The 55,496-nt window shown below is 68.7% G+C and carries 57 protein-coding genes and 2 pseudogenes; 31 read left to right on the plus strand and 28 right to left on the minus strand.

Features of this window, described 5'->3' with window-relative positions; genetic code table 11:
- Nucleotides 1-195: 195 nt before the first annotated feature.
- From VF106_RS15520 to VF106_RS15540, 5 genes are all read left to right on the plus strand, one after another.
- On the plus strand, nt 196-627 hold the full coding sequence (locus VF106_RS15520; protein WP_330840400.1) for a CBS domain-containing protein: 432 nt from the start codon (nt 196-198) through the stop codon (nt 625-627).
- A gap of 55 nt (nt 628-682) precedes the next feature.
- Nucleotides 683-2,866, plus strand: a complete 2,184-nt coding sequence (gene glgB, locus VF106_RS15525) for a 1,4-alpha-glucan branching protein GlgB (protein ID WP_330840401.1) — start codon at nt 683-685, stop codon at nt 2,864-2,866.
- Between the two features lie 58 nt (nt 2,867-2,924).
- The gene (locus VF106_RS15530; protein WP_330840402.1) at nt 2,925-4,106 is read left to right on the plus strand and encodes an MFS transporter; all 1,182 of its coding nucleotides are present in this window, start codon (nt 2,925-2,927) and stop codon (nt 4,104-4,106) included.
- Nucleotides 4,107-4,125: 19 nt separating this feature from the next.
- Complete coding sequence (locus VF106_RS15535) at nt 4,126-5,514, plus strand: neutral zinc metallopeptidase (protein ID WP_330840403.1); 1,389 nt, start codon at nt 4,126-4,128, stop codon at nt 5,512-5,514.
- Between the two features lie 79 nt (nt 5,515-5,593).
- Nucleotides 5,594-7,072, plus strand: coding sequence for a neutral zinc metallopeptidase (locus tag VF106_RS15540; protein ID WP_330840404.1), 1,479 nt, complete (start codon nt 5,594-5,596; stop codon nt 7,070-7,072).
- 44 nt (nt 7,073-7,116) lie between these two features.
- Here VF106_RS15540 and VF106_RS15545 read toward each other — a convergent pair whose 3' ends face one another.
- Both VF106_RS15545 and VF106_RS15550 read right to left on the minus strand, forming a co-directional pair.
- Nucleotides 7,117-8,052, minus strand: a complete 936-nt coding sequence (locus VF106_RS15545; protein WP_330840405.1) for a tetratricopeptide repeat protein — start codon at nt 8,050-8,052, stop codon at nt 7,117-7,119.
- A 71-nt stretch (nt 8,053-8,123) separates the two neighbouring features.
- A complete protein-coding gene (locus VF106_RS15550; RefSeq protein ID WP_330840406.1) occupies nt 8,124-8,420 on the minus strand; it encodes an MTH1187 family thiamine-binding protein in 297 nt (98 codons plus the stop codon).
- A gap of 70 nt (nt 8,421-8,490) precedes the next feature.
- On the opposite strand from VF106_RS15550, the gene VF106_RS15555 reads away from it, so the two are divergent.
- Entirely contained in the window at nt 8,491-8,994 is a 504-nt protein-coding gene (locus tag VF106_RS15555; protein ID WP_330840407.1) for a MarR family winged helix-turn-helix transcriptional regulator, read from the plus strand.
- Here the strand turns inward: VF106_RS15555 and VF106_RS15560 are convergent.
- Together VF106_RS15560 and VF106_RS15565 are read right to left on the minus strand one after the other, a co-directional pair.
- Nucleotides 8,991-10,037: an ABC transporter permease gene (locus tag VF106_RS15560; RefSeq protein ID WP_330840408.1), complete on the minus strand. Its 1,047-nt coding sequence runs from the start codon at nt 10,035-10,037 to the stop codon at nt 8,991-8,993. The two genes, VF106_RS15555 and VF106_RS15560, sit on opposite strands and share 4 nt — an antisense overlap.
- Before the next feature lie 115 nt (nt 10,038-10,152).
- Nucleotides 10,153-11,058 carry an ABC transporter ATP-binding protein gene (locus VF106_RS15565; RefSeq protein ID WP_330840409.1) on the minus strand — a complete coding sequence of 302 codons (906 nt, stop codon included), beginning with the start codon at nt 11,056-11,058 and terminating at the stop codon, nt 10,153-10,155.
- Nucleotides 11,059-11,189: 131 nt separating this feature from the next.
- Between VF106_RS15565 and VF106_RS15570 the strand changes: the two genes are divergently transcribed.
- The 3 genes and pseudogenes from VF106_RS15570 (at nt 11,190) to VF106_RS15580 (ending at nt 13,863) form a co-directional block, all read left to right on the plus strand.
- The gene (locus tag VF106_RS15570) at nt 11,190-12,164 is read left to right on the plus strand and encodes an SCO0930 family lipoprotein (RefSeq protein WP_330840410.1); all 975 of its coding nucleotides are present in this window, start codon (nt 11,190-11,192) and stop codon (nt 12,162-12,164) included.
- A gap of 401 nt (nt 12,165-12,565) precedes the next feature.
- A pseudogene (locus VF106_RS15575) lies at nt 12,566-12,760 on the plus strand (LacI family transcriptional regulator); the annotation flags it as partial.
- A gap of 83 nt (nt 12,761-12,843) precedes the next feature.
- A complete protein-coding gene (locus VF106_RS15580) occupies nt 12,844-13,863 on the plus strand; it encodes a class I mannose-6-phosphate isomerase (protein ID WP_330840411.1) in 1,020 nt (339 codons plus the stop codon).
- A 329-nt stretch (nt 13,864-14,192) separates the two neighbouring features.
- Here the strand turns inward: VF106_RS15580 and meaB are convergent, their stop codons facing one another.
- Nucleotides 14,193-15,140 (minus strand): methylmalonyl Co-A mutase-associated GTPase MeaB, encoded by a 948-nt coding sequence (gene meaB, locus VF106_RS15585; RefSeq protein ID WP_330840412.1) that lies wholly within the window; start codon nt 15,138-15,140, stop codon nt 14,193-14,195.
- Nucleotides 15,133-16,311 (minus strand): acetyl-CoA C-acetyltransferase, encoded by a 1,179-nt coding sequence (locus VF106_RS15590; RefSeq protein WP_330840413.1) that lies wholly within the window; start codon nt 16,309-16,311, stop codon nt 15,133-15,135. Before VF106_RS15590 ends, meaB begins: the two co-directional genes overlap by 8 nt.
- Nucleotides 16,312-16,438: 127 nt before the next feature.
- Here VF106_RS15590 and mce point away from each other — a divergent pair, with 127 nt between their 5' ends.
- Entirely contained in the window at nt 16,439-16,876 is a 438-nt protein-coding gene (mce, locus tag VF106_RS15595) for a methylmalonyl-CoA epimerase (protein ID WP_330840414.1), read from the plus strand.
- Between the two features lie 10 nt (nt 16,877-16,886).
- On the opposite strand, the gene VF106_RS15600 is transcribed toward mce, so the two are convergent.
- A complete protein-coding gene (locus VF106_RS15600; RefSeq protein WP_330840415.1) occupies nt 16,887-17,480 on the minus strand; it encodes a TetR/AcrR family transcriptional regulator in 594 nt (197 codons plus the stop codon).
- A gap of 91 nt (nt 17,481-17,571) precedes the next feature.
- Entirely contained in the window at nt 17,572-17,949 is a 378-nt protein-coding gene (locus VF106_RS15605) for an SPW repeat protein (protein WP_330840416.1), read from the minus strand.
- Nucleotides 17,950-18,096: 147 nt separating this feature from the next.
- On the opposite strand from VF106_RS15605, the gene ccrA reads away from it, so the two are divergent.
- Genes ccrA through VF106_RS15620 form a run of 3 tightly spaced genes read left to right on the plus strand, consistent with a single transcriptional unit; the run spans nt 18,097 to nt 21,009 of the window.
- A complete protein-coding gene (gene ccrA, locus VF106_RS15610) occupies nt 18,097-19,428 on the plus strand; it encodes a crotonyl-CoA carboxylase/reductase (RefSeq protein ID WP_330840417.1) in 1,332 nt (443 codons plus the stop codon).
- Between the two features lie 46 nt (nt 19,429-19,474).
- On the plus strand, nt 19,475-20,572 hold the full coding sequence (locus tag VF106_RS15615; protein WP_330840418.1) for a coiled-coil domain-containing protein: 1,098 nt from the start codon (nt 19,475-19,477) through the stop codon (nt 20,570-20,572).
- Entirely contained in the window at nt 20,569-21,009 is a 441-nt protein-coding gene (locus VF106_RS15620; RefSeq protein WP_330840419.1) for a nucleoside deaminase, read from the plus strand. The genes VF106_RS15615 and VF106_RS15620 overlap by 4 nt, the downstream gene beginning before the upstream one ends.
- Nucleotides 21,010-21,014: 5 nt before the next feature.
- Here the strand turns inward: VF106_RS15620 and VF106_RS15625 are convergent, their stop codons facing one another.
- Nucleotides 21,015-21,440, minus strand: a complete 426-nt coding sequence (locus VF106_RS15625) for a DUF1203 domain-containing protein (protein ID WP_330840420.1) — start codon at nt 21,438-21,440, stop codon at nt 21,015-21,017.
- A 117-nt stretch (nt 21,441-21,557) separates the two neighbouring features.
- On the opposite strand from VF106_RS15625, the gene VF106_RS15630 reads away from it, so the two are divergent.
- The 5 genes from VF106_RS15630 (at nt 21,558) to VF106_RS15650 (ending at nt 25,491) form a co-directional block, all read left to right on the plus strand.
- A complete protein-coding gene (locus VF106_RS15630) occupies nt 21,558-22,010 on the plus strand; it encodes a universal stress protein (protein ID WP_330840421.1) in 453 nt (150 codons plus the stop codon).
- Nucleotides 22,007-23,086 carry an adenylate/guanylate cyclase domain-containing protein gene (locus VF106_RS15635; RefSeq protein ID WP_330840422.1) on the plus strand — a complete coding sequence of 360 codons (1,080 nt, stop codon included), beginning with the start codon at nt 22,007-22,009 and terminating at the stop codon, nt 23,084-23,086. The genes VF106_RS15630 and VF106_RS15635 overlap by 4 nt, the downstream gene beginning before the upstream one ends.
- A gap of 66 nt (nt 23,087-23,152) precedes the next feature.
- A complete protein-coding gene (locus VF106_RS15640) occupies nt 23,153-23,887 on the plus strand; it encodes an alpha/beta fold hydrolase (protein WP_330840423.1) in 735 nt (244 codons plus the stop codon).
- A 10-nt stretch (nt 23,888-23,897) separates the two neighbouring features.
- Nucleotides 23,898-24,431, plus strand: a complete 534-nt coding sequence (locus VF106_RS15645; RefSeq protein WP_330840424.1) for a GNAT family N-acetyltransferase — start codon at nt 23,898-23,900, stop codon at nt 24,429-24,431.
- A gap of 4 nt (nt 24,432-24,435) precedes the next feature.
- Complete coding sequence (locus VF106_RS15650) at nt 24,436-25,491, plus strand: histidinol-phosphate transaminase (RefSeq protein ID WP_330840425.1); 1,056 nt, start codon at nt 24,436-24,438, stop codon at nt 25,489-25,491.
- Between the two features lie 19 nt (nt 25,492-25,510).
- Here VF106_RS15650 and VF106_RS15655 read toward each other — a convergent pair whose 3' ends face one another.
- Together VF106_RS15655 and VF106_RS15660 are read right to left on the minus strand one after the other, a co-directional pair.
- Nucleotides 25,511-25,777, minus strand: coding sequence for a hypothetical protein (locus VF106_RS15655; RefSeq protein ID WP_330840426.1), 267 nt, complete (start codon nt 25,775-25,777; stop codon nt 25,511-25,513).
- Nucleotides 25,778-25,868: 91 nt separating this feature from the next.
- On the minus strand, nt 25,869-26,177 hold the full coding sequence (locus VF106_RS15660; RefSeq protein WP_330840427.1) for an Rv1322 family protein: 309 nt from the start codon (nt 26,175-26,177) through the stop codon (nt 25,869-25,871).
- A gap of 35 nt (nt 26,178-26,212) precedes the next feature.
- Here VF106_RS15660 and VF106_RS15665 point away from each other — a divergent pair, with 35 nt between their 5' ends.
- Nucleotides 26,213-26,422: an FmdB family zinc ribbon protein gene (locus VF106_RS15665; protein ID WP_330840428.1), complete on the plus strand. Its 210-nt coding sequence runs from the start codon at nt 26,213-26,215 to the stop codon at nt 26,420-26,422.
- Here the strand turns inward: VF106_RS15665 and VF106_RS15670 are convergent.
- Together VF106_RS15670 and VF106_RS15675 are read right to left on the minus strand one after the other, a co-directional pair.
- Nucleotides 26,419-28,188: a 3-hydroxyacyl-CoA dehydrogenase family protein gene (locus VF106_RS15670; protein WP_330840429.1), complete on the minus strand. Its 1,770-nt coding sequence runs from the start codon at nt 28,186-28,188 to the stop codon at nt 26,419-26,421. The genes VF106_RS15665 and VF106_RS15670 overlap by 4 nt on opposite strands.
- A 239-nt stretch (nt 28,189-28,427) precedes the next feature.
- Nucleotides 28,428-29,417, minus strand: a complete 990-nt coding sequence (locus VF106_RS15675; RefSeq protein ID WP_330840431.1) for a DUF3558 family protein — start codon at nt 29,415-29,417, stop codon at nt 28,428-28,430.
- A gap of 348 nt (nt 29,418-29,765) precedes the next feature.
- On the opposite strand from VF106_RS15675, the gene VF106_RS15680 reads away from it, so the two are divergent.
- The 4 genes from VF106_RS15680 to VF106_RS15695 all read left to right on the plus strand — a co-directional run bounded on the left by VF106_RS15680 (nt 29,766) and on the right by VF106_RS15695 (nt 32,718).
- Nucleotides 29,766-30,983: a helix-turn-helix domain-containing protein gene (locus VF106_RS15680; protein ID WP_330840432.1), complete on the plus strand. Its 1,218-nt coding sequence runs from the start codon at nt 29,766-29,768 to the stop codon at nt 30,981-30,983.
- A 73-nt stretch (nt 30,984-31,056) separates the two neighbouring features.
- Nucleotides 31,057-31,329 (plus strand): hypothetical protein, encoded by a 273-nt coding sequence (locus VF106_RS15685; RefSeq protein WP_330840433.1) that lies wholly within the window; start codon nt 31,057-31,059, stop codon nt 31,327-31,329.
- Nucleotides 31,326-31,658 (plus strand): hypothetical protein, encoded by a 333-nt coding sequence (locus VF106_RS15690; protein ID WP_330840434.1) that lies wholly within the window; start codon nt 31,326-31,328, stop codon nt 31,656-31,658. Before VF106_RS15685 ends, VF106_RS15690 begins: the two co-directional genes overlap by 4 nt.
- Before the next feature lie 847 nt (nt 31,659-32,505).
- A complete protein-coding gene (locus tag VF106_RS15695) occupies nt 32,506-32,718 on the plus strand; it encodes a hypothetical protein (RefSeq protein ID WP_330840435.1) in 213 nt (70 codons plus the stop codon).
- Nucleotides 32,719-33,032: 314 nt separating this feature from the next.
- Here the strand turns inward: VF106_RS15695 and VF106_RS15700 are convergent, their stop codons facing one another.
- From VF106_RS15700 to VF106_RS15715, 4 genes are all read right to left on the minus strand, one after another.
- The gene (locus VF106_RS15700; protein ID WP_330840436.1) at nt 33,033-33,350 is read right to left on the minus strand and encodes a hypothetical protein; all 318 of its coding nucleotides are present in this window, start codon (nt 33,348-33,350) and stop codon (nt 33,033-33,035) included.
- 333 nt (nt 33,351-33,683) lie between these two features.
- Nucleotides 33,684-34,343, minus strand: coding sequence for an endonuclease NucS (gene nucS, locus VF106_RS15705; RefSeq protein ID WP_330840437.1), 660 nt, complete (start codon nt 34,341-34,343; stop codon nt 33,684-33,686).
- A gap of 10 nt (nt 34,344-34,353) precedes the next feature.
- Nucleotides 34,354-34,995, minus strand: a complete 642-nt coding sequence (locus tag VF106_RS15710; RefSeq protein WP_330840438.1) for a response regulator — start codon at nt 34,993-34,995, stop codon at nt 34,354-34,356.
- Nucleotide 34,996: 1 nt separating this feature from the next.
- Nucleotides 34,997-36,184 carry a sensor histidine kinase gene (locus VF106_RS15715; RefSeq protein ID WP_330840439.1) on the minus strand — a complete coding sequence of 396 codons (1,188 nt, stop codon included), beginning with the start codon at nt 36,182-36,184 and terminating at the stop codon, nt 34,997-34,999.
- A gap of 126 nt (nt 36,185-36,310) precedes the next feature.
- Between VF106_RS15715 and VF106_RS15720 the strand changes: the two genes are divergently transcribed.
- Both VF106_RS15720 and VF106_RS15725 read left to right on the plus strand, forming a co-directional pair.
- On the plus strand, nt 36,311-36,517 hold the full coding sequence (locus tag VF106_RS15720; RefSeq protein ID WP_330840440.1) for a hypothetical protein: 207 nt from the start codon (nt 36,311-36,313) through the stop codon (nt 36,515-36,517).
- 14 nt (nt 36,518-36,531) lie between these two features.
- A complete protein-coding gene (locus VF106_RS15725; RefSeq protein ID WP_330840441.1) occupies nt 36,532-37,722 on the plus strand; it encodes an MFS transporter in 1,191 nt (396 codons plus the stop codon).
- Between the two features lie 582 nt (nt 37,723-38,304).
- On the opposite strand, the gene VF106_RS15730 is transcribed toward VF106_RS15725, so the two are convergent.
- The 7 genes from VF106_RS15730 to VF106_RS15760 all read right to left on the minus strand — a co-directional run bounded on the left by VF106_RS15730 (nt 38,305) and on the right by VF106_RS15760 (nt 45,149).
- On the minus strand, nt 38,305-39,069 hold the full coding sequence (locus tag VF106_RS15730; RefSeq protein ID WP_330840442.1) for an enoyl-CoA hydratase-related protein: 765 nt from the start codon (nt 39,067-39,069) through the stop codon (nt 38,305-38,307).
- Between the two features lie 15 nt (nt 39,070-39,084).
- Entirely contained in the window at nt 39,085-39,867 is a 783-nt protein-coding gene (ehuA, locus tag VF106_RS15735) for an ectoine/hydroxyectoine ABC transporter ATP-binding protein EhuA (RefSeq protein WP_330840443.1), read from the minus strand.
- On the minus strand, nt 39,864-40,523 hold the full coding sequence (ehuD, locus tag VF106_RS15740) for an ectoine/hydroxyectoine ABC transporter permease subunit EhuD (protein WP_330840444.1): 660 nt from the start codon (nt 40,521-40,523) through the stop codon (nt 39,864-39,866). The genes ehuA and ehuD overlap by 4 nt, the downstream gene beginning before the upstream one ends.
- The gene (gene ehuC, locus VF106_RS15745) at nt 40,523-41,212 is read right to left on the minus strand and encodes an ectoine/hydroxyectoine ABC transporter permease subunit EhuC (RefSeq protein ID WP_330840445.1); all 690 of its coding nucleotides are present in this window, start codon (nt 41,210-41,212) and stop codon (nt 40,523-40,525) included. The genes ehuD and ehuC overlap by 1 nt, the downstream gene beginning before the upstream one ends.
- A 13-nt stretch (nt 41,213-41,225) precedes the next feature.
- On the minus strand, nt 41,226-42,131 hold the full coding sequence (gene ehuB, locus VF106_RS15750; protein ID WP_330840446.1) for an ectoine/hydroxyectoine ABC transporter substrate-binding protein EhuB: 906 nt from the start codon (nt 42,129-42,131) through the stop codon (nt 41,226-41,228).
- A 119-nt stretch (nt 42,132-42,250) separates the two neighbouring features.
- On the minus strand, nt 42,251-43,120 hold the full coding sequence (locus VF106_RS15755) for a transporter substrate-binding domain-containing protein (RefSeq protein WP_330840447.1): 870 nt from the start codon (nt 43,118-43,120) through the stop codon (nt 42,251-42,253).
- A gap of 4 nt (nt 43,121-43,124) precedes the next feature.
- Nucleotides 43,125-45,149 (minus strand): methylmalonyl-CoA mutase family protein, encoded by a 2,025-nt coding sequence (locus VF106_RS15760; protein ID WP_330840448.1) that lies wholly within the window; start codon nt 45,147-45,149, stop codon nt 43,125-43,127.
- Nucleotides 45,150-45,274: 125 nt separating this feature from the next.
- Between VF106_RS15760 and VF106_RS15765 the strand changes: the two genes are divergently transcribed.
- Nucleotides 45,275-45,556, plus strand: coding sequence for a hypothetical protein (locus VF106_RS15765; protein ID WP_330840449.1), 282 nt, complete (start codon nt 45,275-45,277; stop codon nt 45,554-45,556).
- Between the two features lie 792 nt (nt 45,557-46,348).
- Here VF106_RS15765 and ggt read toward each other — a convergent pair.
- Genes ggt through VF106_RS15780 form a run of 3 tightly spaced genes read right to left on the minus strand, consistent with a single transcriptional unit; the run spans nt 46,349 to nt 50,123 of the window.
- Nucleotides 46,349-48,169 carry a gamma-glutamyltransferase gene (gene ggt / locus VF106_RS15770; protein WP_330840450.1) on the minus strand — a complete coding sequence of 607 codons (1,821 nt, stop codon included), beginning with the start codon at nt 48,167-48,169 and terminating at the stop codon, nt 46,349-46,351.
- Nucleotides 48,170-48,229: 60 nt separating this feature from the next.
- A complete protein-coding gene (locus tag VF106_RS15775; protein ID WP_330840451.1) occupies nt 48,230-48,874 on the minus strand; it encodes a response regulator transcription factor in 645 nt (214 codons plus the stop codon).
- Nucleotides 48,875-48,878: 4 nt separating this feature from the next.
- Nucleotides 48,879-50,123 (minus strand): sensor histidine kinase, encoded by a 1,245-nt coding sequence (locus tag VF106_RS15780; protein WP_330840452.1) that lies wholly within the window; start codon nt 50,121-50,123, stop codon nt 48,879-48,881.
- A 160-nt stretch (nt 50,124-50,283) separates the two neighbouring features.
- On the opposite strand from VF106_RS15780, the gene VF106_RS15785 reads away from it, so the two are divergent.
- A complete protein-coding gene (locus tag VF106_RS15785; protein WP_330840453.1) occupies nt 50,284-50,931 on the plus strand; it encodes a DedA family protein in 648 nt (215 codons plus the stop codon).
- A 1-nt stretch (nt 50,932) separates the two neighbouring features.
- Here VF106_RS15785 and murA read toward each other — a convergent pair whose 3' ends face one another.
- A complete protein-coding gene (gene murA, locus VF106_RS15790) occupies nt 50,933-52,207 on the minus strand; it encodes a UDP-N-acetylglucosamine 1-carboxyvinyltransferase (RefSeq protein WP_330840454.1) in 1,275 nt (424 codons plus the stop codon).
- Nucleotides 52,208-52,310: 103 nt separating this feature from the next.
- Here murA and VF106_RS15795 point away from each other — a divergent pair, with 103 nt between their 5' ends.
- From VF106_RS15795 to VF106_RS15810, 4 genes and pseudogenes are all read left to right on the plus strand, one after another.
- A complete protein-coding gene (locus tag VF106_RS15795; protein ID WP_330840455.1) occupies nt 52,311-52,916 on the plus strand; it encodes a hypothetical protein in 606 nt (201 codons plus the stop codon).
- Between the two features lie 110 nt (nt 52,917-53,026).
- Nucleotides 53,027-53,983 (plus strand): zinc-binding dehydrogenase, encoded by a 957-nt coding sequence (locus VF106_RS15800; RefSeq protein WP_330840456.1) that lies wholly within the window; start codon nt 53,027-53,029, stop codon nt 53,981-53,983.
- Nucleotides 53,980-54,834, plus strand: a complete 855-nt coding sequence (locus VF106_RS15805) for an LLM class flavin-dependent oxidoreductase (protein ID WP_330840457.1) — start codon at nt 53,980-53,982, stop codon at nt 54,832-54,834. The genes VF106_RS15800 and VF106_RS15805 overlap by 4 nt, the downstream gene beginning before the upstream one ends.
- Before the next feature lie 450 nt (nt 54,835-55,284).
- Nucleotides 55,285-55,496: pseudogene (locus tag VF106_RS15810) on the plus strand (IS5/IS1182 family transposase); the annotation flags it as partial.

The raw sequence follows: 55,496 nt of genomic DNA on the forward strand, positions 1-55,496 counted from the left end.
TCCAGACACCGGCGGCCCGCTCAGTCACATGGCCTCGCTGCCGCTCGGCGTTCGCGGGCTGTGACATGGCCTCGCTGGAGCTCGGCGATCTCGCTTCGGCGCTGTGCTTGTCTAGCGGGCGCCTCCTGCGCTCGTTAGCCTGGATCAAAGGGCCTTCACCGGCGAGGGCCGCACGCCGACGATCGGGGTGTCACCATGCGGGTCGCGGATTTGTTGCGTACCAAGGGTTCCGAGGTGGCCACCGTGCCGCCGAAAGTGTCGGTCACCGGGCTGCTGGAGGACCTGGCCCGTTACAACGTTGGCGCGCTCGTGGTCGTTGACTCGAGCGGCGCGCTGGTCGGGATCGTGTCAGAGCGCGACGTGGTGCGCCAGCTCAACGAGCGTGGCGCGGAGCTGCTCACCAGGCCGGTCGAGGAGATCATGACCACCGACGTCGTCACGTGCGGGCCGACCGACGCCGTGGACAGCCTCGCCGAGGTCATGACCCAGCGACGCGTCCGGCACATGCCGGTCGTCGACGGCGGGCGGCTCGTGGGGCTCGTCAGCATCGGTGACGTGGTGAAGAGCCGAATCGAACAGCTGGAGTCCGACCGCGAACAGCTGGAGTCCTACATCGCCCAGGGATGACGTAATAGGGACTCTGTTGAGCGGGCCAGCGATCACGGCGGCAGAATGAGCGATGATGAACGCGAACCCGGGCAAGCCCTCCGCTGACGATCTGCACCGGTTGCTGGCCGGCGCGCATCACGACCCGCACTCGGTCCTCGGGGTGCATGCCGATCACGTCGGCACGACCGTCGCCCGCGCCTATCGGCCGGGCGCGAAAGCCGTCGCGGTAATCGCCGGTGACTCGCGGACCGAACTGGACGAAGTGGCCGACGGCGTGTTCGCCGGTGTGCTGGCCGACCATCCCGGCGCGTACAGGCTGGAGGTCGACTACGGCGGCGACCCGGTGCTCGTCGACGACCCGTACCGCTGGTTACCAACACTGGGCGAGCTGGACCTGCACCTGTTCGGCGAGGGCCGGCACGAGCGGCTGTGGGACGTGCTCGGCGCGCACGTGCGGTCCTACGAGACCCCGGACGGGGTCGTGGAGGGGACGTCGTTCGCCGTCTGGGCGCCGAACGCCCGCGGCGTGCGAGTCAGCGGCGACTTCGACGGCTGGGACGGCCGCGCGAACCCGATGCGCTCGTTGGGCTCGTCCGGCGTCTGGGAGCTGTTCATCCCCGGACTCCCCGCCGGCACCTGCTACAAGTTCCGCATCCTCGGCCCGAACGGCGACTGGCACGAGAAGGCCGACCCGCTCGCGTTCGCCACCGAGGTGCCACCGGCGACCGCGTCCCGCGTGGCGGTGTCCAGTCACGTGTGGACCGACGACGAGTGGGTCGACCGCCGCGACGCGACGCAGTGGGTGTCCGCGCCCATGAGCGTCTACGAGGTGCACCTCGGCTCGTGGCGCCCCGGCCTCGGCTACCGCGAGCTGGCCAGCGAGCTGGGCGACTACGTCGAGCAGTGCGGCTTCACCCATGTCGAACTGCTGCCAGTGGCCGAGCACCCGTTCGGCGGCTCGTGGGGCTACCAGGTCACGTCGTACTTCGCGCCGACCGCCCGGTTCGGCTCGCCGGACGAGTTCCGCGTGTTCGTGAACGAGCTCCACGACCGGGGCATCGGCGTGATCATGGACTGGGTGCCGGCGCACTTCCCGCGCGACGAGTGGGCGCTGGCCCGGTTCGATGGCACCGCGCTGTACGAGCACGCCGACCCGCGCCGGGGCGAGCAGCCCGACTGGGGCACGTACGTGTTCGACTTCGGCCGCACCGAGGTGCGTAACTTCCTGGTGGCCAACGCGCTGTACTGGTTGGACGAGTTCCACATCGACGGTCTGCGCGTCGACGCGGTCGCCTCGATGCTGTACCTCGACTACTCGCGCAAGGAAGGCGAGTGGCTGCCGAACGTCCACGGTGGCCGGGAGAACCTCGACGCGGTCCGGTTCCTGCAGGAGCTGAACGCGACTGTCTACAAGCACCACCCGGGCACCCTCATGATCGCCGAGGAGTCCACCGCGTGGCCCGGCGTCACACGTCCGACGCACCTTGGCGGACTCGGCTTCGGTTTCAAGTGGAACATGGGCTGGATGCACGACACGCTGAGCTTCGTCGGCCACGACCCGGTGCACCGGTCCTATCACCACAACGAGCTGACGTTCTCGCTGATGTACGCGTGGAGCGAGAACTTCGTGCTTCCGCTGTCCCACGACGAGGTCGTGCACGGCAAGGGTTCACTGTGGACACGCATGCCGGGCGACGACTGGAAGAAGGCGGCCGGCCTCCGCTCGCTGCTGGCGTTCATGTGGGCGCATCCCGGTAAGCAGTTGTTGTTCATGGGCGGCGAGTTCGGCCAGGCGCAGGAGTGGTCGGAAAGCCGTTCCCTGGACTGGCACCTGCTCGACGAGCCACTCCACGGAGGCCTCCGCGAGCTGGTGGCCGACCTGAACCGCGTGTACCGCGAGCACTCGGCCCTTTTCGTGGCGGACAACCGTCCGGAAGGCTTCCGCTGGATCGACGCGAACGACTCGGCGAACAACGTCGCGAGCTTCCTCCGCCTCGACCCGGCCGCTCCGGAGGCAGTGGTGGCCTGCGTGGCCAACTTCTCCGGCGGCCCACACCAGAACTACCGCGTCGGCCTTCCCCGCGCGGGCCGCTGGCGCGAGGTAGTGAACACGGACGCCGAGATCTACGGCGGCTCCGGCTGGGGCAACATGGGCGTCGTCGAGGCGGAGGAAGGGCACCCGTGGCACGGCCTGCCCGCGTCGGCCGTACTGCAACTGCCCCCACAGGGCGTGCTCTGGCTGGTCCCGGAGGACTGACCGAGGAAAGCGGAACCGCCCCCCGGGCCGTTGTGTTGATCAGTTAACGTGGCGCCGCGTGCGGCGATATCGCGAACTGCTGAGTATTCCGGGGGTAGGCAGGCTCGCGGCGGCGGTCCTGCCGGCGCGGCTCGCGACCTCGATGTTGAACCTGTCGCTGCTGGTGGCCGCGTCCCAGCGGTACGGGTACGCGACCGCTGGTCTGCTGCTGATGGTGTTCGCGGTGGCCAACTCCGTCGCCGGGCCCATGCGGGGCCGCACGGCGGACCGCAAGGAACCGCGGCAGGTCATGTTGTGGATGACGGTCGGGCACGCGGTCGCGTGGGCCGGTCTGCTGGCCGGGCTCTTCGCGAGCGCGCCCGCGGCGGTCATCGCGGTCGCGGCCGGGGCGCTCGGGGCGACGGTGCCGCCGGCCGGTCCGGTCGTGCGTGGCCTGTGGCCCGCCATCGTGGCCAAGGAGAACCTGCCGACCGCGTACGCGTTCGACGCCGCGCTCAACACCGCCGCCTTCCTGACCGGACCGATGATCGCTGGCGGCCTGCTGCTGCTCATGCCCGCGCCAGCGGCGGTCGCGTTGACCGGTGTCTGCAAGCTGACCGGGGACCTGCTGATCTCGATCTCGCCCACCCTGCGACACCATCGACGGGACGGCGAGCCCGCGCCGCGTGGCCTGCTCGGGCCGCTCGCCAACGGCCGGGTGCGGCTGCTGCTCGGCATGATCGTGTTCGACACGTTCGCGTTCGGCTGCCTCGAGGTCGCGGCTGTCGCGGCGGTGTCCGGACGGGGCACGGCCGGGGTGTTCCACAGTGCGATGGCGCTCGGCGCTGTGGTGGCCAGCATCGGTTACGGCGCCCGCACCTGGCCCGGTCGCCCGCACACGCAACTGGTCGTGCTGCACGCGACCGGCGCCGCCGTCCTCGCCGGCGCGGGACTGGCCGGCGCCGAGCTTCTCGTCCTCGTCGCCGCGCTGTACACCGTGTACGGCCTGGTCAACGGTCCTGTGGAGACACTCCAGCAGGTGCTCGTCGGCGAGCTCACCCCTGAGAGCCAACGGATCGAGGCGTTCGCGTGGGTGTTCAGCCTGATGTGGGCCGGTTTCGGCATCGGCACGACGGTCGCGGGCCGGCTCGTCGCTGATGGTCAGCCCAGTGGCGCGTTGTACGCGGCCGCGATCGGTCAGGCGCTGGTCGCGGGCGTCGCGCTGACCGCATTCCGCCGTCCTCACAACACGGACACGTAAAGACCGGCACACTGGACACGTGCCAACGCGACCCGCTATCGCCTTGATCGTGCCGGTGCTGCTCGCGCTCGCCGCCTGTACCACCACGATCGCAGGCACACCGACGAACGGCGACTCCGTGGTGTCCGACGACCCGGGAGGCGGTGGGGCGGTCGACCCGTCGTTCGTGAAGAACACCGACGGCAGCGACATCGACCGGCTGGCCGCGACGGTGGTCACCGACGTCCAGCAGTACTGGACCGACACGTTTCCCACCGCGTTCGACAAGCAGTGGACCGACCTGGAGGGCGGTTTCTACTCGGTCGACACGGCCGACGACGACGCGAAGGCGCCGCCCTGCGCACGACGGGCGTCGGACGTCGAGGGCAACGCGTTCTACTGCCCGACCGAGGACGTCATCGCGTGGGACCGGGCCGCGCTGCTGCCCGTGCTGAAGGAGAAGTTCGGCGAGGCCGCGGTGATGTTCGTGCTGGCCCACGAGATGGGGCACGCCGTGCAGCGGCGGACCGGTCTGACCGTCGCCAAGCAGCAGGCCAACCCCGAGGACTACCCGACGATCCTCGTCGAGGCCCAGGCGGACTGCTACGCGGGTTCGTTCGTGCGCTGGGTCGCCGACCGCAGGGCCAGCCACCTGAAGGTCTCCAAGGACCGGCTGGACACGGCCATGGAGGCACTGGTCATGTTCCGCGACCCGGTCGGCACCACACAGACCGACGAGGACGCCCACGGCGACGCGTTCGACCGCGTCGGCGCGTTCCAGGACGGCTTCAACGAGGGCGTCGACCTGTGCAAGGCCATGAGCATGGAGAACCGCACGTTCACCCAGCGCGGGTTCCTGAGCCTCGACGACCAGGCGAGCGGCGGCAACCTGGAGTTCGACACGCTGCTGTCGACCGTGCAGGAGGACCTCGAGCTGTCCTACAGCGGCATGGTGACGAACCTCGGCAAGCAGTGGACCACGCCGACGGTCCGCACCAGCGACACGTCGCCGGAGTGCGTGAAAACCGACCAGGGCCCGATCGCGTACTGCCAGGAGACCAACGAGATCGACGTGGCCACCGGCGGCGAGCTGCCCACGCTGCACGTCGAGATCGGCGACTTCGCGACCGGCACGATCATGGCGTCGCGCTACAGCATGGCCGCGCTCGCGGCGCTGGGCAAACCGCTGGAAGGCGAGGAGACGCAGCGGGCGCTGCTGTGCGTCACCGGCGCGTACACGGGCTCGCTGCTCAACCGCCGGCAAGGCTTCCTGCTGTCCCCCGGCGACCTCGACGAGTCCATCCAGGTGCTGCTGCGCTACGACTACGTCGGCCGTGACCTGGCCGGGAAGGCCGTCGCGACCGGGTTCGACCGCGTCTCGCTGTTCCGCACGGGCGTACTACAGGGCGTCGAAGCCTGCGAGTTGTAACCACGTGGTTCCCCGTACGTGCGGCTTATCGGCCCAGTAGTGTGCCCTTCGACCAACGGTTCGTGAACGGGGAGCGGCTGTGCGAGTGCAGTGGGTGCGTGTAGGCCTCACCCTCGCCGCGGTAGCGGTGATGGTGGCGCAGGTCGGGGGGTGTGGTCAGACGAAGGTTGCCGGGCAACCGTCCGTCATGGGCGACATCGACACCACCGACGCGGGCGGGGAGGAGGTGACCGACGGGCCGACCGGCCCTCGCGACGGCGTGCCGAACGCCGACCTGGCGGTCGAGAACGGCGACGGCGGCGACATGGACCGGCTGGCACTGAACGCGGTCGCCGACCTGTACGAGTACTGGGGCAAGCAGATGCCCGGCGAGTTCAACGAGGACTTCCAGAAGATCCAGCGTCTGGTGTCGTACGACTCGCGGCGGGACGACCTGACGCTCTGCGGTGCGAGCACCCGGGAGTTCGTCAACGCCTTCTACTGCGGTGGCGGCGGCGAGGACCTGATCGCGTGGGACCGCGGTGTGCTGCTGCCCTCCCTGAGCGAGATGTTCGGCCCGATGTCCGTGGTCGGTGTGCTGGCCCACGAGATGGGGCACGCCGTGCAGTTCCGGCTCGGTGCGAAGAGCAACATGAGCCAGTCGACCCCGACGATCGTGCGTGAGCAGCAGGCCGACTGCTACATGGGCAACTTCATGCGCTGGGTCGTCAAAGGCAATTCCAAGCACTTCCAGCTCAACACCGGCAAGGGCCTGAACGACATCCTCGCGACCGTGTTCTTCATCCGCGACCCGGCGGGCCTCGACTCCAAGACCGAGGGCGCGCACGGCCTCGCGTTCGACCGCGTGTACGCGTTCCAGGAAGGGTTCAGCACCGAGGACCCGAAGCGCTGCGCCGCCATGGACGTCGAGGAGATCGACAACCGCATCGAGGAGAAGGAGCGCAGCGAGGGCGACGAGGCGGACAAGGGCGAGGCGCCCCTGGACGACAATGTGCTCGGCCTCCTGCAGGAGAGCCTGGACGAGGCGTTCAAGGACAACAACGCCGAGCAGCCGGAGATCACGGTGAACGGCGGGAAGTGTGAGAAGGGCAAGTCCACGTCGCCCGTCTCGTACTGCCCGGACGAGAACATCGTCGGCATCGACCTCGACAAGCTGAAGCAGATCGCGCAGCCGCCGAAGGATGGCGTCCAGCCGGGGGCCGACGGCGCCGGGATCGGCGACTTCGCGGCCATGGCCGAGATCGCGTCCCGCTACTCGCTGGCGATCCAGAAGCAGGTCGGCTTCCCTCTCGACGACGAGAACGCAGGCCTGCGCACCGCGTGTCTCACCGGCGCGTGGACCGAGTCCACGATCGACGAGGACCCGAACTCACCGGACGGCAAGCTGCACCTGGCGGTCGGTGACCTCGACGAGGCGGTGGCCGAGTTGCTGCAGGACGACAGCCTGATCGCGGCCGACATCAACGGAGACCAGGTCCCGTCCGGTTTCGCGCGGGTGGAGGCGTTCCGCATGGGCTACGCCGACGGCGACACCGCCTGCATGGAGGAGTTCGTCTGACAGGCCCGAGGGCCCCCTTCTCGAAGGGGGCCCTCGGTGTCAGCTCAGAAGAGTGCGCTCGCCAGGTCGCGGCGGGCCTTCGCCACCAGCGGGTCCTCGGGGGAGAACAGGCCGAACAGCTCCACCAGGTGGGTCCGGGCCTTGTCGCGGTCCGTGCCCGACGTCCTGCGGATCACGTCCAGCAGCCGCGCGAACGCCTTCTCGATGTCCTGGCCCGCGAGTTCGACGTCCGCGGCCGACAGCTGCGCGTCGATGTCGTCCGGGGACGTGTCGGCGCGAACGACCACCGACGGGTCGGCCGCCTCCGCCCGTGCCATGAACTTCACCTGCGCGAGCGCTGCCTTGGCCTGCTCGTTGGCCGGCTCCTCGGCGAGGATCTTCTGGTACGCCGCTGCCGCGCCTTCCAGGTCACCCTGCTCGAAGGCGTCCTCCGCGGCGACGAACCGGGGGTCCTCCGGCTCCGGCAAAGGCTCACCACCGTCGCCGCCCTGCTCGGCGGCCCGGATGCCCGGGAGCTTGTCGCGCAGCGCGTCGAGCAGCGCCGACAGCCACTGCTTGATCTGCGGCTCCGGCTGGGCGCCGGCGAACGCCTCCACCGGCTGCCCACCGGCGATGGCGACGACCGTGGGGATCGACTGGACACCGAAGAGCTGGGCGATGCGCGGGTTGGCGTCGACGTCCACCTTCGCGAGGATCCACGCGCCGTTGGCCGCGTTCGCGAGGCGTTCCAGCACCGGGGACAGCTGTTTGCACGGCCCGCACCACTCGGCCCACAGGTCGACGATCACCGGCACCTGCAGGGACCGCTCGACCACCTCGGCCTGGAACGTCGCCTCGGTCACCTCGATGATGAACGGACCGCCGGGCGCGGGAACGGCACCGTCAGGGGACGCGGGCACGGGTGCCTGCGCCTTGCTGGCCGCCTCGGCGCGGGCCTTCAGGGCGGACAGGTCCACCGCCCCGGAAAGGGCGGCCGACATGGCCGCTGTTTGACGTGGGTCTGGCCTTGTCACCTGTCCATCCTGGCACGTCCCCACTTCGACGTGTCGGGCTACTCCGAGAGTTGCGCCTCGATCCTCGCGACCTTCGCATGCAGTTGGTTCGTGTGACCCGGTCGGATGTCGGCCTTCAGCACCAGCGACACGCGGGGCGCCCTGGCCGCGATGACGTCGACGGCCTGCTTGACCACGGCCATCACCTCGTCCCACTCGCCCTCGACGTTGGTGAACATCGCGTTCGTCTCGCACGGCAGCCCGGACTCGCGGACCACGCGCACCGCCTCCGCGACCGCCGTGCCCACGCTGTCCGACTCGCCACCCGACGGGGCCACGCTGAATGCCACTAACACGCCGACTCCTCTCACTCGACACAAGCTGCGAGGGCACACCTACCGGTACCGGCTGGTAACTTCAAGCGCCATGAGCCAGCGCGCTTTGCCGTTCGACCCGATCGCCCGCGCCGCGGAACTATGGGAGAACCAGGTCGGGCCGTCGACCACCATGGCCGCGGTCACGAGCATCATGCGCGTACAGCAGGTGCTGCAGTCCGCTGTGGACTCGGCGCTGCGCCCCCACGGGCTGACCTTCGCCCGTTACGAGGCCCTCGTCCTGCTCACGTTCTCCAAGCGGGGCAGCCTGCCCATGCGGGTCATGGGTGAACGGCTACAGCTGCACCCGACGAGCGTCACCAACATCGTGGACCGTCTGGAGGCGGACGGCCTGGTCAAGCGCCTCCCCCACCCCACGGACCGGCGCACCACGCTGGCGGAGATCACGGTCGCCGGCCGCGAACGCCGGGAGGCAGCGACCAAGGCGGTCACCGAGATCGACTTCGGCCTGCGCGGCCTCACCGAACGTCAGACCGCCCAGCTCACGGAACTGCTGGCCAAGGTACGCAAGGCAGTGGGCGACTTCGAGGACTAGGCGTCCTCCCACTGGAAGACCTTCGCCGCGATCGCGCCCACCACCAGGATGAATCCGGTGAGCACCGCGCACGGCAGCACGAGTGCGCTCGCGCCCTGGCCGCGTACCAGGAAGTCCATGATCCCGTCGTTCATGTGGCGGAGCGGGAAGACCTGCGACACCGTCCGCAGCCACGGCGGCGCCTGGTCGATCGGGAAGAACGTGCCGGACAGGAAGGCCATCGGCAGCACCACGATGTTCGCCGCGCCGGTCGCCGCCTCCTCGGTCTTGCAGAACGCGCCGACCAGCATGCCGATCGCGAAGAACGCGAGGATGCCGAGCAGGAACACCGGGATCGCGAGCCACCACGTGCCGGTCAGCCGGAGCCCGAACACCGGCAGCACCGCGACCCCGATGAACAGCAGGGCCTGCGTGACCGCGATGCCGACGGTCACCACGACCCGTGCTGTGAGGACCGTCGGCACGGACACCGGGGCAAGCCGGATCCGTCGCAGCACCTGCTTCTTGCGCCAGCTCACCAGCGTCAGCGCGGCGCCGAACACGGCCGACACCGCGACGCCCCACGACATGATGCCCGGGGTGAGGTACTGGATCGGCTCGAGCGAGGAGTCCTCGACGTTGCTCGCGTCGATCGTGTACCTGGGCGGCTGACCGGTGTCCTGCTGGTTCACGTGGCTGACCACGCCCTGCACGATGCCGCCGACGACGCTGGCCTGTGTCTGGTCGCTCTGGGCGAACCGGTAGGTGATCCGGTCGCCGTCCTCCGCGACCATCGCCGGCAGGTCGCCCTCCCTGACCTTCGCCACCGCATCGTCGACGGTGTCGAAACGGGTCAGCTCCAGCGCGCCGGTCTGCTCCAGCGCGCTGATCACCGGCCCGTCGCCGACGACGCCGATCTCCGTCCGCGACTCGCCAACGTCACGGAACAGCAGCCCGAACACGACGAGGAACATGAGCGGGAACACGAACGTGAAGAACAGCGTGGCCTTGTCCCGGTAGAAGATCTTCACCATCGCCGTTGCGAGGCTCTTGAACGCGGTCACGCCGACACCTCGCCCGCTCCGCGGCGACGGAACGCTCCGCAGGCTCCGCTCCACCGTCGCCCTCCGCGGTCGAGGTGTCGGCCTGAGCATCGATGGTTCGCTCCGCAAGCTCCGCTCACGCCCTGTACTCCCGTCCAGTCAGTTCGAGGAAGACATCCTCCAGCGTGGCCGTGCGTACCTGCAGGCCGGCCAGCGCGCGACGCTCGGCCAGCGCCGACAGCAGGTCGGCGGGGTTGCGGGTCGTGATGGTGAGCGACAGCTCGTCCTCGCTGACGTCGTCCGCGCCGGGCAGCGCGCCAGCGTCGGCCGTGGTCAGTGAACCGCGTTCGAGGATGACGCGGGTGGGCGCGTCCAGGCCGCGGACCAGCGTGGCCGGCGGGTCGAGCGCGAGGATGCGCCCGTGGTCCATGATCGCGACCCGGTCGCAGAGGATCTCGGCCTCGTCGAGGTAGTGCGTCGTGTACAGGATCGTCTTGCCGCGCTCCTGGATGGCACGCAGGACGTCCCACAGGTTCCGGCGCGCCTGCGGGTCGAGCGCGGCGGTCGGCTCGTCGAGGAACACCACGTCCGGGTCGTGGATCAGTGCGCAGGCGATCGACAGTCGCTGGCGCTGGCCGCCGGACAGCTTGTCCTCGCGGGTGCCCGCCTTGTCGGTGAGCCCGACCAGTTCGAGCATCTCGTCGGCGCGGGCGGCGCTCACCCCGTACATGGCGGCGAACGTCAGGAGCTGCTCGCGCGCGGTCAACTTCTCGAAGAACGCGCTGGCCTGCAGCTGCACGCCGATGCGGGGCAACAGGGCCACGTTGCGTGGCCACGGCGACTCCCCCAGCAGGCGAACCGTGCCGCTGTCCGGTTCGCGCAGGCCTTCGATGATCTCCAGGGTGGTGGTCTTGCCGGCGCCGTTCGGTCCGAGGATGCCGAAGAACTCCCCCTCGGTGACCGTGAACGAGACGCCGTCGACCGCCTTGAGGTCGCCGTAGGACTTCCGGATGTCGGCCACGGCGATGGCGGATTGGCTCACGAATCGGCAATCTAGCCGGTCAGCGGCATCGGGGTGTTGTTGTTGAACCGATATGTGTGGGGATCCGTGTCCATGTCACCGGCCGGCGCGACCAGCGCGCCGGCCACATCGGACAGAAGGGGTGGGACTCCGTGCCGCGTAAGCATCTCGTGTTGCCGGTGTTCGCCGGACTGGCCCTGCTCACGGGGTGCGGCGCCGCGGCAGGCCCGCCCACGAACATCCAGCCGGCCGCACAGCAGAAGCCGGCTCAGGCGGTCTCGGTGAACGCGGCCAGCGTGGCCGGGCTCGGCACCGTGCTGACCGACCAGGGCGGCAAGACCCTGTACATGTTCAATGCGGACGGTACGAACCCGCCGGAGTCCCGGTGTGTCAAGGAATGCGCGGAGATGTGGCCGCCGTTGCTCGCCACGAGTGCCGTGAAGGCGCAGGGGATCGACCCAGCCGTCCTCGGCACGGTCGAGCGGCCGGACGGCCTCACCCAGGTGACGGTCAGCGGCTCCCCGGTGTACACGTACTCCGGGGACACCAAACCTGGCGAGGCGAACGGGCAGGGTCTGCAGAACGCCTGGTACGCGCTGTCCGCGGACGGCCAGCAGATCGCCCCGCCGGGCCAGAAAACCGAAGCGCCGGAAGAGAAACCCGAAGAGTCGCCGGATCAGCAGACCGAGTCCCCGGCGCAGGTCTCCGTGGTGGCAACGAACATCCCCGGCTTCGGCAAGGCGCTGACCGACCAGGACGGCCGGACCCTTTATCTGTTCACCAACGACAAGACCAAGCCGCCTGCGTCGAAGTGCGTGGACGACTGTGCCGAGAAGTGGCCGCCGTTGCTGACGACGGACGAGGACATCGAGCTGGACGGGGTGGACCCGAAGCTCGTCGGCACGGTGACCCGACCGGACGGCACGAAGCAGGTCACCGTGGGCAACTGGCCCGTCTACACCTATGTCGAGGACAAGAAACCGGGCCAGACCAACGGGCACGGCGTCGGCGGCGTGTGGTTCGTGATCGAGGAGGAAGGCTGCAAGTCGACCGCGCCGGTGAAGGCCGCGAAATCGTCGAAGTCGTCCGTTAAGACGTCCGAGGAGGCGGGCGAGGAGGGCTACTGACCCGGGGAAGGGCCCGACCGGACGCTGCCCGGTGCTCCCGCCGCCCAGGGCGAGGCAGCGATTCCGGCCGGTGGAGAAACCTGGTGCGCGCCAGCTACCCGCGGCGGCGCGCACCAGGCCACCAGCCACAACAGACTCTTCTCTGGCGGGCGGCGACCGCTCGGTCGCCGTTCGCCGCTGACCTCGGGTGAGCGGAACGGTCTCCCCGCTCCCCCGAACACCAGCCGTCACTCGACACGACGGCTGGTGAGTCGGCGGACGCCTCCAGCCAGCCCCTGGTGGCGTCCGCCGACTTTTTCCTGACAACCTTGTCGTTGACAACGCCACCGCTGAACTGTCCAATGAGCGGCGCTATGACAACGTTGTCCAACTCTGCCGGACGGCTGCCCCGCCGGTCCACCATGAGCGACGTGGTTCGGCTCGCCGGTGTCAGCATCAAGACCGTGTCCCGAGTGGCCGACCCCTTCTACTCCGGGCCCACCCGCGCCGCGGAGGAGGTTGCGCGCCGGTTCGGCCGGCAGGTACACACGGGTTCGTCTGGTGAGGACGCCGGCCGCGAGCGGGAGCTGGCACTCGGGTTCTGCGCGCGGCGGGTGCCGAGCTGCTGTTCGCCCCGCTTGGACGGCGATCGCCAGCCACCGCGCCAGATCGTGCTGATCGCCCGTGGATCAGGAGAAACATGAACGACGGTCTGCGGCCCGTGCGGCTGCCCGCCAACCAGCCACCCCGTTTCTACGCCGGCGGCGCGGCCATCGCGGCACTCCGCGGTGACGCACCGAAGAAGTTCGGCCCGGAGGACTGGGTGGCGTCCTGCACGACGCTGCACGGCGAGCAGGCGGCCGGCCTCACCACGCTCCCCGACGGCACGCTCCTGCGCGACGCGATCGCCGAGCACGCGGCCAACTGGCTCGGTGACGCGCACGTCGCGGCCTTCGGCGCGGAGCCGGCCCTACTGGTGAAGCTGCTAGACGCCGGGCAGCGACTCCCGGTGCACTGCCACCCGTCCGACGAGTTCGCCGCCACCCACCTCCACTCCCGCTACGGCAAGACCGAGGCGTGGATCATCGTGGGCGCGAACGAGAACTCGACCGTCCACATCGGATTCACCGAGGACCGTAGCGAGGACACGGTGGCCGACTGGGTCGCCCGGCAGGACTCCGCCGCCATGCTGGCCGCGCTGAACACGGTGCGGGTCCGCCCGGGTGACACGGTGTTCGTGCCGGCCGGCGTCCCACACGCGATCGGCGCCGGGGTGTTCATCGTGGAGCTTCAGCAGCCGACGGACCTGTCGGTTCTCCTGGAGTGGCAGGGCTTCGCGGACGACGAAGCGGGCGGCCACCTGGGCATCGGCTTCGACACGGCACTGCGGTGCGTCGACCGGCGCGGCTGGGCGGACCGCCTCGACGAGTTGGTCCGCCGCGACTCCGGCAAGGACCTCTTCGGCCACCCGGAGTTCTTCCGCGCGGAACGGCTCGGCGCGGGCGCGGAACTGGACGCGTCGTTCAGCGTGCTCGTGGTGCTGGACGGCACGGCCGTGCTGCGCACCGAGAAGGCCGGCGAGGTACCACTCGCGAAGGGCGACACCTACGCCGTCCCACACGCGGCCGGCGAGTCCGTTGTGGACGGAGACGTGGCGGCGATCCGCTGCCTGCCACCGGCCACCCCAACCCCGCAACTATACATACGGTCGTCCGTATAGTTTGTCGTCGCCAAGGCGCAGCACCAACACAAACGCGGCTTTGAACGCGCCAAACTATACGGACGACCGTACAGTTTGGCCGCCATCAAGGCGCAGCACCAACGCAAGCACCGTTTGGGCCGCGCGAACTATACGGACGACCGTACAGTTTGTCGTCGTCGACCTGGAGCGCCAACGCGGACGCGGCCTTGAACACGCTAACTGTACGGACGACCGTATAGTTAGTCGTCGCCGAGCTGCAGCCGCCAGCGCGAACACAGCTTTGAACGCGCTAGCTGTACGGACGACCGTATAGTTTTGGGCCGGGCGGGCGCGCGGAAATCGACGCGTCAGAGTCCGGCGGTCAGCTGGTCGGCCGCCGTGTACGGGTCCGCCTCCCCGGCTGCCACCTGCTTCGCGAGCCTCGACAGTGCCTCGCCGCCTCGCACGCCGCTCAGGCGGGCGCGGAGAGCCGTCACCGCGATGGCTTCGATCTCCCGTTCCGCGCGCCGGAGCCGCCGCGCCTCCAGCTCGCCGTGGGCGACCAGCCAGTCATGGTGACTGTCCAGTGCGGCCACCAGGTCGTCGACGCCCTCCCCCGCCGACGCGACCGTCCGCACGATCGGTTGCCGCCAGGACGGTCCGAGCTCACGCCGGCCCAGGGACATCGCGTGGCGTAGGTCCCGCACGGTCTGGTCGGCGCCGTCGCGGTCCGCCTTGTTCACGACGAAGACGTCCGCGATCTCCAGGATGCCCGCCTTCGCGGCCTGGATGCCGTCGCCCATCCCAGGCGCCAGCAGTACGACCGTGGTGTCCGCCAGCGCCACTATGTCTACTTCGGACTGTCCAACCCCGACGGTCTCGACCAGCACCACGTCGAAGCCGGCGGCGTCCAGCACCCGCACCGCCTGCGGGGTCGCCGTCGCCAGCCCGCCGAGCGCGCCCCGGGTGGCCATCGAGCGGATGAACACGCCATCGTCGATCGTGTGGCTGTGCATGCGGATCCGGTCGCCGAGCAGTGCCCCGCCGGAGAACGGCGACGACGGGTCGATCGCCAGCACGCCGACACGCAGGCCACGTGCCCGGAACGCCGACACCAGTACCGACGTGGACGTCGACTTCCCAACGCCGGGCGGGCCGGTCAGCCCGAGCACCCTGGCCCGGCCGGTCAGCGGCGACAGTGCCGCCGCCACCGTCCGGAGCTCCGGGCTGTCGTCCTCGACCAGCGAGATCAACCGCGCGACCGCACGCGCCCGACCGGCACGGGCCTGCTCGATCAGCTCGGACAGGTTAGACACGAAGCAAAAGCGCGTCGCCCTGGCCGCCGCCGCCGCACAGTGCCGCCGCGCCGAGACCGCCGCCGCGACGCTTGAGCTCGTAGGCCAGGTGCACGGCCAGCCGTGCACCGGACGCGCCGATCGGGTGGCCGAGCGCGATGGCGCCGCCGTTGACGTTCACGATGTCGTCGCTGATGCCCAGCTGCTTGGTGGACACCACGCCGACCGCGGCGAACGCCTCGTTGATCTCCACGAGGTCAAGGTCGGCCGACGACAGCCCGGCCTTCGCCAGCGCTGCCTTGATCGCGTTCGACGGCTGCTCGTGCAGGCTCGCGTCCGGCCCCGCCACGACGCCGTGCGCGCCGATCTCGGCCAGCCACGAAAGGCCCAACTCCTCCGCCTTGGCCTTGCTCATCACCACGACCGCCGCCGCGCCGTCGGAGATCTGCGACGACGTGCCCGCGGTGATGGTGCCGTCGGCGGCGAACGCGGCACGCAGCTTGGCGAGCTCCTCGACGGTCGTGGTCGGCCGCACGCCCTCGTCGGTGTCGAAGACGACCGGGTCGCCCTTGCGCTGGGGAATCGTCACGGGCGCGATCTCGTCGGCGAACAGGCCCTTCTCGATGGCAGCGGCCGCGCGCTGGTGCGAGCGGGCGGCGAAGGCGTCCTGCTCCTCGCGCGTCACGCCGTAGCGGACGTTGTGCTTCTCCGTCGAGGCACCCATCGCGACCTGGTCGAAGGCGCAGAACAGACCGTCGTGGGCCATGTGGTCGAGCATGGTGACGTCGCCGTACTTGAAGCCGGAGCGCGACTTCGGCAGCAGGTGCGGCGCCTGCGTCATCGACTCCTGCCCGCCGGCCACCACGATCTCGAACTCGCCGGCGCGGATGAGCTGGTCGGCCAGCGCGATCGCGTCGAGGCCGGACAGGCAGACCTTGTTGATGGTCAAGGCTGGCACGTCCATCGGAATGCCGGCCGCCACCGCGGCCTGGCGTGCCGGGATCTGACCCGCGCCCGCGGTCAGCACCTGCCCCATGATCGTGTACTGGACCTGCTCCGGCGCCACCCCGGCGCGTTCGAGTGCGGCCTTGATGGCGACGCCGCCGAGCTGGGCCGCGGAGAAGTCCTTGAGGGAGCCGAGCAACCGGCCGATGGGGGTGCGTGCCCCGGCGACGATGACGGATCCAGACACAGCGTGCCTCCAAGAATCTCGGGTCAGCACTCGACCTTACCCGTTGGTAGCAAAGTAGGCCCCGTGCTGTGTGAGGACTCGCACAACCGCAGGTCACGGGATCGATCACGCGAAGTATGGTCGGTAGATGGACGCACTGAAGCCTTTCGTCACCGCAATCGACCACGTCGGCGTCGCGGTGCCCGACATGGACGAGGCGATCGCGTTCTACCAGGACACGCTCGGGCTGGAACTGACCCACGTCGAGGTGAACGAGAGCCAGGGCGTACGCGAGGCGATGATGCGAGCTCCGGGAGACACCGGCACGGGCACCGCCGTCCAACTGCTCGCCGCGCTCGGCCCCGACACCACGATCGGCAAGTTCATCGACCGCAAGGGCCCTGGCGTCCAGCAGGTCGCCTACCGCGTCACGGACATCGAGGCGGCCACCAAAGCCCTACGCGCCAAGGGTCTTCGCGTCCTCTACGAGGAGGCGATCATCGGCACGGCCAACAGCAGGGTCAACTTCGTCCACCCGAAGGACACGGGCGGCGTCCTGATCGAGCTGGTGCAACCCGCCGACTGAACGCGGTACCTCATGGGGTGGGCGCAGGGCGGGTGGCCAACGCGTTCGCGATGAAGGTCACCTCGCGGTCCATCGTGTTGTCGGCGTCCGTGTCGGCGTGGCGGGCCATCGAGTGGCGGTAGCTGACCGCGAGCGCGAGCAGCTCCGACGCCGTGTCCACGTCGGCCAACGCCAGTGCGCCCGCGCTCGCCGCCTGGATCACGACCCGGACCTGGTCCACCACCGACTCGAAGCGCGCCTGCAGCGCCTCCTTCACCGACGGGTGCGTGTCCGCCTCCCGCCACAGCAGGTGCGACAGCAGCGTCGACGCACGGTTCCGCGCGTCCAACTCCGCGACCAGCTGGCGCAGTGACGCCGCCACGTCGCCGGGCACGACCACCCGCGACGGCTCGATGTGCGTGTCCGGCAGCCGATCCACCAGAGCGGTCAGCAGGTCCTGCTTCTTCTGGAAGTAGTAGTGCACCAGCCCTTTGGGCACCTTGGCGAGCGCCGCGATCCGAGACGTCGGCGTCGCGTCGAAACCGGACTCGGCGAACAACTCCTCCGCGGCGGCCAGGATGCGCTCCCGTGCGGACGGGTCATCCTTCTTGCCGTTCCTCAGCATCGTGGCCTGCCCTTTCCACGCGAAGGTGCGCGGCCCACGAACGCGACCCGGTGAGGCCACGCGTGGACCGCGCTTGTGGTGTCCGATTCTGTCAGTGCTGGCCAGCCATCCCGGACCGGTGCGCCGCCTGCGCGACCGGCAGTGCCATCGCACCGACGATCACGGTCAACGCGCCGATGATCCAGGAGGACCAGGAAATGGCGCTGAACTCGGTGTACCCGATCACCCATGGCGAGATGAACATGAGCACGCCGAGGACCACCTGGACACCCTCGCCGTAGATCATGCCCGGCATGGCCAGCGAGACCAGACCGTCGATCGCGATGAGCGCGCCGAGCACGATCATCGTCCACATCGCGCCGTCGCTCGTGTCGGTCCAGATGAACGACAGCAGTGCGACGACACCGAGCACGACCTCGGCCCAGTCATGCGGCCGGGTCCACGGCCGGGCTGCTGGTGTTGTTGCCATTCGAGACCACCTCCGTGTCACTGAGAGCCTCACTCTCGATGATGCTCCTTGGTTGGCCGCCCGGTCAAGAATACTGGCTTCCAGTTGAGTGACACCCGTCTCCCCTTGCTTCTTCTGAAACGTTACCGGCCAGTAGCGTGGGCTGGCATGCAGAAGATTCTCGACGCCATTCTTGCTGGTGACCACGTTGAGGTGGGCTCGCTGCCGGTGCCGGAGAGCTACCGCGGCGTGACCGTGCACGCCGACGAGGTCGAGATGTTCGCGGGTCGTGAGCACAGCGCCAAGGACCCCCGCGAGTCGCTGCACGTGGACGAGGTGCCCACGCCGGAGCTGGGGCCAGGCGAGGCGCTCGTGGCCGTGATGGCCAGCGCCATCAACTACAACACGGTGTGGACGTCGATCTTCGAGCCGATGGACACCTTCGGCTTCCTGCGCCGCTACGGCAAAACGTCGCCCCTGGCCAAGCGGCACGACCAGCCCTACCACGTGGTCGGCTCCGACCTGGCCGGCGTCGTGCTGCGCACCGGGCCCGGCGTGAACGCGTGGCAGCCGGGCGACGAGGTCGTCGCGCACTGCCTCAACGTCGAGCTGGAGCACCCGGACGGCCACAACGACACGATGCTCGACCCGGAGCAGCGCATCTGGGGCTTCGAGACGAACTTCGGCGGACTCGCTGAGCTCGCGCTGGTCAAGTCCAACCAGCTGATGCCCAAGCCGGCACACCTGACGTGGGAGGAGGCCGCCTGCCCAGGTCTGGTCAACTCCACCGCGTACCGGCAGCTGGTCTCCCGCAACGGCGCCGGCATGAAGCAGGGCGACACCGTCCTGGTCTGGGGCGCGTCCGGCGGCCTCGGGTCGTACGCCACGCAGTTCGCGCTGAACGGCGGCGCGACGCCGGTGTGCGTGGTGTCCAGCCCGCAGAAGGCGGAGATCTGCCGCAGCATGGGCGCGGAGCTGATCATCGACCGCAACGCCGAGGACTACCGGTTCTGGAAGGACGAGCACACCCAGGACCCCAAGGAATGGAAGCGGTTCGGGGCACGCATTCGTGAGCTCACCGGCGGCGACGACCCCGACATCGTGTTCGAGCACCCCGGCCGGGAGACGTTCGGCGCCAGCGTGTTCGTGGCCAAGCGCGGCGGCACGGTCGTCACGTGCGCGTCGACGAGCGGCTTCCTGCACCAGTACGACAACCGGTACCTGTGGATGAACCTGAAGAACATCATCGGCTCGCACTTCGCGAACTACCGCGAGGCGTGGGAGGCGAACCGCTTGATCGCCAAGGGAAAGATCCACCCAACACTGTCCGGTGTGTACCCGATGGAGCAGACCGGGCAGGCGGCGTACGAGGTGCACATGAACAAACACCAGGGGAAGGTCGGCGTGCTGTGCCTCGCGCCGGAGGAGGGTCTCGGCGTGCGCGACCCCGAGTTGCGAGCGCAACATCTTTCGGCAATCAACCGTTTTCGCGGCGTCTGAACCAACACGCCCCATGCCGTGGAGGCGGGCAAGGTAGCGTGGGGCCATGGCGCTGGGCGAAGAACGTGATCTTGTACCGCTGGGAGCCGGCTTCGATATTGCCAAGCGCGGCTACAACCGGATGCAGGTCGAGGAACACCTCGAACAGTTGGACAGCCAACTGAAGATCCTCGCGGCCGACCGCAACGCGGCGGCTGCGCAGTCGGCTGAGCTGACCGCGCAACTCGAGGTGGCCCGCACCACGATCGACGACCTGAACAAACAGGTCGAGCGGCTCGCACAACCCCCGACGACCATCGAGGGCCTCTCCGAGCGGCTGCAGCGCATGCTGCGGCTGACGCAGGAGGAGTGCGAGGAGATGCGCACCAAGGCCGGCGCCGAGGCCGAACACATCCGTGCGAAGGCCCACGCCGAGGCCGAGGACCTGAAGACCAAGCACGAGGCGAAGATCCGCGAGCTCGACGAGCGCCGCATCGAGATGGAGCGCGAGCACCGCGGCATGCTGGAGAAGGCCCGCGCGGAGGCCGCCGAGATCGTCTCGAAGGCGAAGTCGGAGGCGGAGGCCGTCGAGATCGCCCTGCAGGCGCGGCATCAGCAGGTGGAGGAGGACTTCGAGATCGCGATGGCCTCCCGCCGCACCGAGTCGATGCGTGCGCTGGCCGAGCAGGAGGCCACGTCGAAGTCCGAGGCCGAACGCCGCGTGCGGGAGTCGACGGAGGAGGCCAACCGCCGCCGCCACGACGCGATCACCGAGTCGACCGCGCGCCTGCAGGAGGCCACGACCGAGGCGGAACGCCGCGTCCGCGACGCGACCGACGAGGCCAACCGGCGCATCAACCACGCCGCGCAGCGCGTGGCCGCGCTACGCAAGCTGCGGGCCAAGGTCGCCGAACAGCTCACCTCGGCACGGGAGTTGGTGGTCGACGCGCACGCGTACCTGGAGAACGCGGTGCCGGCCTTCGAACCCCTGCCGGAAGAACTGGCCGACGCGGCAGAGGCCGGCGCGAAGCCCACCCCGGCGCCCCGTGACCGCAACCCGCTGCCGGGTCCGCCGAAGGCGAAGTGGGAAACGGCCGGCGCCCCCGACGAGCCGCCGATCCCGCACAACGTGGCAGACGCGCAGACGAAGCGCATCGCCAGGTGACGACGGCCGACCTGCTCGCGGTGGCCGTCGCGGAGGCCCGCCAGGGCCTCGCCGAAGGCGGCATCCCGATCGGCGCCGCGCTGTTCACCACGGACGGCGAACTACTCGGCAGGGGCCACAACCGCCGCGTACAGGACGGTGACCCGTCCATGCACGCGGAGACGACGGCGTTCCGCAACGCGGGCCGCCGCCGCCACTACCGCGACACGATCATGGTCACGACGCTGTCCCCGTGCTGGTACTGCAGCGGCCTGGTCCGCCAGTTCAACATCCCGCACGTGATCATCGGCGAGTCGACGACCTTCACCGGCGGCCACGACTGGCTGGCGGAGAACGGCGTCCGCATAGAACTACTCGCGGACGACACGTGCGTCACGATGATGAAGGACTTCATCGCCCAGCACCCGGACCTCTGGTACGAGGACATAGGCGAATAACTCGGTTACCGGCGGGTCAGGCGGAACATGTAGCAGCCGTAGGCCAGGTTGCGGCTGTGGACCTCCACCACGTCCGGGTGGGACAGCACCGCCGCGATCGCCGCTTCCGGGTCCGTGCCGTCGTGCACGTGGGTTGACGGGTGGATCCAGCCTCGGGTGTCGTACGCGCGCAGGGCCTGCGGCCGGCCGCGCCAGTCGGCCGGGTACGACGTCACCGACTCCGGGCCGGCGCAGGGCGACGCGTGCGTGAACACCGCGCCCTTCTCCTGGTACGGGCTCTCCGCCGGCAGCGACGGCTCGTAGTTGAACAGCACCAGCGACTCCCCCGCCTCGGCGTCACGCAGGCAGCAGCGCAGCGGCTCGCCGCCGGAGGCGGTCATCGCGACACCGTCGCCGAACAGGGTCAGTGGGTGGATCACGTAGTCGGTCATGCCTCAAGCCTCGACCAACACCGACCAGGGGTCTGGCGGGAAAACGACATCGCGTAGCCGTGCGAAGACGACCATCCACACGGTAGGTTTACTCACGAGTAGCTAACGGGAGGACACATGACGGCTTACCAGACCGTGGTCGTCGGCACGGACGGCTCCGACTCGTCCTACCTCGCGGTGGACCGGGCGGCCCAGATCGCCGCGGACACCGACGCCACGCTCGTCATCGCCTGCGCCTACCACCCGCCCCGCCCTGAGGACGTCAGCCGAGCCGTCGACGAGCTGGGCGCGGACGTCGCCTACCAGGTCGTTGGCTCGACGCCGGCCGAGGAATCCGTCCGCACGGCGGCCGAACGCGCCCGCAAGCACGGCGCCACGAAGATCGACACGGTGGTCGTGGACGGCGAGCCGGTCCCCACGCTCACGAGGGTCGTCGAGGAGCGCGGCGCGGACCTCCTGGTCGTCGGCAACCGGGGCCTCAACACGCTGGCCGGCCGCATCCTCGGCTCGGTCCCGTCGGAAGCCGCCCGCAAGTCGAAGGTCGACGTCCTCATCGTGCACACAACGTGAGAGAGGAAGCCATCGAGCGCATTCTGCTCGGCGGCGCCAGGCAGTACACCCGGACCGAGGTCGCCGAGCTGTCCGGCGTGCCGGAGGAACGCGCCAGCGCACTGTGGCGGGCGCTCGGTTTTTCCACCCAGGACGACGACGCGGCCGTGTTCACCGACGGCGACGTCCACGCGCTGCGCCTGACCGACCAGCTGATCCAGAGCGGCATCCTCGACCCGTCGCTCGCCACCTCGACCGCCCGCATGATCGGCCAGCACATGTCGCGCCTCGCCGAGTCGCAGGTGCACATGCTGCGGGACGTGCTGGCCGCCAACCCCGAGCTCGGCGCGGACGAACGCCAGCTCACGCGCCTCATCGAGCGCCTCGTGCCCGACCTGGAGGCGCTGCAGGACTACGTGTGGCGCCGGCACGTCGCCGCGCACTCCGTCCGCCTGCTCACCGCCCCGGACGAGGACCTCGACGAGCGGCCCCAGGTCGTCGGGTTCGCCGACATGGTCGGGTTCACCGCGCTGACCCGCCGCGCGACCGAGGCGGAGCTGGTGAGCGTCGTCGAGGCGTTCGACTCGCTCGCCGCCGAGGTCGTCGCCGAGAACCACGGCCGGATCGTGAAGATGCTCGGCGACGAGGTGCTGTTCGTCGCCGACTCGCCGGTCGACGGCGCCGAGATCGCGTTGACGCTGATCAGCCGCGCCGACCAGGAGGATGGCGTGCCGTCCCTGCGTGCGGGTCTCGCGTACGGGCGGGTGTTGAGCCGTTTCGGCGACGTGTACGGCTCGGTGGTCAACATCGCGAGCCGCCTCACCTCGGTCGCCCGCCCCGGCACGGTGCTCGCCGACCTGGAGCTGTCCGCCGCTCTCCAGGACACGCCCGGATACGGGCTGCGCCCGCTCCGGCCGGTGTCGGTCCGCGGCTACCCCCGGCTGCGGTCGGCTGCGCTGCGCCGTGCCGGCCTCGAGTCCTCCTCGGAGACGCTCGCCGACTTCACCGCCGAACTGCTCGGGCTGGCCAGGAACGAACCACGCATCCCGCTCGAACCGGACGACGAGAACAGGAAGATCCGGCGACGCAGACGCTGAGCACCGCAAGCACTGCTGAACCGCTGGTTCACTCCACAAAGTCCGTTCAGATGCTTGGATGGAAGCATGCGTTTCCCCGGCACCCCGCTCGTGCTGCTCCATGCTTTTCCACTGGACCACCGGATGTGGGACGGGGTGCGAGCCGGCATCACGAAGCACGTCGAGCTGATCACCCCCGACCAGCGTGGCTTCGGCGGCACACCGCTCGGCTCCGACGAACCCGACCTGAGCACGGTCGCCGCCGACGTCATCAAGCGGTTGGACGGCCGCCGCGTCCTGCTCGGCGGCTGCTCGATGGGCAGCTACGTGGCCATGGCCGTCCTGCGGGCGGCGCCAGAACTCGTCGCCGGTCTGGTGCTGGTGTCGGGCCGCGCGAGTGCGGACACCGAAGCCGCCCGCGCCAACCGGCACGCCGTGGCGACCAGGATCGATGCCGAGGGGCCCGGTTTCGTCGCGGACGCCATGCTGCCCGCACTGCTCGGCGCCGAGACCCACGAGCGCAGGCCGGAGGTCGTGGCCGGGGTGCGCACGCTGGTGTCCGAACAGGACGGTGCGGCCATCGCGTGGGCACAGCGCGCCATGGCCGCCCGACCCGACTCGGCCGAGCTGCTGGCGGCCGCGGACGTGCCGACGCTGGTCGTGCGTGGTGAGCAGGACACGCTCATCCCGGCCGAGGAGGCGGAGGCGCTCGCCACGCTGATGCCGAAGGCCGAGGTCGTGGTCCTGGCCGGCACGGGTCACCTGCCACCGCTGGAGGCACCGGAGGAGTTCACGGCGGCGGTGACCCGTTGGCTCGAATGAGCATCGAGAAGTGAGCCAGCTCGCGGAGGGCGCCAGACCCGAACGGATCACGACCGAACGGCTGGTGCTGCGAAAGATCGTCCCCGAGGACGTCGACGCGATGGTGGCACTGCACGCGGACCCCGACGCCGTGCGGCACCGGCCGGAAGGGCTGCGTGGCGCCGAGCATTCCACGCGGCTGTTCTCCGCGTGGCTGGACCACTGGAACGAGTTCGGCTTCGGCTACTGGGCGCTCGAACTGGTCGGCACGAAGGAACTCGTCGGGTTCGGTGGCCTGCAGATGGCGTCCGACGACTGGGCCGGCACCTACCTCAACGTGTTCTACCGCCTGTTCCCCGAGTTCTGGGGCCGCGGCTACGCACCGGAGATGGTCGTGGCCGCGGTCGAGTGGGGCAGGCGCGTGTACCCGCATCTGCCGATCTTCATCATCACGCCGACGGTGAACGTCTCCGCCCGCCGGGTCGCGGAGAAGGTCGGGTTCATCCAGGTGCGTGAAGCCTTCTTCCAGGGAGCCGTGAATTGCTTCTTCCGTAGCCCGGGATGACATGATGGCTGCCATGCCTGTCACGGTCAGAACCGACCTCGCGTCGCTTCCCGACTACATCGCCGGCCGGAAGGTGCCCGGCGCGGTCATCCTGTCCAGCAACGAGCTGTCCGGGCCGCCGCCGTCAGCCGTGCTCGCCGCCATCGCCGAGGCCGCGGCCGACATCAACCGCTACCCCGCGATGGGGTGCGACGACCTGCTGGACCGCACGGCCGAGCACTTCGGCCTCGACCGGCCGCGGCTCGCGGTCGGCTGCGGATCGGTGAGCCTGTGCCAGCAGGTGGTGCAGGCGCTGTGCGCCGAGGGTGACGAGGTCGTGTTCGGCTGGCGGTCGTTCGAGGCGTACCCGATCGTCACGCAGATCGCGACGGCCGTCGGCGTGAAGGTGCCCAACACCGGCCATGCGCTGGACCTCGACGGCATGCTGGCGGCCGTCACCGACCGCACCAGGGTGATGTTCGTGGCCAATCCGAACAACCCGACGGGGACCGCGCTGCGCACGGCCGAACTGACCTCGTTCCTGGACCGCGTCCCGGAGAACGTGCTGGTCGTGCTCGACGAGGCGTACCGGGAGTTCGTGACCGACCCGGACGTGCCGGACGGGTTCTCGTTCCTCGACCGGCAGAACGTGGCCGTGCTGCGGACGTTCTCGAAGGCGTACGCGCTGGCCGGCATCCGCCTGGGTTACCTGGTCGCGGATCCCGCGATCGCGGCCGGGATACGCAAGGTGGGCATCCCGTTCTCGGTGAACAAGATCGCGCAGGCGGCGGGCATGGCCGCGATGTCGGCGCAGGCCGAGCTGATGGCGCGGTGCCGGGAGGTAACCGAGGAGCGTCCCAGGGTGCGCGCGGCACTGCTGGAGCTGGGCTACGAGGTGCCCGAGACGCAGGCGAACTTCGTGTGGCTCCCGCTGGGTGAGCGCACGGCCGCGTTCAACGAGCACTGCATGGACCAGAAGGTGATCGTGCGTGCGTTCGCGGGCGAGGGTGCCCGCGCGACGATCGGCCTGCCTGCGGAGAACGACGCGTTCCTCGCGGCGGCCAGCACCTTCCCTCGGTGACGGGTGGCGACCTGGCCATTCAGGCCGCCACCAGCTCGCCCCTCAGCTGATCGACGAACCGTTGCCGGGCGGCGGCGACCTTGCGCCAGTGTGCGATCCGGTCCAGTTCCGTGGACGCGCGGGCCAGCACCTCGGCGGCGTGCGCGGCGGACTCGACCTCGTTGGCGGCGGCGTCGAGGTCACCGGTCTCGATGAGGGCGTATGCACGCCGCATCTCGGTCTGGGCGGTGGCGTAGATGGCGTAGGCGGTCATGCTGTCCGCGAGGGCGCCGAGTGGGTGCGACATTGGTGGCTCCTGGTGGTCTGTCCTGTTGGTTACACAGACACGTCGTAGGAGCCAGGGTCGGTTCGACACCTTTCAGGAAGTTTTCTCAACGTTATTTTCTTGGGTCGTTCTGCTGGCGACGGCGGGTGGGCCGACGGTGAGCACGTGCCTGCCAGCAGCCCTGGTGCCAGTGCCGGCGGTCCGCGACCGAGCCGAGCTCGTCTGCGGGCCAGACGACGATGTGCGCGGTGCCCGGGCGGATCTCGTGGTCGCAGCCGGGGCAGCGGTAGGTCTTGGTCGTGTGCGTGGCGCTGACGTTGCGTACCAGCCACTCGCCGTCGTGGGCGGACTCGCTCCGCTGCCAGCCTGCGGTGCCGAGCTCGCGGGGCGGCTCGCGGCGGTCACGGTTACGACGAGGCACGAGACGCCAGGTTAGTGGCAGTGCACAATTGACGTGTGCCGACGTACGAGTACCGCTGCAAGGAGTGCGCGACCACCTTCGAGGTGCGTCGCTCGATGAGTGAGTCATCGGCCCCGGCGTCCTGCCCGGAGGGCCATGACGACACCGTCAAGCTGCTGTCGATGGTCGCGCTGAGCAGGGGTGGCGACGGAGCCAGCGCCCCGACGGGCGGCGGCTGCTGCGGCGGCGCCTGTGGCTGTGGCTAGTAGTCCCTGAACCCCTTGCCGGTCTTGCGTCCGAGCCGGCCGGCCGTGACGAGGTGCTCCAGCAGCGGCGCCGGCGCGAACCCGGCGTCGCGGAACTCGTAGTAGAGCGTGCGCTCAATGGCGAGCGACACGTCGAGCCCGACCACGTCCAGCAGCTCGAACGGGCCCATCGGCAGGCCGCAGCCGACCTTCATCGCGGTGTCGATGGCGTCGGCGTCCGCGTAGTGGGCCTCGAGCATCTTCACCGCGTCGTTCAGGTACGGGAAGAGCAGCGCGTTGACGATGAACCCGGCGCGGTCGGCGCAGTGGACGGGGTGCTTGCCGACCGTGCGGCACAGCGCACCGGCCGTGGCGACCACGTCCTCGGCGGTCGAGATGGTGTGCACGACCTCGACGAGCTTCATGATGGGCGCGGGGTTGAAGAAGTGCAGGCCCACGACGTCCGCCAGCCGCGAGGTCGCCGCAGCGCACTCGATCACGGGCAGTGATGACGTTGTCGTGGCGAGGATGGCGCCGGGCTTGACGGCCTTGTCGAGGGCGCCGAACACCTCCCGCTTGACGGCCAGTTCCTCGGCGACGGCCTCGATGACGAGGTCGCAGTCGGCCAGCTCGTCGAACTCGGTGACCCCGCGGATCCGGCCGGTCGTGGCGTCCCTGTCCTCTTCGGACAATCTACCCTTGGTCACCTGCCGGTCGAGGGACTTCCGCACCTTGCCGAGTGCGGCCTCGGCCTTGTCGGCGGTCCGTGCCCTGAGCACGACGTCGAAGCCCTTCCTGGCGAGGACCTCGGCGATCCCGGTGGCCATGGTGCCGGTGCCGACGACGCCGACCTTGCGCACTTCCCTTGTGGGACTGGTGGTCGCCGGCTCCGGAGTGTCCATATCGGACACTATGACGGGCGAGTCGAGCCCGGCGTAGGTGTAGAACCCGCGCCCGGACTTCCGCCCGAGCAGCCCGGCCGTGATCATCTGCTTGAGGATCGGCGCCGGCGCGTGCAGACGGTTGCGCGACTGGCGGTACATCGTCTCGAGGATCTCGTAGGCGGTGTCGAGCCCGATGAGGTCAAGCAGTGCCAACGGCCCCATGGGATAGCCGCAGCCGAAACGCATCGCGGCGTCGAGGTCCTCGCGGGTGGCGTAGCGGGACTCGTACATCGAGACGGCGTGGTTGAGGTAGCCGAAGAGCAGGGCGTTCGCGATGAACCCGGCCCGGTCCCCGATGACGACCGGTTCCTTGCCGAGTTGGCGGGCGAACGCCTCGACGTCGGCGACGACGTCCGGCTCGGTGACCACGGTCCGGACGATCTCGACGAGCTTCAGCACGGGCGCGGGGTTGAAGAAGTGCAGCCCGACGACCTTGCCGGGGCGTCCGGTGTGGACACCGATCTCGGTGACGGACAGGGAGGAGGTGTTGGAGGCGAGGATGACGTCGGGCCGGCAGACCTGCTCCAGCTCGGTGAACACGCTGGCCTTGAGCTCGAGGCTCTCGGGAATGGCCTCGACGACGAGGTCGACCTCGGCCAGGTCCTTGAGGTCCGTGGTGAAACTGACCCGCTGGAGCAGCGCCTCCCGCTCGGCGGCGTCGAGCTTCCCGCCCGCCACGGCCCGCCCGGTGGAGTGCTCGATGTGCTCCCGAGCGCGCGTGATGCACTGCTCGTCGACCTCGACACCGATGACCCTCAGCCCGGTCCTGGCCACGACCTCGGCGATCCCGGCCCCCATGGTCCCGAGACCGACAACCCCGACGCATTGGAACTCACGTGCCACGATGCACCTCCGCAGTCCGCCAGACAGGCAAGCCGGACACTACCCGCCAGTAACAAGCCGAGCAGCCTTCCCGTGGCCCACCTCACGAACCCGCGCGAGTCCAACCGCACAGACCCGCGTGTCCAACCGAAGCGACCGGCGAGTTCAACAAACCGGCTGACCGCTCAGTAAGCGGTTCTGTTGAACTCAGGGGTCCAGATTGTTGGACACGCGGGTCTGGTGTGTTGGACTCGCGGCTTCTAGGGCTTGGGGAGGGCTGGGACCAGGAGTTTTGCGATTTCTATCGCGGTCGCGCAGCCGTTGTCGCCGGCCGGCGGGGACGAGTTGTCGAAGTCGACCTCGATGATCTCGTCGTCGCCGTCGCTGCCGGTCGAGCGGTGACGCCACTCAAGGCGGCAGGACGCGCCGCTGTCGGTCTCCGCGGTCTGGTACACCGTGAGGCCGTTGCCCAGGTCGACCGGCTGCCCCGGGTCGACGGTGTCGTCCTTCGGGTCGTAGCCCGTGCGGAACCAGACGCCGGCCGCGACGGTCTCGCCGATCCAGTTGCACCAGTGCAGCGTGTACGGCGCCATCTCGGTCTCGGCGCCGCCGATCGCGGTCTTCAGCGCCGCCGCGTCCAGCAGCGAGCACGGGTCGACACTCGCGATCGAGCCGGTCTTCTCCTCGCGCGTCGGCGGATCCTCACGGATGAGGTCCACGACGCCGGTGAGGACGGTCCGGCCGGTGCCGCACAGGTCGTCACCCTCGCCGCCCACCTGCACGCGGAGGCCGATGTTCGGGTTCGTCGAGGTGATGGCGTTGACGAAGCACGCGCTGCCGTCGTCGAGCTCGCTGTCCAACGCCGGCAGACCACCGATGTTCTCGTCCGCACCCTCCGCGCCGTTGATCGTCTCACCGACGTACAACGTGACGCTGAGGTCCTTGCCGTCCTTGTCCTTCATGTAGTTCGAGCAGTCGCCGAAGTCCTCGGTCTCACTGTCGGCCGGCGTGCCGACCGCGGCCAGGATGTCGTCGGTGAGCAGACCGCACGGCTCGAGCTTGCGCAGCTTGTCGTTGGAGAACGCGGGGTCGTTGGTCTTCGGTGTGCCGGTGGCGCCGGTCCGGTCGCCACCCTCGCCGGCAGGCACCGTGCTACGCGGAAAGGTCTGCTTCGCGGTGTCGACGGTCTCCCCACACCCACCCAGCAAGCCGACGACGAACACGGTCAGTAGAACAACGGAACCCCTCACGGGATGCACAGTACGGGATCACGTGTGCGAACCGGCCCGGACGGGCGAGGAGTCAGAACAGGCGGAACCGACACCTGGAGACGATGCCGCCTACCGCACGTGGTGGAACTCGGCGAGCGCCCAGCGGCGCGCGGACCGGACGCAGGCGCACCAACGCTGCCAGGACCGGCATCAACTGCCGGGCGGAAAGTGGGACTGGGCCAACATGATCTACGTCGGACACAGGTGATCACCCGATCGAGGACCGTCGTCGCGAGGTAGCCTGAGTGGGTACCTCTTCGCGGAGGAACGCCCCCGGTTTGGCCGCCGGGTGCACGCGAAGAGGTCATCCGCGAAGAGGTGCCTGCGATGGACGTTGAACACGCCCAGATTGGTCCGCGCGTACGCGAGATCCGCAACTGGCGCGGGATGAACCTGAGCGCCACAGCGGGCCTAGCCGGCCTGTCCGTGTCCTACCTGTCCATGATCGAACGCGGGCAGCGCCCCGTAACTCGCCACGCCATTCTCGAAGCCCTCGCTCTCGCTCTGCGAGTGTCGCCTGAGGAGCTGACCGGACAGCCGTACATGCCGGCCGACCCATTGTCCAATGAGGCACACGCTGGCATCGCCGCAATCGAGGCCGCGCTCGACGCATACGACCTCAGCACCGACCCGGGTGTGTCACCGCGGCCGTGGCCGGAACTGGGACAGGCTGTGCAGGACCTCAACGAGGTACTGCGTGCAGACGCTGACTATGCCGCACTCGGCGGCGTCATCCCTGGCCTGCTCGCCGAGTTACACGCGACCTACGTCCGTGAACCCGACCACCGGCGTGACGTGCTTGTGGGACTGGTCTACACCTACCGTGCGGCGGCGGGTGTCACGAAGTGCTTGGGCGTACGCGGGCTGCCTCTGGTCGCCGCCCGGCTGGCGCAGACCTGCGCCGAGGAGCTGGAATCTCCCGAGTGGCTTGGATTCGGCTCGTTCGTCCGCGGCTACGCTGCCGGCAGCCTCGATCGTCCACATCAGTACAACCTCGCTGTACGCACGATCGACATGCTGCAGCCTGCCCTCGACGACGCCAGCGTGGTCCAGGCCGCCGGTGCACTGCACCTGAACGCCGCGCTGGTCAAGGCGGCCCAGGGCGAGGCCGACCGGGCGAGCGACCACGTTGCCGAGGCGACCGAACTGGCCAACCGGCTTCCCGAGCACACCGACAACTTCGGCTGGCTTCACTTCTCCGCCGAGGCCGCGGGCATCTGGCGCGTCAGCCTCGGCGCCGAGTTGGGCGAAGGCGCCAAGGTCGCCGAGTACGCGCGGACCGTGCGACCTGAGGCTATCGAGGGCAGGGCTCGCCGGGCCGCATTCCTCAAGGACATCGGGTGTGCCCTGGTGACGGAGAAGCGGATGTGGGAGAAGGGCGTGCAGACCCTGTCCGAAGCGGAACGCACCGCGCCGCAACTCATTCGGAACAACCCGTTCGTCCGTGATGTGGTGTCCGCCCAGTTGCGACGTGCACGCCGCGATGCTGGTGGTCGGGAACTGCGTGGGTTGGCCTGGCGCATGGGCATTGCCCCAACAGGGTGAACAAGTCTGCGGTTTCACAAGCTGTGAAAATCTAATCCTCTGCTCGACTTAGCGTCACCTCCACCTGCTGGAGGTGACAAAGAACTTGGACAGTGGTCAACAACCACAGCACGCGGGCGGAGCGCCCCGCGAGGAGTGGAAGGTTCGCGTCCTCGACGCTGTCACCGACGAGCCCCGCGAGCTGATCATCGCCGTTTCCGATACACGGGTGGTCGTCGTGACTCCGCCCGGCGCCGGGTACGTCGTACCACCGCAGTCGATCGGGACGTACCGCGATGCACTGCGGGCCGCGGACAACGTCGCCGAACGCCGGAAGCGTGGCTACCGGACGGAACAGCCACCATGAGCCTGTTCTGGTGGTGGCTCGTCTCGCTGGTGCTGGTTGTTGTGCCGCCGGTGGTGGTCGTGATGCACGTGGTGATGCCGGCGTACAAGCGCGAGGGCCTCGGGTGGGTGCCGTGGTTCCTGAGTGCGGTGTTCGTGCTGGCGGTATCGGGCCGGCTGCCGATTCCTCGGGTGGCGTGCAGCATCAGCGTGCCGCCGGAGTGTGTGGAGATAGCTGCCGGCGCTGAGCGCGCCGGTCACGAACGTCGGCCCCGGACAGCAGGGGTCGACAGCCGAACGCGATCCCCGGCTCGGTCAGGGGTCGGCAGGTTGAGACACCGGTCGTGGTGAGCGGTGGCTCCCGGACCCATTCCTCGGCGGGCGCGGCGCACCCCCAGGTCCTGACCGCGCCCGCCGGGACACAAGGCGGTGATCACCGATGACCAACGGCGCGCAGCCGACAACCATCTCCGTCCCGTGTCCTCGGTGCATGGGGACCGGTAATGCCCTGCGGGAGTCTCAGTCGGCGCCGGCCGTCCTGGTGCCGTGCTCGAGGTGCGACGGTCGGCCGGGCTGCAAGGTTGATGTGTCGTGGCGGACGTCGAGCCGGGACAACAAGAGGCACTGCCTGTATGTCCGCCGCGATTTCGGGGAGGGGATCTGCGGGCACTGTGTGCCGCTCGGCGTCCTGCACGACCGCCCGACGCAGAAGACCTGCACGGACTGCGCGGAAGGGCTTGAAGCGTTGTTGGAGCTGTCCGCAGCTGGCCAGCCTTGGCGGCTGTTGGGCTAGGGCCGAGGCCTTGGCGCGCCTCTGGAACGGTTCGCGCGTTCCACCTTGGACGCGTGCTCCCTCGACCCGAACCCGGCGGGCGCGGACGAATCCCCCGACCCGCGTCCGCCGGCTGTTCGCTTGATCCCCTGCAACATCCACGTCGGAGGCGACCGCAACCTCAGTAACCGGAACCGGAACCGGACCTGGTGGGAGCCAAAGGACGAGCCCATACTCCGCGACAGCACCGATGCCCTCCTCCTCAGAACCAAGACGACAACGGTGACGTCACCGACCGCTAGCCGTGACCTCTGCCGGCAGATACCCGTCCGGCATGGAGGTGGTGGTCGTGAAGCTGGCCGACAAGGTGCGGTACGCGCCCCGCAGGGGCCGATACTCGACGTCGACGAGCAGGACCGGCGATGCGTGCAGCTGGCTGACGACCGGATCGCGCTGAACATCGAAGGTGTGAACCGACTGCTGGCCGCGGAGGGTGGCGCGGCGATCGTTCTGTTGCCCGGTGATGTGATCGAACTGGACAGCGCCGGGGAGTACCGATACCGGTTCGTTGAGCACGACCGGTGGCGGCGAGAAGTGGGAATCTACGAGCGGATCCAGCAGGCCCTCGTCGAGGACTAGGACGTCCGCGCCGCGACAACCAGTACCAGCGCGAGTGGACCGCGGCGGCCTCCGCAGTCGGCGGTGAAGACCGACTGGGTCGCCTACGCCAGCAACCATCCCGACGTGAGGCGGTGTCTGTCCCCGAGTGGACGCGGAGGCGCTGACCAAGCAGCTCGTCGAGCTGTACGCCGATTAGGTGTTTCAGATGGGCGGCGCCGGCCGTTCTCGCGGCGATGTTCGGCTTCGCTCTAGTTCTCGTCGACGCGTTGGCGAGTGACTGGTGGTGAGCGTGTCGGCGATGGCGACGCCCACCACCAGGTTCGCTCGACGTCTCACAGATCTTTCAGGATGGTCCATTGGTCGATGATCCTGCTGGGAGGAACCATGTAGGCGTCACCTGCGTCGTTGGTCTTGGCGCACTCGTCACCCTTGAAGAACCAGTAGCCGTCCGTGTGGTGCACGGCATCCAGATCGCTCGCGAACGGGGTGTCTCGTAGGACGGGCCACTCGTCGGTGATCTGCGCTGGGCCCGCGGTGACTTGGTTTCCCGCACTGTTCGTCCGGACGCACAGGTCGCCTTTGAAGATCCAGAATTCGGACTTACTGTTGACGGTGATGGCGTTGAGGTCACTGTGCCAGAAGTACGACATGGTCTACGCATCCTCTCCTTTGGGAATCGACCGACGGACCTGGGGGCACCTGATGGTCCGCGACAACCACTCTCGGGTAGCGCACCTCCCGGGGCGACCCCAACGCCCGGTGAAATGGGAGACCTGGCTGGTTGGAGCGGCCTGACCTCAAGGAAATTCACTCATTGGAGTGAGTGACGATTCGCCTATCGAGTCCACTAAGGACGCTACAGGTCGCCCGCTGACCAACAGCATCGTTGACGCATCGCGCCGCCCGGCGCCGGCGACCTTCGGTCCCGGCCGCAGTGCGCGGTCACGGCTAGGCAAGGACGAGGAGCTGACCTGCGATGACACTCAGAACAGGCGGAACTCGTCCGACTCGATGCCGCGCAGTGCGTCGTAGTCGAGGGTCACGCAGCGGATGCCGCGGTCCTCGGCGAGCGTGCGGGCCTGTGGCTTGATCAGCTGCGCGGCGAACACACCCTGCACCGGCGCCAGCAGCGGGTCCCGGTTCAGCAGCTCCAGGTAGCGGGTCAGCTGCTCGACCCCGTCGATCTCGCCGCGCCGCTTGATCTCCACCGCGACAGTCGCGCCGATGCCGTCCCGGCACAGGATGTCCACGGGGCCGATCGCGGTCATGTACTCCCGCCGGATCAGCGAGTAGCCGTCACCCAGTGTGGTGATGTGTTCGGCCAGCAGCTCCTGCAGGTGAGCCTCCACCCCGTCCTTGACCAGGCCCGGCTCGGCGCCGAGCTCGTGCGCGGAATCGTGGAGGACCTCCTCAAGCGTGATGACCAGCTTCTCCCCCGCCTTGTTCGCCACCGTCCACACGCCTGGCTCCTCGGTCAGCCAGCACGGCGGGCTCATCCAGTTCAGCGGCTTGTACGCGCGGTCGTCGGAGTGGACGGACAGGGAACCGTCGGCCTTGACGAGCAGCAGCCTGGTGGCCATGGGCAGATGGGCGGTGAGCCGGCCGGCGTAGTCGACCTGGCAGCGGGCGATCACTAGACGCACACGGAGCAGGCTAACGGACCAACCCGGCATCCTTCGCGAGCACCGCCGCCTGAACCCTCGAACGCAGGTCGAGCTTGGTGAGGACCCGTGAGACGTGCGTCTTGACCGTCGCCTCGCCGACGCCGAGGCGGCGCGCGATCTGCTGGTTGGACAACCCTTCCCCCAGACACACGAGCACGTCCCGTTCGCGCTGGGTGAGGTCGTCGAGCCCGGGAGGGGCCACCGGGGTGGGCGCGGAAGCGAACGCCGCCATCAGCCGGCGCGTCACGCTGGGTTCGATCACCCCGTCACCGGCCGCGACCAGCCGGACCGACTCGACGAGCCTGGTCGCGTCGACCGACTTCAGCAGGAAGCCCGCCGCGCCGGCCCGCATGGCGCCGTACACGTACTCGTCCATGTCGAACGTCGTCAGCACGATCACCTGCGCGGTGCCCGCCTCGATCACCTGCCGCGTCGCCTCCAGCCCGTCGGTGCCTGGCATGCGGACGTCCATCAGCACCACGTCCGGTCGGAGCGCCGCCGCCTTGCGCACCGCGGCCGCGCCGTCCGCCGCCTCCGCGACCACCTCGACGTCCGGCGCGCCGTCGAGGATCATCGTCAGCCCCGCCCGGATCGCCGCGTGGTCGTCCGCGACGAGCACCCTGATGGTCAAGTCATGTCCCTTCCGCGGGCAGTTCCGCCCGCACCCGCCACATCCGCTCGTGCGGACCGGCCACCAGCATCCCGCCGACCGCCTGCGCCCGCTCTCGCATGTTCAGCAGGCCCCGCCCGACCCCACCCTCCACAAAGGAATCGGTGCGCTCGTTGACCACCTCGACCACGAGCGTGGACTCGCGTCGCCCCACCGTCACCGACGCCCGCGCGCCCGGCGCGTGCTTGACGGCGTTCGTCAGCGCCTCCTGCACGATCCGGTACGCGGAGAGGTCGACGGCCACGGGCAGTTCGGCGTCGACGTTCGTGTCCGCGTCGACGACGAGGCCGGCCGCTCGCGCGGACTCCAGCAGCTGCGCGATGTCCCGCAACCGCGCCGGCGCCGTGTGCTCCACAGCGGACTCGTCCGACGAGCGCAGCAGGTGGATCATCGCACGCATCTCGGTCAGCGACTGGACACTGTTCTCCCGCACCGACTTCAGCACCCGGCGCATGGCCACCGGGTCACCGTCCACCATGGACAGAACAGCCTCGGACTGGATCGCGATCGCGGACAGGTGCCCGGCGATGACGTCGTGCAGGTCACGCGCCATCCGGGCCCGCTCGGCCTGGACCGCGGCGTCCCGGTCCAGCTCGGCGATCCTGGCGAGCTGGTCGGCCCTGGCCCGTTCCGCCGCCGCGGCCTCGCGGTGGTGGCGCACGTTCATCCCCCACCACACCGGGATCAGCGGCAGGCTGCACACCTGGAGGATCCCGGTCACGACGTCCCGCAGGCCGTGCGCGGTCATGATCGACAGGACCACCAGCACGAGCACGACCGCGCCGGATCCCCACACCACGAGCTGGTTGGTGCGCCGCGAACCGAAGACCGTGGCGGCGAACAGGAGGTCGGTGACCACGAGGAGGGTCGCGAGCGTCACGCCGAAGGTGAGCTCGACACCGCCGACCACCAGCGCGATGGTCAGCGCGACACCTGGTGCGCGCTGGCGCAGCAGTTCCGCGCCGCACAGGACCGCGAGCGTGCAGAGCCGGAGCGGACTGGTCGGCGGCAACAGGTCACCGCCGAGGTCCACGAGCACCGGCACGCCGGCGGCGAGGATCACCGTGCCGATCCCGAACAGCAGCACGGCCTGCATCACCGGTACGCGGGGCCCGGCCCACGCGAACAACCGCTCGAGCCACGCGTTCACGGGCCCATCACAGCACATCACGGCCGGTGCGCGGATCAGTCGAAGTGATGACCCCGAACTGCCTCGGCCGACCGACGACAGGCGGGCGCTCGACCGGCACCGTGGGCTTGAGGAAAGGGGTTTCCTATGAAGTGGCTCACAGAGCTGATCGGTATCGTGCTGTGCATTCAGGGGTTCGGCGGCGGTCTCTCCGCCATTCTGGACGGTGGACGCAGCTGGTTTCTCGTGCGGCACGTGCTGCCGGAAGGCGCGCAGATCCCTGTCGCGGCGGTCATCGCGCTGCTCGGCGTCATGATCCTCGTTGCACAGGCCCGCAAGCAGGAGAACGCGTAAGTACTGTTTCGTGTGTGGACAACCGCCTGCGACGTGCCCGAGTAGCCACCCACACGGTCTTCGCCCTCAACGGGTTCGTCGTGGGCATGTGGGTCGTCCACATCCCGGCCATCGAGCAGCGGGCCGGCATCAGCCACGCGACGTTGGGCCTGCTCCTGTTGTTGCTCGGCGGCGGCGCGTTCCTCGGCATGCAGGTCGCCGGCCCGCTCGCCGACCGTTTCGGTGCGCGCGTCGTGGTCCCGGTGAGCGCGCTGCTGTGCACGACCGCGCTGATCCTGCCGGGCCTCGCGACCAGCGGGTTCGCGCTCGCCGCGGCACTGTTGTCGCTGGGCTTCTGCAACGGCGCGCTCGACGTCAGCATGAACGCGCACGCCGTGGAGGTGGAGCACGCCTACGGGCGCCCGATCATGTCCGCGTTCCACGGCATGTGGTCGATCGGCGGGTTCCTCGCCGCACTCGCGGGCGCCCGGACGCTGAGCTGGGGCTGGGCACCCGCGACGACGTTCGCGGTGGCCACGGCCGTCACCCTCGTGGCCGCGGCCGCCGCCACCCCAGCCCTGCTGCGCCGCGAGCCCCGCCCGGCCACGGCCGGCCCCCGTCCGAAACGCGGAAAGACACCGGGCCGAATCTGGGCGATGGCCATCGTCGCGCTGCTGTTGATGCTGGCCGAGGGCGTCGCGAACGACTGGAGCGTGCTGCACCTCAGCTCGGTCCTCGACGCCCCGGAATCCACCGCCGCACTCGCGTACGGCTTCTTCGCCGCCGCGATGACCATCGGCCGGCTACTCACCGACCGGGTGGTCGCCCGCTTCGGCCAGGTCGCGGTCGTCCGCTACGGCTCGGCCATCGCGGCCGCCGGCCTGCTGGTCACGTCACTCACCCCGTCGATCCCGGTCGCGATCGCCGGCTGGACGGTCTTCGGCATAGGCCTGTCCGGCACCGTCCCACAACTGTTCGGCGCCGCGGGACACTTCGACCGGGAGAACTCGGGGGCCAACGTGTCCCGCGTGGCCGGCATCGGCTACCTGGGCATGCTCGCCGGCCCAGCAATGATCGGCCCGATGACCAACCTGATGCCGCTGAACCTCACGTTCCTGCTGATCGTGGGCTACTGCCTGGTAGCCGTGGCCGCGGCGGGCATCCTCCGCCCAGCGGCCGCGCAGGAAGCACCGTCCGCCGAACCCCAGGAAACCGCGGCCCCCTGACAGCGCAGCACGAGTGTCCCATTCGCTCGGACTGGCCACCGAAAGTTGTCCACAGGCCCTTGCGACCTGGGGTTTTGTCTGTGTCGGTTGGTACGATGGCCTCGGGGTGGCCCCCCGGGTATGGGTGGGGGATGCCTACGCAACCATCTGTGTTGGCGTTGATCATGAAACCGCTCGGGCGATGTCGGGGCGTTGATCCCGTGTGGTGGTTTCGCGGTTGTGCGGGCGCCGAAAGTGGACGGTTCGAGCAGGTGGCCGTGCGAAGGAGCGTCCTTCATAACGCCCACGGCGAGGAAGGCTCACACCGCGCCGCCCTCGGCCAGGCCGGTTCGCGGATGTCCTGAAGGGCACCCTCGGGACGGTCAGCGTCCTCAAAGGCGCCTTCGAGACATCACCACCCTGCGGGCCGCGCAACCATCTGTGTTGGCGTTGATCATGAAACGGCTCGCGCGGCTTTGGGGCGTTGCACCCGCATCGAGATGATTCGTGAGGCGGGCTGAGCACGCAAGTAGGCGCGCGCCCCGCGAAACGGGATCGGGTGAGGGCCGCGCAGGCGGCCAGCTCGGGACGCCGAATGCCGCCTCAGTCCGGCCACACCGGGTGACGCTTCTCCAAAAAGGCAGCCATCCCCTCCCGAGCGCCGGGAAGCTGCGACGCCGAGGCCATGACCTCCAGCGCGATCGCGTAGGCGTCGGCCTCGGGTCGGTCGAGCTGTGCGTAGATCGTCTGCTTGCCCAGGGCTTTGCTGGCCCGGCTGCCGCGGGTGGCCTTCGCGAGCAGGTCGTCGACGGCCGCGTCCAGTTCCTCGTCCGGCACGACCCGGTTGATCAGGCCCCACTCGAGCGCGGTCGGCGCGTCGATCACGTCGCCGGTCAGCACCATCTCCATCAGCCGCTTGCGGCCGATGGACCTGGCCACCGGCACGGCCGGTGTGTGGCAGAACCAGCCACCCTTGCCACCGGGCAGCGCGAACCCCGCCGATTCGGCCGCCACCGCCAGGTCGCAGGACGCCACGAGCTGGCAGCCCGCGGCGGTCGCGAGCCCGTGCACCCGCGCGACCACGACCTGTGGCACCGACTGTATGGTCCTCATCAGCCGGGTGCAGAGCTGCAGCAGCTCGCGCACACCGGTGAGATCCCGCGCGGCGACGTCGCCGAAGTCGTGCCCGGCGGAGAACACCGGGCCCTCCCCCGCCAGCACGATGCCGGTCGCGGCCGAGTCACCCGCTTCCTCGAACGCGGCCAGCAATTCGGAGAGGTGTTCGAAAGACAGCGAGTTCCGCCGGGCGGGCCGGTTCATCGTGATCCGGACCGTCTCGCCGTCTTCCTTGACGAGGATGTGCGCCATACCCCGAAGGTACGCTCAAGCCTCGTCGATCACCGAGCGCAGGAACGCTTTCGTGCGATCCTCCCTCGGGTTGCCGAAGATCTGGTCCGGGGTGCCGTCCTCGAGGATCTGCCCCTCGCAGAACATGAGCACCCGGTGCGAGACGTCCCGCGCGAACTTCATCGCGTGTGTCACGCACAGCATCGTGACGTCGCTGGTCTTCGCGATGTCCCGCAGCAGGTCCAGCACATCGGCCGCGACCTCCGGGTCGAGCGCGGAGGTCACCTCGTCGAGCAGCAGCACGTCCGGGTCGACGGCGAGCGCCCTCGCGATCGCCACCCGCTGCTGCTGCCCACCGGACAGCTGTGACGGGTGCGCGTCCTCCTTGCCAGACAGGCCAACGAGGTCCAGCAGTTCCCGCGCCCGCGCCACGGCCTCGTCCTTTGACTTGCCCTGCACCAGCATCGGCGCCTCGGTGACGTTACGCAGCACCGTCATGTTCGGAAACAGGTTGAACTGCTGGAACACCATGGTGATCCGGCTGCGGACCTGGCGGATGTGCGCGTCGCTCGCCGGCACGAGGTCACCGTTCCGCTTCTCGTGGAACAGGTAGTCGTCGCCGACCGACACCGTGCCGGAGTCCGGGCGCAGCAACGTCATGAGAAGGCGCAGGATCGTGGTCTTGCCGGACCCGCTGGGGCCGATCAGGGTGACCCGCTCACCGCCCGCCACCGAGAACGACAGGTCGTCGAGCACCCTGTTGCCGCCGAAGCTCTTGCACACCTTGTCGAACGTGATCAGGTCGGCCGCGGCCGTCATTGGTAAACCCTTCCGTAGCGCCGTTCGACCACCCTGCCGAAGAAGGACAGGACGAACGCGGTGACCAGGTATGCGAGCCCGGCCATGGTGATTGCCTCGAAGGTGCGGAACGTCTGCGCTGACAGCTCACGCGCCTGGAAGAACGGCTCCGCCACGGTGATCGCCACCAGCTGCGGCACGTCCTTGAACAGCGCGACCAGATAGTTGCTCAACGCGGGGATCGAGCGGGGAACGGCCTGCGGCAGGATCACCCGGGTCCACGTGTGCCGCCGGGAAAGGTTGAGCGCGGTCGCCGCCTCCCACTGTCCAGGTGGGACGGACTCGATGCCGGCCCGGTACACCTCGGACACGTACGTCGCGTAGTGCAGGCCGAGCCCGATCACGCCGGCCGCGAGCGGCGAGAGCGTGACGCCGATCTCCGGAAGCACGTAGAAGAGGAAGAACAACTGCACGAGCAACGGTGTGCTGCGGATGAACTCGATGACGAACGCGAACGGCACCCGCACCCAGACGATCGTGCTGCGCCGCAACAGTGTGAACACGAACCCGAGCACGAGCGCGACGAAGAACCCGAGGACCGTGGCCTCGAGTGCCGTGAGGACACCCTCGCCCAGTTGGGGCAGGAAGTCGCGAACGATGGACCAGTTCCAGTCCATTAGGCCGTCACCTCCCGCCTGCGCAACCAAAGCCCACGGGCGGGTTTCCTACCGACCGAGGCCGAGGCCCTGCGCTCCACGAACCGCATGAGAATCGTGAACAGCACGGCGATCACGCCGTAGCCGATGAGAAGTCCACCGAGGACGGCAGCGGACCGGCCGGTGCCGGCACGGATCAGCTGCCCCGAGAACGTCAGCTCGGGAATGGCCACCACGGACACCACCGCCGTGGCCTTCAGTAGCTCGATGAGGTTGTTGGAGAACGGCGGGATCATCGCGACGAGCGCCTGCGGGATCACCACACGCCGGTTTCGTTGCGCGGCCGTGAAGTTGAGCGCGGTCGCCGCCTCCAACTGTCCTGTTGGGACGGCGCGGATCGCTCCACGAACGACCTCCGCCGAGTACGCGCCGATGTTCAGCCCGACCGCGAGCATGCCGGCCCACCATGGCTCCAGCTGCCAGCCGAGCTGCGGCAGGGCGTAGATGAACCAGAACGCGAGCACCAACACCGGCGCCCCGCGAAAGAACTCGACGAAGACGAAACCAATGGTGCGCAATGGTTTTGAGTCGCTGCTGCGGGCGAGCCCGGCCGCGAACCCGCACACGAGCGCGAGCACGGCACCGCCGAGCGCGATGACGACGGTGAACCAGGCGCCGTCGAGGAGGAGCCCCAACTGCTGACTGGACAAGGCTTTCCTCCTCTCAGGCGGCTGGCGCGCGGCAGAGTTCCGCCGCGGTCAGGTCGGTCATCTCGGCCTCGGTGAAGCCGAACGGGCGCACGATCTCCAGCAGTTCACCGGAGCTTTTAAGCGCCTCGAGTTCGGTGTTGAACGCGTCGACGATGTTCTGCTGGTCCTTCAGGAATCCGAACGCACCACCCGTTCGCCGTGGCACGCCGTCGATCTCCGGCACGAACGCTTCAGTGATCTCCAGTGGCGCGCCGGGGTTCTTGCCCAGCACGTCGTTCAGCGAGATGCGGGTGAGCGAGAACGCGTCCACCCGGCCGGCCGCCACAGCCTCCAGTCCGCTGAGCGCGTCCGGATAGGACGTCATGCTGGCCTCGTCGACGCCGCTGTCGAGCGCGTCGAGCTGCTCGGCGGCGCCAATCATCGTGCCGAGCCGCACGTCCGGGTTCGCGATCACGTCCGCGTAGCTGCGCAGGCCCTTCGGGTTTCCTTCCGGCACAAGGAAAGCGGTCTTCGCCTCGTAGTCCGGGTTGGTGAACAGCACCTCGGCACACCGCACGGGCGTCACGAACATGCCAGCGCCGATCACGTCGAACAGGCCGACCTTCAGTCCGGGGATCAGCGAACCGAACTCCGACGGTATCGGCCGCACCTCCGGCACACCAAGTCTTCTGAAGATCACCTTCGCGAGCTCGGCGGCCTCACCGGTGATCTCCGCGTTGTCGTCGATGAAGCTGTACGGCGCCTCGTTCGCGAACCCGATCCGCACCTCGCCTGCGTCTCGCAGCCGGTCGAGCAGGGTGCCACCGTTCGGTTCGTCCTCGAGGTGGACGCGGCTGCATGCCGACAGTCCAGCTCCCGCCATTACCACTGTGCTGGACCAGCGGAGGAAGTCCCGCCTGGTCCATCTCTGCCCCGACATCGATGGTCCTTTGTGTTTCGCGCAGTCTTCACGTATCGATCGCGTATCTTGTGGAGATCGAACGTACGGGCAGAGTCACGCGGGGGCAAAGGTTCGTTACCAGAACGAAACAGCAGCTGTTACTCCCCACACACCGCGGAGAGGTCATCGGTCGCCTCGTTCTCGTCGAGGAATCCGAACGGTTCGACGATGCGTTTCCAGTCACCGCTCTTGTGCAGCGCACGCAGTGCCTCGTTGAACGGCTCCACAATGGGCGACTCACGGGGGAACGCGTACGCGCCGATGAACGGCACGCGGTTCTCAGGTCTGAACGGCGGGGCCACGTCGAGTGCCGCGCCGGACTCCTTCACCATGTCCCGCAAGGAGATGTCGTCGTAGGCGAAGCAGTCGGCCGCGCCGCCCTCGATCTTCGCGACGAACTCGAACGGGTCGCTGAAGACCATCCGCACGACGTTCTGCGACGCGACGCCTGCCGCGCTGGCGTCGGTGTCCTCCGGGAAGCCGGTGAACACCGCGAGCTTGGCGCCCGACGAGATGACGTCGGCGTATGTCTTGAGGCCCTTGGGATTGCCCGGCGGCACGGCGAGCGCGGTACCCGACACGTGGTCCGCCATGGAGTAGACGACGTCTCCACAGAGGTCAGACCGCATGGTCAGCCCGGCAACCATGTCGAACTGTTGTGCCTTGATCCCGACCAGCAGCTTCTGCTCGTCTCGCATCAACTCGAACTTCGGGGTGGTACCCAACTCGGCGAGCACCGCCCGCGCGATCTCCGGCACGGGGCCGGTGAGCTCGCCCTCCTCAATGGTGTAGGGCCGGTAGGCGATGATGCCCACCGTCACCTCGTCGGGGATCGCGTCGTCCTTGAGTCTGCGCAGGTCCGCCGGGTTGGGTTGTGCCGATCCGGTTATCGCCGTGGTGCAGCCGGTCGCGGCCGCGGCGCCGAGCACAGTGGTGCTGAGAAGGAACTGGCGCCGCGATAAACCCATGTGGTCACCCCAAGGTCGTGTTGATGCCGTTCGCCTCCCGGACGACGTCCACGATCTCGTTCATGATCTCGGTGAGCTCGTAGTCCTTGGGCGTGAACACCCTAGCGACCCCGCGCCGCAGCAGTACCTGAGCGTCCGCGGGCGGGACGATGCCACCGACCACGACGGGCACGTCCGCCGCTCCGGCCGCCCTGAGCCCGTCGACCACGTCCGGCACGACCTCGAGATGCGATCCGGAGAGGATCGACAGCCCGACGACATGCACGCCCTCCTGGACGGCGGCGGCCACGATTTCCGCCGGGGTGAGCCGAATGCCCTGGTACACGACCTCGAAGCCGACGTCGCGGGCACGCACGGCGATCTGCTCGGCGCCGTTGGAGTGTCCGTCGAGACCGGGCTTGCCGACGAGCATGCGAAGCCGTCCACCGACCGCCTCACCAGTGGCACGCACACGTTCCCGCACGGCGGCCAGCTCGCCGCTCGCCTCACCGGCGGCGGAAGCACCGGAAACACCGGTCGGGGCACGGTATTCACCGAAGACCTCACGCAGCGCGCCGGCCCACTCACCGGTCGTCACACCCGCACGCGCACACTCCAGTGTGGCCTCCATGAGGTTCGCGTCGGTGCGGGCGGCGGAGGTCAACAGCTCCAATGCTTTGTCCACTTCGGACTGCGCGCGCAGCGTCCGCCAGTTCCTGATCTCGTCGACGGCCTCCTGCTCGACCTCCGGCCTGATCGTCTCGATGGCGCCCTCCCCTTCGAGGGGACTGGGTTCGGTGTTCTCGAACCGGTTGACGCCGACGACGATCTCGTCCCCGACCTCGATCCGACGCCGCCGCTCGGCGAGCGAGGCGACGAGCTGGGTCTTCATGTACCCGCTCTCGACCGCGGCGACGGCACCCCCCATCTCCTGAACCCGCGCGATCTCCTGCTTGGCACTCGCCACGATCTCGTCCACTTTGGACTGGATGACGGGTGACCCGGCGAAGATGTCCTCGTACTCCAGGAGATCCGTCTCGTAGGCGAGTACCTGCTGCATGCGCAACGCCCACTGCTGGTCCCATGGCCGAGGCAGCCCGAGCGCCTCGTTCCAGGCGGGCAACTGGATGGCACGTGCCCGCGCGTCCCGCGAGAGGGTGACGGCGAGCATCTCGAGGACGATGCGCTGGACGTTGTTCTCTGGCTGCGCCTCGGTGAGCCCGAGCGAGTTGACCTGCACGCCGTAGCGGAACCGCCGGTGCTTGGGGTTCTCCACCCCGTACCGGTCACGCGTGATCTCGTCCCACAGCTGGGCGAAAGCACGTAGCTTGCACATTTCCTCGACGAACCGCACCCCGGCGTTGACGAAGAAGGAAATGCGAGCGACGACGTCCCCCATCCTGTCCTGCGGCACCTGGCCGGAGTCCCGCACGGCGTCGAGGACCGCGATGGCGGTGCACATGGCGTAGGCGACCTCCTGGACGGGCGTGGCCCCGGCTTCCTGGAGGTGGTAACTGCAGATGTTGGTGGGGTTCCACTTCGGCACGTTGGCGACGGTCCAGGCCACCATGTCGGTGATCAGGCGCAGGCTCGGCCCGGGCGGGAAGACGTACGTGCCGCGGGAGAGGTACTCCTTGATGATGTCGTTCTGGGTGGTGCCGGCAAGCTTCGCGACGACCTCGTGCCAGTCGGCCCCCTGCGTTTCGGCCTGCTCCTTGGCGAGTTCCACGTAGAGCGCGAACAGCCACATGGCGGTCGCGTTGATGGTCATCGAGGTGTTGGCCTCGGCGAGTGGGATGCCGTCGAACAGCTGCCGCATGTCGCCGATGTGGCCGATCGGCACGCCGACCTTGCCGACCTCCCCGCGAGCCAGCGGATGGTCGGGGTCATACCCGGTCTGAGTAGGCAGATCGAAGGCGACGGACAGTCCCGTCTGCCCTTTCTCGAGGTTGCGCCGGTAGAGCCGGTTGGACGCGGCAGCGGAGGAGTGACCGGCATAGGTCCGCATCACCCATGGCCGGTCCCGCTCACCATCGGTTGGGTACGGCATCGGAACCACCTCCGTCGACGCGGGCCCCATGAGCGTACTGGCCAGTAACCTCTCTGGCAGTGCGTGTGTGGTGAATGCCGCAGCACCCTCTGGTGCGACCATGGCGACGGAGCGACAATGATGGGGTGTCAGCGCTGCTGATCGGCCTGTGCGTCATGGTCCTGTTGGCGCTCGTCCTACGCTGGGCGTCGAACCTGGACACAGACAAGGCCCACCGCAAGGACTACGGCCTACTCCGCGAGGTGGCAAAGGTCCCATCCTCGACCGCGGCCCGCGTAGTGGAGGAACGACTACAGAGCGTCGGCGTCCGCGCCACCACGGTCCCCGACCCCGAGGGCAACGGCCTCCGCATCCTGGTCTTCCCATCCGACCAGGCAACCGCGATCAACACCCTGCTGACCGACTAACCACGGCCCCACCTGACGGTCTCCCGCAACTGCACTTCGAGTCCGTCCGCCGAACGCTCCCCCAACGCGACCATCCTCCCCCAAGGATTCCGGCAAGATCGCGTCCATGATCAACGCCAACACAGATGGTTGCGTAGGCATCCCCCACCCATACCCGGGGGGCCACCCCGAGGCCATCGTACCAAGCCACACAGACAAAACCCCAGGTCGCGCGCCCCTGTGGACAACTTTCGGTGGCCAGTCCGAGCGAAAGGGACACTCGTGCGCCACCGATATCTCCCGAATCTCCGTCCGGGCGGGCGCGTCGCCGTCACTTCAGCTACGTCCGTCTGACGGCGGCGTCGGCTACCGCGCACTCTCTCCGCGGCCGCCGCCGTGTCGGCTGCCCGCACTCATCCTTCAGCACGAGCAGCTTCATCCGGCAGATCAACCCGCTGGATGCACCATCGCGGCCGCTGGTGCCGCGTCGCCGCCACGGTCCTCTCTCCGCGACTTCTTCAGCTGCGTCCGCCCCTGAAGCCCGGCGGCGGCCATCGCACTCTGTCCGCGGCCGCCGCCCTTTCGGCTGCCCATACTCTTCCTTCAGCGCCGTCAGCTTCGTCCCGGCAGATCAACCCACTCGATGCACCACCGCGACTGCCGGTGCCGCGTCACCGCCACGGCCCTCTCTCCACGACTTCTTCAGCTGCATCCGCCCCTGAAGCCCGGCGGCGGCCATCGCACTCTGTCCACGGCCGCCGCCGTGTCAGCTGCCGCACTCATCCTTCAGCACGAGCAGCTTCATCCGGCAGATCAGCCCACTGGATGCACCACCGCTGCCGCGCTGCCTCCGCGGCGCACAGGTTCGCCGGCCGCGATCACCTTGCCCTTGCCCACGAACTCGAGGCCCGATGCCACCCCGATGTCCGGGCTGATCTTGATCGACGGGTCCAGTGCGCTGGTGTCCCTGATCGCGAACTGGTGGCCGAGTGCCGCCAACCCCGCCCGCGCCGGCAGCGCGAGGAACGCCGGTTCCACCTGTGTGGTGGCCGCGTTTCGCTGGGATGCGCGGGGTGCCGCGATGGCTTCCGGCAGCGTCATGCCGAGGTCGATGCGGTTCACCAGGATCTGCAGCACCGTGGTGATGATCGTGGCGCCACCCGGTGACCCCACCGCGAGGAACGGCTTGCCGTGCTTGAGCACGATCGTCGGCGACATGCTCGACCGCGGCCGCTTGCCCGCCGCCGGCAGGTTCGGGTCCGGTGCGGTGCCCTGCGTCGGCACGAAGTTGAAGTCCGTCAGCTCGTTGTTGAGCAGGAAACCACGGCCCGGCACGACAATTCCGCTGCCGCCGAGCTGCTCGATCGTGTTCGTGTACGACACGATGTTGCCCCACCGGTCGCTCACCACGAAGTGGTTCGTGTGGTCGCCCTCGTTGCCGCCGGGTGTTGCCTGCTCTGCCGGTGTGCACTGACCGGATCCGTTGACGTCGCCTGGCGGAACCACGCCCGGCGCGGCTGCCGCAGGGTCGATCTCGCAGGCCCGCTGCTTTGCGAACCGGTCGGAGAGGAGCGCCCGCTGCGGCACGTCGACGTACGCGGAGTCGCCGATGTAGCGCCCACGGTCCGCGAACGCGAGGCGGCTGGCCTCCAGGTAGTGGTGCAGCGCCTGCACCTCGTCCATGCCCGAGAGCTGGAACTGCTCGAGGATGTTCAGCGACTCGCCGACAGTGATGCCACCGCTCGAGGACGGCGCCATGCCGTACACGTCGTAACCGCGGTAGTTGACGTGCGTCGGCCGGCGGTCGATCGTGCGGTAGGCCCTGAGGTCGCCGATCGCCATCAGGCCAGGGAGGGGGTCGATCGTCGCTCCCGGCGCGACCGGCGGGTGCTGCACCGCCGCCACGACGTCCTGGCCGATGGCGCCGCCGTAGAGCGCGCGGATGCCCTCGCGGGAGATCTGCCGGTAGGTGTTGGCCAAGTCCGGGTTGCGCAGCGTCGAGCCGACGGCCGGCAAGTCGCCGCCGGGCAGGAACAGCTGAGCCGTGGCCCCGAACTGCGCGAAGCGAGCCTGGTTCTGCCTGGTCTGCTCCCGGAAGGTCGCGTCGACGGTGAAGCCACGGTCCGCGACCGCGATGGCCGGCTTCAGGTTGTCCCGGAGCGAGAACCGACCCCACCGGTCGAGCGCCCGCTCCCAGGTCGCGAGCATGCCGGGAACGCCGACGCCCAGTCCGCTGGTCACGGCCCTCGGGAAGGCGTAGGCCTGCCCGGTCGCGGGGTCGACGAACATCGTCTCGCTACCCGCGCGCGGTGTCGTCTCCCGACCATCGATGGTGAGGACCTGCCGGGTACGAGCGTCGTAGTAGACGAAGTAGCCACCACCACCGAGACCGGCGACGTACGGGTCGGTCACGCCGAGCGTGGCCGCGACCGCGACCGCCGCGTCGGCAGCCGTGCCGCCCTTCTTCAGGATGTCGATGCCCGCCTGCGTCGACTCGATCGTGTCCGACACCACCGCGCCGCCGAACCCGGTGGCCACCGGTACCTTGCCTGGATCAGCGCCGGCGACCGGCGCCGCCGTGAGACCAACGGTGAGCAGGAGAGCCATTGCCGGGACGATGCCGCGGGTGCGCATGCCGACTCCTTTCGAAGGGCCGTCATGTTTCTTACCCCGTATGCACCACTCAACACAACGTCACGAGTTCAGGTAGCGGAGCACCGCCAGCACCCGCCGGCTGTAGGCCGAGTCGTTCACGATGCCGAGCTTGTCGAAGATCGCGTTGGCGTTCTTCTCCACCGCCGACAGCGAGATATGCAGTTGTTTCGCGATACCCGGGTTCGTCTGTCCCTGCGCCATCCTCTCCAGCACCTCGCGCTCCCGCGGGGTGAGCATGCTCAACGGGTCTACATGTGAGGTCCGCTGCACCAACTGCCGAACCACCTCCTTGTCGAAGGCGGCACCTCCTTCGCCGACCCTGGCCAGCGCATCGAGGAACTCCCCCACCTGCGCGACCCGGTCCTTGAGGAGGTAACCGACCCGCTCACCGTCCCCCGCGAGCAGTTGGGTGGCGTACCGCTTCTCGATGTACTGGGACAGCACCAGCACACCCACCGACGGCCACTGCTCCCGTATCTCCAGCGCGGCACGCAACCCCTCGTCGGTGTGGGTGGGTGGCATCCGCACGTCGGTCACGACGACATCCGGCATCTCACGCCGGGTGTACGCGAGCAGCGCGTCAGCATCCCCGACCGCGGCCACGACCTCATGCCCTTCCTCGGCCAACAGCCGCACCAACCCCTCCCGCAGAAGGGTCGAGTCCTCGGCGAGGATCACCCGCACCCAGTCACACCTCCAATCCAACCGGCGAGCTCACGCTCGGTGTCCCAGCGCCCGACCGCAGCTCACCGAGCCCATGGTCGCCCTTCGACGGCTCCGGTGGCGCCGGCAGCCGCGCCGTCACCGTCGTTGGACCTCCTGGTGGGCTGGTCACGCGGAACGCGCCGTCCGCGGCCGCCACCCGGCTCGCCAAGCCGGACAGCCCCGAGCCGGTCACGTCGGCACCGCCACGCCCGTCATCGCGGACCGTCACGACGATCTCGTCCCCCTCTCTGGTCACCGCGATCACGATGCCACCCGGATCACCATGTTTCAGTGCGTTGGTGACCGCCTCCGAAGCGACGAAGTAGGCCACCGTCTCGGTTGCCAGGTTCGGTCGCGACGTCAGCTCGTAACGCAGCCCCACCGGCACACTCGCTCTGTCCGCCACTCCTTCCAGCGCGGCGTGCAACCCGTCCTTGTCGAGTGCGGCCGGGTAGACCCGCCAGGTCACGTCGCGCAGATCGTTCAACGCCTGCTGGGACTCCTCGTGCGCCTGTTCCAGCAGCTTGGTCGTGTGGACCAGGTCTCTCGCCCGCAACGCCCGGCCGAGCAACATGCCCAGCGCGACCAACCGCTGCTGCACCCCGTCGTGCAGGTCGCGTTCGATCCTGCGACGCTCGTCGTTGACCGCCTCCACCACTCCCGCGCGCGTGGTCGCCAGCTCCGAGACCCTGCGTCGCAGCAGTTCCTCTTCGGACGGCCCGAGGTAGCGATCGGCGACGGCCCGTTCGAGCACCGCGATGCCGATGAGCCCCCACACCGCCACGAAGAGCAGGAGAAGCCCGACCACAGCGAAGAGGACTACCTCGCCCCAGGTGTTGCCGCGGTCGTCCCCGCCGCCCATCGGTCTGCCGAGGACAAGCTGCCAGAGCATGATCAAGGCGGATGTGGCGCCCAGAATGACGAGGAAGAGGATCCCGAAGCCGATGGTGCCGACACCACTTCTGCGGATCAGGTAGGAATCGGCGCGCCGCGGGTCGGGTACCACATATAAGTGATCGTCGAAGTTCAGGAACCAGACCAACCGCCGACGATTGAGGTCGACGAGTTTCCTGCCGAGCGCGTCGATGCGGGGCCGTGCGACGGGGATCACACGAGCACACCTCAGCACCACGAGGAAGACGAGCTCCGCGAAGGTCATCATGCTGCCGAGCACCAGGCCGGCCACGCCGAGTACGGCACGGCGTGCGAGGTGCGCGTTCGAAGACATATCGCCAGGTTAGCGGCGGATTAGCGGCGACGTACTGCGGTTTACCGCAGTTGTGGACTGCGGAAAACCACAGTTGTTTTATGCGGTTTCCCGCAATGCCCACCGCCGCCCGGCTACGTAGCGTCGTGATCATCCACAACCGATCCGAAGGAGCAGTTAGATGATCGTGGCCGCCTCTGAACAGCCGGGAGGGCTCGCCGGCCTCGCGGTGGACGTCATGGACACACTGGGTGGCCCTGGTGCCGCGTTGCTCGTGGGTCTGGACAACATCTTCCCGCCGGTACCCAGCGAGCTGGTGCTGCCGTTGGCCGGCTTCTCCGCGAGCCAGGGCACGATGAGCCTGTTCATGGCGCTGTTCTGGACCACGCTCGGGTCGGTCGCCGGGGCGATGCTCACATACTGGGTTGGCGCGTGGCTCGGCCGCGACCGGGTCCGTGCCCTGATCATCCGAATCCCTCTGATGAAGGAGTCGGACTTCGACCGCACGGAAGGCTGGTTCGCGAAACACGGCACGAAGGCGGTGTTCTTCGGCCGAATGGTGCCCCTGTTCCGCAGCCTCATCTCGTTACCCGCGGGTATCGAACGTATGCCGGTGTGGCAGTTCCTCTCACTAACCGCGCTCGGCAGTCTGATCTGGAACAGCGTCTTCGTCGTTGCCGGTTACCTGCTCGGCGCCAACTGGCAGGTCGTCGACCAGTACGCGGGTGTTTTCCAGAAGATCGTCATCGGCATCGTGGCAGCCGCGGTTGTCGTGTTCGTCGCCGTGCGACTGCGGGAGCGAGGAAGGAGCAGGAACAATGTGCGGTAGGTCAGCTCCGCTCCGGCTCGCCGGTCACGCGGCGGACGTCCGCACCCAGCTTGACCAGGTTCTCCACGAGCCCCGGGTAGCCGCGGTCGATGTGGAAGACGTCCCAGACCTCGGTAACGCCCTCGGAACACAGGCCGGCCAGCACCAAGCCGACGCCCGCGCGGATGTCGGAGGCCCACACGGGGGCGCTCGACAGGCGCTCGACGCCGCGAACCACCGCGTGGTGGCCGTCGGTGCGGGCGTCCGCGCCGAGACGCACCATCTCCTCGATGAAACGGAACCTGGCCTCGAACAGGTTCTCCGTGATCATCGAGGTGCCGTCGGCGATCGAGGTCAGCGCGATGGCGAACGGCTGGAGGTCGGTGGCGAAGCCCGGGTACGGCAGCGTCACGAAGTCGACCGCTTTCGGCCGGTCGTGTTGCACCACGCGGAACGACTGGCTGTCGATGATCGTCACCTCGGAGCCGGCAGTGCGCAGCTTCTCGAGCACCAGGTCGAGGTGGTGGGCGTCGACGCCACGAACGGTGACGTCGCCCCTGGTCATGGCGGCGGCGAAGGCCCAGGTGGCACCGACGATGCGGTCGCCGATCACCCGGTGTTCGGTGGGCTGGAGCGCGTCCACCCCGTGCACGGTCAACGTCGAGGTGCCGGCCCCCTCGATCTTGCCGCCCATCTGCTGGAGCATCGTGCAGAGGTCGACGATCTCGGGTTCGCGCGCCGCGTTGTCGATGACCGTGGTGCCGTTGGCGAGCACGGCGGCCATGAGGATGTTCTCGGTCGCCCCCACGCTCGGGAAGTCAAGCCAGATCTGGGCGCCGTGCAGGCCCTGGGCCTCCGCGACCACACAACCGTGCTCGATCTCGCTGTGGGCGCCGAGCTGCCGGAGGCCGTTCTGGTGCATGTCGAGCGGGCGCGATCCGATCGCGTCGCCACCCGGCAGCGCGACGACCGCCCGCTTGCAGCGGCCCACCAGTGGACCGAGCACGCACACCGACGCGCGGAGCTTGCCCATCGCGGGCGAGTCGGCGCGGTGGTTGAGGTCGGCTGGGGTGGTGATCGTGACGGTGTCGGCCTCGATGGACACGGTGCAGCCGAGGCTACGAAGGACCTCGGCCATCAGTGGGACGTCCAGGATCTGCGGGCAGTTCGTGAGCGTCGTCGTGCCCTCCGCGAGGAGCGCCGCCGCCATCAGCTTCAGCACGCTGTTCTTGGCGCCGACCACGTCGACCTCACCGGCCAGTCGCGCGCCGCCGTGTACCTGGAAGTGCTCTGTCACGAGCGACCATCATGCCCGAGGCGCACCAGCACACGCGCGCCACCCGGCTGTCGGCACGGTCCGCTACCCTGCCGCCACTCGGTTGTCTAGCAAGGGGCCGCCCGTGAAGTTTCTGTCCCGCTTCGGGAGCCCTGCCGGGTTCGCGCTGGTGCTGCTGTTGTTCTTCCTCCTGCCGTTCGTTTCGGTGTCGTGTGACGTGCCGGACTACGGCGAGGCCGGGGCGGACTACACGGGCAGCCACCTGGTGAGCGGAGTGGAGCCGGACGTGCCCGCCGAGCTGCAGGAGCTCGCCGGCGACCCAGAGACACCGGCCGACCTCGTGCGACCTCCAGATCCGGGCGTGCAGTTACTCGCCATCGTGCTGGCCGTCCTCGCGGCGGCCGGGGTGCTGACGGTACTGATCCCACAGCTCAGGACACGGCTGCTCAGCGGCGCGGGGCTCGCCGCCGCGACGCTGATCGCCACCGTCGTGACCATGGTGGTTGCCCAGTCGAACCTGGAGTCCGCACTGATCGACGGCGTACGGCAGTCGGGCGTGGCGGAGCAGCAGGAGAACATGCAGAGGGTGGAGTCCGCCATCAACGACATGATCCACTCCGAGATCGGGTTCTCGCTGATGGTGGTCGTGCTGACGCTGATCATCCTGGCCACCGGGGCACTCGGCCTGTTCGGCAACCGGCTGCGACGTGAACCACCCGACCGGCGCTAGCACCCATTTCAGGGCCACGCGCGACCGACGATGATCAGCTGTGCCGCCAGGCCTTGACCTCAACATAACTTAAGGTTGCACGCTGGGCTCCTACCGATCGGAGGATCTTGATGCGTGCGGTGTGGTTGCGGGAGTTCGGTGAGCCCGAGGTGCTGGCTCTCGGCGAGGCACCAGACCCGGTCGCGGGGCCGGGCCAGGTGCTCGTTGACGTCGAGTACGTCAACATCACGTTCGTCGAGACGCAGTTCCGTGCGACCGGGGTCGGTCCTTTCGCGGCGTCACTGCCGATGATTCCCGGCAACGGGGTCGGCGGAACCGTGGCGGCGGTGGGGCCGGACGTCTCGTCGGAGCTGGTTGGCGTGCGAGTGGTCACGAGCACCGGCGGGTCGGGTGGCTATGCGGAGCGGGTCGCTGTGGATGCGGGTGCGATCTTCCGCGTGCCGGACGACGTTGTTCTGGACACGGCGGTGGCGCTACTGGCCGATGGTAGGACCGCCACCATGATGACCCGTGCCGTGGCGCTCAAGCCGGGTGAGCGGGTGCTGGTGGAGGCAGCGGCCGGCGGGGTGGGCAGTCTGATCGTGCAGCTCGCGAAGGCGGCTGGCGCGCGGGTGATCGCGGCCGTGGGTGGTCAGCGGAAGGTCGCGGTGGCGACGGAGCTTGGTGCCGAGGTCGCCGTCGACTACACCGACGAAGGCTGGCCGAAGCAGGTGCGTGACGCGGTCGGGGCGGTTGACGTGGTGTTCGACGGTGTCGGCGGCACGGTCGCGCGGACCGCCTTCGAGCTGCTTGACCCTGGCGGCCGAATGGTGAGCTTCGGGTTGGCGAGTGGGAGTTGGGCCGAGATCGGTGAGGAGGACGCCGCGGCGCGCGGGGTCACGTTGGTTCGTCCGTCGGCGACGCCGGAGGAGCTGCGTGCGTACACGGAAAGTGCCCTGAGCAAGGCAGCCGAGGGCCGGCTGCGGCCGATCATCGGGCAACGCTTCCCACTCGGGGAGGCCGCGGCAGCACACGCCGCGATCCAGACCCGCGCGACGGTGGGCAAGACGTTGTTGGTGACCCGATGAACGTCGGCATCACGCTACCGGCGATCGGAAGCCCTGGTGCTTTCGCCAAACATGTGGAGGAGGTGGGCCTGGAGTCGGTGTGGACGGGTGACCATCTGATCTCGGTCGCGCCGAAACTCGACAGCACACTGCTGCTCGCGCAGGCCGCCGCCACGACAAGTCGGCTTCGGCTCGGCTTCGGGGTGCTGATCCTCGCGCTGCGTCCGGTGGCGTGGGCGGCGAAGCAGATCACGACACTGCAGCTCCTGTCCGGCGATCGAGTACTGCTCGGTGTCGGCACCGGCGGTGTCGTGCACGGCGACGCGGCATGGCGCGCTGTGGGGATGCCGTTCGCCGAACGGGGGCCACGCACGTACGCGGCGCTGGCGGCGCTGCCCGACCTCGTCGCCGGCCGATCGACGCAGGTGGACGGCGAACAGATCACGCTGGCACCAGGCGGGACGATGCCGCCAGTGCTGATCGGCGGCGGGCTGCCCGCAATGCGCCGTGTGGTCCACCACGGCTACGGCTGGTACCCGGCGTTCCTGCCGCCGGCGACCCTCGCCGACGGGGTGCGCGAACTCACCGAGCGGGCCGGCCGAAAGCCGGCGGTGACCGCACAGGTGGCAATGGCGCTCGGCGACCTCCCGACCGAACAGGTCGACGCGCAGGTGCGAATGCTCACCGGCTACGGCATGACCGAGGAGTACGCGCGGCAGTCCATGCTCACGGGTGGGCCAGAGCAAGCAGGGGAACAGCTGGCGGCACTGTTCGCCGCGGGCGCGGACCGAGTGGTGGGCCTGCCTTTCGGCGGCGACAACCTCCAACAGGCAGAGCTGTTGGCCGAAGCCACAGAACACGCGAGGAGCTGATCGGCGGGGCGAGAGGTTGCGGAGAGCCAAATCGCTGGAAGCGACGATCGTCTGCCGGCACGATCGACTGGGGTCTACACACTCGCCATCACCCAAAAGTGTTTGATGCACCCGTTCACAATCGTGTGTCACAACCTTTCGCTATGGTGCGTGATTGGGCGAGCGACGCTGGGGTGCCCGAGAATCCTGCCGCCGACGAAATTTACGCCGGCAGGTTCAGCCGCGCCTGCTCTCCCACCCAACTTGGCGCGACTCCCTCTGATCGGAGAAACCCCTTGCCCCGCAAGGCCTTCACAGCAGTGATCATCACCGCGACAACCGTGGCTGGTTGCGCCGCACCACTGATCACGCATGACGGCCCCACTACAACGCCAACGTCCGCACAGCTAAGGGTTGTCACGTAACCCCGGATGCGCGACTGGCCGGTCGATAGTTGATCATGTTGTTGTGGTGCAGGTGATCACAGCGTCGAGGTCGGAATGGATTGCCCCGTTCACCGGGTTGGAACCAGGCCAGTTCCCCAAGCTGGTGCGGGTGGTAGCTGCGCGGGGTGGGGACGAGATCGCCGATGGCCGGCCAGGTCGGCAGTGGGCGTTGCCGCTGGCTGACCGGGTGCTGCTGGTCGCGGTGTACTGGCGGACGAACCTGACCATGCGCCAGAT

Origin of the sequence: Actinophytocola sp., assembly GCF_036378875.1 — a bacterium.
GTDB lineage: Bacteria > Actinomycetota > Actinomycetes > Mycobacteriales > Pseudonocardiaceae > Actinophytocola.

Excerpts from the sequence above, each read along its gene's own strand:
- VF106_RS15520 (WP_330840400.1), top strand. The coding sequence starts at position 196 with ATGCGGGTCGCGGATTTGTTGCGTACCAAGGGTTCCGAGGTGGCCACC.
- ehuA (WP_330840443.1), bottom strand. The coding sequence starts at position 39,867 with ATGACGGCCGCGGCCGACCTGATCACGTTCGACAAGGTGTGCAAGAGC.
- ehuB (WP_330840446.1), bottom strand. The coding sequence starts at position 42,131 with ATGTCGGGGCAGAGATGGACCAGGCGGGACTTCCTCCGCTGGTCCAGC.
- VF106_RS15785 (WP_330840453.1), top strand. The coding sequence starts at position 50,284 with ATGATCGTGGCCGCCTCTGAACAGCCGGGAGGGCTCGCCGGCCTCGCG.
- VF106_RS15780 (WP_330840452.1), bottom strand. The coding sequence starts at position 50,123 with ATGTCTTCGAACGCGCACCTCGCACGCCGTGCCGTACTCGGCGTGGCC.
- VF106_RS15755 (WP_330840447.1), bottom strand. The coding sequence starts at position 43,120 with ATGGGTTTATCGCGGCGCCAGTTCCTTCTCAGCACCACTGTGCTCGGC.
- VF106_RS15655 (WP_330840426.1), bottom strand. The coding sequence starts at position 25,777 with ATGTCGCACCCACTCGGCGCCCTCGCGGACAGCATGACCGCCTACGCC.
- VF106_RS15700 (WP_330840436.1), bottom strand. The coding sequence starts at position 33,350 with ATGTCGTACTTCTGGCACAGTGACCTCAACGCCATCACCGTCAACAGT.
- ccrA (WP_330840417.1), top strand. The coding sequence starts at position 18,097 with ATGCAGAAGATTCTCGACGCCATTCTTGCTGGTGACCACGTTGAGGTG.
- VF106_RS15720 (WP_330840440.1), top strand. The coding sequence starts at position 36,311 with ATGAAGTGGCTCACAGAGCTGATCGGTATCGTGCTGTGCATTCAGGGG.
- VF106_RS15615 (WP_330840418.1), top strand. The coding sequence starts at position 19,475 with ATGGCGCTGGGCGAAGAACGTGATCTTGTACCGCTGGGAGCCGGCTTC.
- VF106_RS15680 (WP_330840432.1), top strand. The coding sequence starts at position 29,766 with ATGGACGTTGAACACGCCCAGATTGGTCCGCGCGTACGCGAGATCCGC.
- VF106_RS15650 (WP_330840425.1), top strand. The coding sequence starts at position 24,436 with ATGGCTGCCATGCCTGTCACGGTCAGAACCGACCTCGCGTCGCTTCCC.
- mce (WP_330840414.1), top strand. The coding sequence starts at position 16,439 with ATGGACGCACTGAAGCCTTTCGTCACCGCAATCGACCACGTCGGCGTC.
- VF106_RS15800 (WP_330840456.1), top strand. The coding sequence starts at position 53,027 with ATGCGTGCGGTGTGGTTGCGGGAGTTCGGTGAGCCCGAGGTGCTGGCT.
- VF106_RS15545 (WP_330840405.1), bottom strand. The coding sequence starts at position 8,052 with ATGTCGGCCGCCCTTTCCGGGGCGGTGGACCTGTCCGCCCTGAAGGCC.
- VF106_RS15555 (WP_330840407.1), top strand. The coding sequence starts at position 8,491 with ATGAGCCAGCGCGCTTTGCCGTTCGACCCGATCGCCCGCGCCGCGGAA.
- VF106_RS15580 (WP_330840411.1), top strand. The coding sequence starts at position 12,844 with ATGAACGACGGTCTGCGGCCCGTGCGGCTGCCCGCCAACCAGCCACCC.
- VF106_RS15630 (WP_330840421.1), top strand. The coding sequence starts at position 21,558 with ATGACGGCTTACCAGACCGTGGTCGTCGGCACGGACGGCTCCGACTCG.
- VF106_RS15805 (WP_330840457.1), top strand. The coding sequence starts at position 53,980 with ATGAACGTCGGCATCACGCTACCGGCGATCGGAAGCCCTGGTGCTTTC.
- VF106_RS15600 (WP_330840415.1), bottom strand. The coding sequence starts at position 17,480 with ATGCTGAGGAACGGCAAGAAGGATGACCCGTCCGCACGGGAGCGCATC.
- ggt (WP_330840450.1), bottom strand. The coding sequence starts at position 48,169 with ATGCGCACCCGCGGCATCGTCCCGGCAATGGCTCTCCTGCTCACCGTT.
- VF106_RS15690 (WP_330840434.1), top strand. The coding sequence starts at position 31,326 with ATGAGCCTGTTCTGGTGGTGGCTCGTCTCGCTGGTGCTGGTTGTTGTG.
- VF106_RS15625 (WP_330840420.1), bottom strand. The coding sequence starts at position 21,440 with ATGACCGACTACGTGATCCACCCACTGACCCTGTTCGGCGACGGTGTC.
- VF106_RS15760 (WP_330840448.1), bottom strand. The coding sequence starts at position 45,149 with ATGCCGTACCCAACCGATGGTGAGCGGGACCGGCCATGGGTGATGCGG.
- VF106_RS15605 (WP_330840416.1), bottom strand. The coding sequence starts at position 17,949 with ATGGCAACAACACCAGCAGCCCGGCCGTGGACCCGGCCGCATGACTGG.
- VF106_RS15640 (WP_330840423.1), top strand. The coding sequence starts at position 23,153 with ATGCGTTTCCCCGGCACCCCGCTCGTGCTGCTCCATGCTTTTCCACTG.
- VF106_RS15730 (WP_330840442.1), bottom strand. The coding sequence starts at position 39,069 with ATGGCGCACATCCTCGTCAAGGAAGACGGCGAGACGGTCCGGATCACG.
- ehuD (WP_330840444.1), bottom strand. The coding sequence starts at position 40,523 with ATGGACTGGAACTGGTCCATCGTTCGCGACTTCCTGCCCCAACTGGGC.
- glgB (WP_330840401.1), top strand. The coding sequence starts at position 683 with ATGAACGCGAACCCGGGCAAGCCCTCCGCTGACGATCTGCACCGGTTG.